At 57.7% G+C, this 56,090-nt stretch carries 55 protein-coding genes and 1 pseudogene (1 of these 56 only partly in view); 27 read left to right on the top strand and 29 right to left on the bottom strand.

What is annotated here, in order from left to right; translation table 11 throughout:
- The 3 genes from M2433_RS14260 to yjiA all read left to right on the top strand — a co-directional run.
- On the top strand, positions 1-1,424 hold the 3' portion of the coding sequence (locus M2433_RS14260) for a carbon starvation CstA family protein (RefSeq protein WP_047346241.1). The gene continues 730 nt to the left of window position 1, outside the view; 1,424 of the gene's 2,154 nt are visible here — the last part of the coding sequence; the start codon falls outside the window, past its left edge; it ends in the stop codon at positions 1,422-1,424.
- An 83-nt stretch (positions 1,425-1,507) separates the two neighbouring features.
- Positions 1,508-1,711 carry a YbdD/YjiX family protein gene (locus tag M2433_RS14255; RefSeq protein WP_003856610.1) on the top strand — a complete coding sequence of 68 codons (204 nt, stop codon included), beginning with the start codon at positions 1,508-1,510 and terminating at the stop codon, positions 1,709-1,711.
- A gap of 10 nt (positions 1,712-1,721) precedes the next feature.
- On the top strand, positions 1,722-2,675 hold the full coding sequence (gene yjiA / locus M2433_RS14250; protein WP_429054930.1) for a GTPase: 954 nt from the start codon (positions 1,722-1,724) through the stop codon (positions 2,673-2,675).
- Between the two features lie 62 nt (positions 2,676-2,737).
- Here the strand turns inward: yjiA and M2433_RS14245 are convergent, their stop codons facing one another.
- Complete coding sequence (locus M2433_RS14245) at positions 2,738-4,096, bottom strand: esterase-like activity of phytase family protein (protein WP_429054929.1); 1,359 nt, start codon at positions 4,094-4,096, stop codon at positions 2,738-2,740.
- A gap of 412 nt (positions 4,097-4,508) precedes the next feature.
- Here M2433_RS14245 and M2433_RS14240 point away from each other — a divergent pair, with 412 nt between their 5' ends.
- Together M2433_RS14240 and M2433_RS14235 are read left to right on the top strand one after the other, a co-directional pair.
- Entirely contained in the window at positions 4,509-5,054 is a 546-nt protein-coding gene (locus M2433_RS14240; protein WP_094917849.1) for a YfaZ family outer membrane protein, read from the top strand.
- Entirely contained in the window at positions 5,054-5,374 is a 321-nt protein-coding gene (locus M2433_RS14235) for a hypothetical protein (RefSeq protein WP_047346237.1), read from the top strand. The genes M2433_RS14240 and M2433_RS14235 overlap by 1 nt, the downstream gene beginning before the upstream one ends.
- A 41-nt stretch (positions 5,375-5,415) precedes the next feature.
- Here the strand turns inward: M2433_RS14235 and M2433_RS14230 are convergent, their stop codons facing one another.
- Complete coding sequence (locus M2433_RS14230; RefSeq protein WP_429054927.1) at positions 5,416-6,786, bottom strand: NAD-dependent succinate-semialdehyde dehydrogenase; 1,371 nt, start codon at positions 6,784-6,786, stop codon at positions 5,416-5,418.
- Between the two features lie 151 nt (positions 6,787-6,937).
- On the opposite strand from M2433_RS14230, the gene M2433_RS14225 reads away from it, so the two are divergent.
- The 3 genes and pseudogenes from M2433_RS14225 to M2433_RS14215 all read left to right on the top strand — a co-directional run bounded on the left by M2433_RS14225 (position 6,938) and on the right by M2433_RS14215 (position 9,659).
- On the top strand, positions 6,938-7,681 hold the full coding sequence (locus M2433_RS14225) for an AraC family transcriptional regulator (RefSeq protein WP_429054925.1): 744 nt from the start codon (positions 6,938-6,940) through the stop codon (positions 7,679-7,681).
- A 48-nt stretch (positions 7,682-7,729) separates the two neighbouring features.
- Positions 7,730-8,356, top strand: coding sequence for a LysE family translocator (locus tag M2433_RS14220; RefSeq protein ID WP_429054924.1), 627 nt, complete (start codon positions 7,730-7,732; stop codon positions 8,354-8,356).
- A gap of 121 nt (positions 8,357-8,477) precedes the next feature.
- Positions 8,478-9,659, top strand: a pseudogene (locus tag M2433_RS14215) (restriction endonuclease).
- 47 nt (positions 9,660-9,706) lie between these two features.
- Here the strand turns inward: M2433_RS14215 and tssD are convergent.
- From tssD to M2433_RS14200, 3 genes are read right to left on the bottom strand one after another with little or no spacing between them, the layout of a single operon-like run.
- On the bottom strand, positions 9,707-10,201 hold the full coding sequence (tssD, locus tag M2433_RS14210) for a type VI secretion system tube protein TssD (RefSeq protein ID WP_429054923.1): 495 nt from the start codon (positions 10,199-10,201) through the stop codon (positions 9,707-9,709).
- Positions 10,202-10,714, bottom strand: a complete 513-nt coding sequence (locus M2433_RS14205) for a hypothetical protein (RefSeq protein WP_429054921.1) — start codon at positions 10,712-10,714, stop codon at positions 10,202-10,204.
- Positions 10,714-11,094: a tlde1 domain-containing protein gene (locus M2433_RS14200; RefSeq protein WP_429054920.1), complete on the bottom strand. Its 381-nt coding sequence runs from the start codon at positions 11,092-11,094 to the stop codon at positions 10,714-10,716. The genes M2433_RS14205 and M2433_RS14200 overlap by 1 nt, the downstream gene beginning before the upstream one ends.
- Before the next feature lie 226 nt (positions 11,095-11,320).
- Between M2433_RS14200 and M2433_RS14195 the strand changes: the two genes are divergently transcribed.
- On the top strand, positions 11,321-12,592 hold the full coding sequence (locus tag M2433_RS14195; protein WP_429054918.1) for a DUF445 domain-containing protein: 1,272 nt from the start codon (positions 11,321-11,323) through the stop codon (positions 12,590-12,592).
- Here M2433_RS14195 and M2433_RS14190 read toward each other — a convergent pair.
- From M2433_RS14190 to M2433_RS14160, 7 genes are all read right to left on the bottom strand, one after another.
- The gene (locus tag M2433_RS14190; RefSeq protein WP_429054916.1) at positions 12,589-13,665 is read right to left on the bottom strand and encodes a DUF2955 domain-containing protein; all 1,077 of its coding nucleotides are present in this window, start codon (positions 13,663-13,665) and stop codon (positions 12,589-12,591) included. The two genes, M2433_RS14195 and M2433_RS14190, sit on opposite strands and share 4 nt — an antisense overlap.
- Complete coding sequence (locus tag M2433_RS14185) at positions 13,655-14,722, bottom strand: HlyD family secretion protein (protein WP_429055081.1); 1,068 nt, start codon at positions 14,720-14,722, stop codon at positions 13,655-13,657. The genes M2433_RS14190 and M2433_RS14185 overlap by 11 nt, the downstream gene beginning before the upstream one ends.
- Positions 14,719-15,189 (bottom strand): MarR family winged helix-turn-helix transcriptional regulator, encoded by a 471-nt coding sequence (locus M2433_RS14180; RefSeq protein WP_059312675.1) that lies wholly within the window; start codon positions 15,187-15,189, stop codon positions 14,719-14,721. Before M2433_RS14180 ends, M2433_RS14185 begins: the two co-directional genes overlap by 4 nt.
- Positions 15,190-15,552: 363 nt before the next feature.
- Positions 15,553-16,248, bottom strand: a complete 696-nt coding sequence (locus M2433_RS14175; protein WP_429054914.1) for an ArsR/SmtB family transcription factor — start codon at positions 16,246-16,248, stop codon at positions 15,553-15,555.
- Positions 16,223-16,618 (bottom strand): amino acid-binding protein, encoded by a 396-nt coding sequence (locus tag M2433_RS14170; RefSeq protein WP_429054912.1) that lies wholly within the window; start codon positions 16,616-16,618, stop codon positions 16,223-16,225. Before M2433_RS14170 ends, M2433_RS14175 begins: the two co-directional genes overlap by 26 nt.
- Positions 16,611-16,934 carry an antibiotic biosynthesis monooxygenase family protein gene (locus M2433_RS14165; protein WP_429054911.1) on the bottom strand — a complete coding sequence of 108 codons (324 nt, stop codon included), beginning with the start codon at positions 16,932-16,934 and terminating at the stop codon, positions 16,611-16,613. Before M2433_RS14165 ends, M2433_RS14170 begins: the two co-directional genes overlap by 8 nt.
- A gap of 152 nt (positions 16,935-17,086) precedes the next feature.
- Positions 17,087-18,502, bottom strand: coding sequence for an aldehyde dehydrogenase family protein (locus tag M2433_RS14160; RefSeq protein ID WP_429054909.1), 1,416 nt, complete (start codon positions 18,500-18,502; stop codon positions 17,087-17,089).
- Between the two features lie 100 nt (positions 18,503-18,602).
- Between M2433_RS14160 and M2433_RS14155 the strand changes: the two genes are divergently transcribed.
- Positions 18,603-19,505 (top strand): LysR family transcriptional regulator, encoded by a 903-nt coding sequence (locus M2433_RS14155; RefSeq protein WP_429054908.1) that lies wholly within the window; start codon positions 18,603-18,605, stop codon positions 19,503-19,505.
- Here the strand turns inward: M2433_RS14155 and M2433_RS14150 are convergent.
- Entirely contained in the window at positions 19,492-19,971 is a 480-nt protein-coding gene (locus M2433_RS14150; RefSeq protein WP_022646934.1) for a carboxymuconolactone decarboxylase family protein, read from the bottom strand. The genes M2433_RS14155 and M2433_RS14150 overlap by 14 nt on opposite strands.
- 102 nt (positions 19,972-20,073) lie before the next feature.
- Here M2433_RS14150 and M2433_RS14145 point away from each other — a divergent pair, with 102 nt between their 5' ends.
- Complete coding sequence (locus M2433_RS14145; RefSeq protein WP_429054906.1) at positions 20,074-21,462, top strand: PLP-dependent aminotransferase family protein; 1,389 nt, start codon at positions 20,074-20,076, stop codon at positions 21,460-21,462.
- Positions 21,463-21,501: 39 nt separating this feature from the next.
- On the opposite strand, the gene M2433_RS14140 is transcribed toward M2433_RS14145, so the two are convergent.
- On the bottom strand, positions 21,502-21,663 hold the full coding sequence (locus tag M2433_RS14140) for a DUF1127 domain-containing protein (protein ID WP_048339492.1): 162 nt from the start codon (positions 21,661-21,663) through the stop codon (positions 21,502-21,504).
- A 176-nt stretch (positions 21,664-21,839) separates the two neighbouring features.
- Here M2433_RS14140 and M2433_RS14135 point away from each other — a divergent pair, with 176 nt between their 5' ends.
- Positions 21,840-23,255, top strand: coding sequence for a PLP-dependent aminotransferase family protein (locus M2433_RS14135; RefSeq protein ID WP_429054904.1), 1,416 nt, complete (start codon positions 21,840-21,842; stop codon positions 23,253-23,255).
- A 75-nt stretch (positions 23,256-23,330) separates the two neighbouring features.
- On the opposite strand, the gene foxA is transcribed toward M2433_RS14135, so the two are convergent.
- Entirely contained in the window at positions 23,331-25,439 is a 2,109-nt protein-coding gene (gene foxA / locus M2433_RS14130) for a ferrioxamine B receptor FoxA (protein ID WP_429055079.1), read from the bottom strand.
- 121 nt (positions 25,440-25,560) lie between these two features.
- Positions 25,561-26,514 (bottom strand): helix-turn-helix transcriptional regulator, encoded by a 954-nt coding sequence (locus M2433_RS14125; protein ID WP_429054903.1) that lies wholly within the window; start codon positions 26,512-26,514, stop codon positions 25,561-25,563.
- Positions 26,515-26,773: 259 nt separating this feature from the next.
- Between M2433_RS14125 and M2433_RS14120 the strand changes: the two genes are divergently transcribed.
- Complete coding sequence (locus M2433_RS14120; protein WP_010427252.1) at positions 26,774-26,959, top strand: hypothetical protein; 186 nt, start codon at positions 26,774-26,776, stop codon at positions 26,957-26,959.
- Positions 26,960-26,997: 38 nt separating this feature from the next.
- Here the strand turns inward: M2433_RS14120 and M2433_RS14115 are convergent, their stop codons facing one another.
- Both M2433_RS14115 and M2433_RS14110 read right to left on the bottom strand, forming a co-directional pair.
- Positions 26,998-28,119 carry a JmjC domain-containing protein gene (locus M2433_RS14115; RefSeq protein ID WP_429054900.1) on the bottom strand — a complete coding sequence of 374 codons (1,122 nt, stop codon included), beginning with the start codon at positions 28,117-28,119 and terminating at the stop codon, positions 26,998-27,000.
- A gap of 136 nt (positions 28,120-28,255) precedes the next feature.
- The gene (locus M2433_RS14110; RefSeq protein ID WP_008501342.1) at positions 28,256-28,858 is read right to left on the bottom strand and encodes an ATP-dependent Clp protease proteolytic subunit; all 603 of its coding nucleotides are present in this window, start codon (positions 28,856-28,858) and stop codon (positions 28,256-28,258) included.
- A gap of 88 nt (positions 28,859-28,946) precedes the next feature.
- On the opposite strand from M2433_RS14110, the gene M2433_RS14105 reads away from it, so the two are divergent.
- Both M2433_RS14105 and M2433_RS14100 read left to right on the top strand, forming a co-directional pair.
- Positions 28,947-29,333 carry a VOC family protein gene (locus M2433_RS14105; protein WP_109081912.1) on the top strand — a complete coding sequence of 129 codons (387 nt, stop codon included), beginning with the start codon at positions 28,947-28,949 and terminating at the stop codon, positions 29,331-29,333.
- Between the two features lie 179 nt (positions 29,334-29,512).
- The gene (locus M2433_RS14100) at positions 29,513-30,130 is read left to right on the top strand and encodes a response regulator transcription factor (protein WP_429054897.1); all 618 of its coding nucleotides are present in this window, start codon (positions 29,513-29,515) and stop codon (positions 30,128-30,130) included.
- 3 nt (positions 30,131-30,133) lie between these two features.
- Here the strand turns inward: M2433_RS14100 and M2433_RS14095 are convergent, their stop codons facing one another.
- The 5 genes from M2433_RS14095 to M2433_RS14075 all read right to left on the bottom strand — a co-directional run bounded on the left by M2433_RS14095 (position 30,134) and on the right by M2433_RS14075 (position 37,356).
- Complete coding sequence (locus tag M2433_RS14095) at positions 30,134-35,716, bottom strand: trifunctional serine/threonine-protein kinase/ATP-binding protein/sensor histidine kinase (protein WP_429054896.1); 5,583 nt, start codon at positions 35,714-35,716, stop codon at positions 30,134-30,136.
- A 9-nt stretch (positions 35,717-35,725) separates the two neighbouring features.
- Positions 35,726-36,106, bottom strand: coding sequence for a response regulator transcription factor (locus tag M2433_RS14090; RefSeq protein ID WP_429054894.1), 381 nt, complete (start codon positions 36,104-36,106; stop codon positions 35,726-35,728).
- Between the two features lie 23 nt (positions 36,107-36,129).
- Entirely contained in the window at positions 36,130-36,390 is a 261-nt protein-coding gene (locus M2433_RS14085; RefSeq protein WP_023334358.1) for a XapX domain-containing protein, read from the bottom strand.
- Positions 36,387-36,608 (bottom strand): DUF1427 family protein, encoded by a 222-nt coding sequence (locus M2433_RS14080; RefSeq protein ID WP_023618601.1) that lies wholly within the window; start codon positions 36,606-36,608, stop codon positions 36,387-36,389. The genes M2433_RS14085 and M2433_RS14080 overlap by 4 nt, the downstream gene beginning before the upstream one ends.
- A 61-nt stretch (positions 36,609-36,669) precedes the next feature.
- Complete coding sequence (locus tag M2433_RS14075) at positions 36,670-37,356, bottom strand: hydrolase (RefSeq protein WP_008501349.1); 687 nt, start codon at positions 37,354-37,356, stop codon at positions 36,670-36,672.
- Between the two features lie 218 nt (positions 37,357-37,574).
- Between M2433_RS14075 and M2433_RS14070 the strand changes: the two genes are divergently transcribed.
- The 6 genes from M2433_RS14070 to mcrC all read left to right on the top strand — a co-directional run bounded on the left by M2433_RS14070 (position 37,575) and on the right by mcrC (position 45,535).
- A complete protein-coding gene (locus M2433_RS14070; protein ID WP_429054890.1) occupies positions 37,575-39,446 on the top strand; it encodes an amidohydrolase in 1,872 nt (623 codons plus the stop codon).
- Entirely contained in the window at positions 39,446-39,853 is a 408-nt protein-coding gene (locus M2433_RS14065) for a DoxX family protein (protein WP_429054889.1), read from the top strand. Before M2433_RS14070 ends, M2433_RS14065 begins: the two co-directional genes overlap by 1 nt.
- On the top strand, positions 39,850-41,469 hold the full coding sequence (locus tag M2433_RS14060) for an MFS transporter (protein WP_429054887.1): 1,620 nt from the start codon (positions 39,850-39,852) through the stop codon (positions 41,467-41,469). The genes M2433_RS14065 and M2433_RS14060 overlap by 4 nt, the downstream gene beginning before the upstream one ends.
- Positions 41,470-41,499: 30 nt before the next feature.
- A complete protein-coding gene (locus M2433_RS14055; RefSeq protein WP_095453550.1) occupies positions 41,500-42,321 on the top strand; it encodes an alpha/beta fold hydrolase in 822 nt (273 codons plus the stop codon).
- A gap of 131 nt (positions 42,322-42,452) precedes the next feature.
- Positions 42,453-44,405 (top strand): AAA family ATPase, encoded by a 1,953-nt coding sequence (locus M2433_RS14050; protein ID WP_089598056.1) that lies wholly within the window; start codon positions 42,453-42,455, stop codon positions 44,403-44,405.
- Positions 44,402-45,535, top strand: coding sequence for a 5-methylcytosine-specific restriction endonuclease system specificity protein McrC (gene mcrC, locus M2433_RS14045; RefSeq protein WP_411777989.1), 1,134 nt, complete (start codon positions 44,402-44,404; stop codon positions 45,533-45,535). Before M2433_RS14050 ends, mcrC begins: the two co-directional genes overlap by 4 nt.
- Before the next feature lie 40 nt (positions 45,536-45,575).
- Here mcrC and M2433_RS14040 read toward each other — a convergent pair whose 3' ends face one another.
- Both M2433_RS14040 and M2433_RS14035 read right to left on the bottom strand, forming a co-directional pair.
- Complete coding sequence (locus M2433_RS14040) at positions 45,576-46,970, bottom strand: MFS transporter (protein WP_429054886.1); 1,395 nt, start codon at positions 46,968-46,970, stop codon at positions 45,576-45,578.
- Between the two features lie 50 nt (positions 46,971-47,020).
- Complete coding sequence (locus tag M2433_RS14035) at positions 47,021-48,109, bottom strand: cellulase family glycosylhydrolase (protein ID WP_429054884.1); 1,089 nt, start codon at positions 48,107-48,109, stop codon at positions 47,021-47,023.
- A 185-nt stretch (positions 48,110-48,294) separates the two neighbouring features.
- Here M2433_RS14035 and M2433_RS14030 point away from each other — a divergent pair, with 185 nt between their 5' ends.
- Positions 48,295-49,302: a LacI family DNA-binding transcriptional regulator gene (locus M2433_RS14030; protein ID WP_348557110.1), complete on the top strand. Its 1,008-nt coding sequence runs from the start codon at positions 48,295-48,297 to the stop codon at positions 49,300-49,302.
- Here the strand turns inward: M2433_RS14030 and fosA are convergent.
- A complete protein-coding gene (gene fosA, locus M2433_RS14025) occupies positions 49,288-49,713 on the bottom strand; it encodes a FosA/FosA2 family fosfomycin resistance glutathione transferase (protein WP_429054882.1) in 426 nt (141 codons plus the stop codon). The genes M2433_RS14030 and fosA overlap by 15 nt on opposite strands.
- Positions 49,714-49,912: 199 nt before the next feature.
- Between fosA and trpS the strand changes: the two genes are divergently transcribed.
- The 5 genes from trpS (at position 49,913) to M2433_RS14000 (ending at position 53,093) form a co-directional block, all read left to right on the top strand.
- Entirely contained in the window at positions 49,913-50,914 is a 1,002-nt protein-coding gene (trpS, locus tag M2433_RS14020; RefSeq protein WP_429054880.1) for a tryptophan--tRNA ligase, read from the top strand.
- 186 nt (positions 50,915-51,100) lie between these two features.
- On the top strand, positions 51,101-51,784 hold the full coding sequence (locus tag M2433_RS14015; protein WP_429054878.1) for a hypothetical protein: 684 nt from the start codon (positions 51,101-51,103) through the stop codon (positions 51,782-51,784).
- Positions 51,777-52,124, top strand: a complete 348-nt coding sequence (locus M2433_RS14010; RefSeq protein ID WP_429054877.1) for a hypothetical protein — start codon at positions 51,777-51,779, stop codon at positions 52,122-52,124. The genes M2433_RS14015 and M2433_RS14010 overlap by 8 nt, the downstream gene beginning before the upstream one ends.
- 2 nt (positions 52,125-52,126) lie before the next feature.
- A complete protein-coding gene (locus tag M2433_RS14005; RefSeq protein ID WP_429054876.1) occupies positions 52,127-52,606 on the top strand; it encodes an Hcp family type VI secretion system effector in 480 nt (159 codons plus the stop codon).
- Positions 52,607-52,721: 115 nt separating this feature from the next.
- Positions 52,722-53,093, top strand: a complete 372-nt coding sequence (locus M2433_RS14000) for a hypothetical protein (RefSeq protein WP_429054874.1) — start codon at positions 52,722-52,724, stop codon at positions 53,091-53,093.
- Between the two features lie 74 nt (positions 53,094-53,167).
- On the opposite strand, the gene M2433_RS13995 is transcribed toward M2433_RS14000, so the two are convergent.
- The 3 genes from M2433_RS13995 to M2433_RS13985 all read right to left on the bottom strand — a co-directional run bounded on the left by M2433_RS13995 (position 53,168) and on the right by M2433_RS13985 (position 55,474).
- Positions 53,168-53,641, bottom strand: a complete 474-nt coding sequence (locus M2433_RS13995; RefSeq protein ID WP_429054873.1) for a SymE family type I addiction module toxin — start codon at positions 53,639-53,641, stop codon at positions 53,168-53,170.
- A 377-nt stretch (positions 53,642-54,018) separates the two neighbouring features.
- Positions 54,019-54,672 (bottom strand): hypothetical protein, encoded by a 654-nt coding sequence (locus M2433_RS13990; RefSeq protein WP_214602534.1) that lies wholly within the window; start codon positions 54,670-54,672, stop codon positions 54,019-54,021.
- A gap of 31 nt (positions 54,673-54,703) precedes the next feature.
- On the bottom strand, positions 54,704-55,474 hold the full coding sequence (locus tag M2433_RS13985; RefSeq protein ID WP_429054871.1) for a hypothetical protein: 771 nt from the start codon (positions 55,472-55,474) through the stop codon (positions 54,704-54,706).
- Positions 55,475-56,090: the final 616 nt, after the last annotated feature.

Genomic DNA, 56,090 nt, shown 5'->3' with positions numbered 1-56,090 from the left:
ACCCGTACTGGGGACCGGCGCTGACCTTCAAGGACACCACCATCACCTTCGCGCTGATCGGTTACGCGTTTATCTCCGCGCTGCTGCCGGTCTGGCTGATTCTGGCGCCGCGTGACTACCTGGCGACCTTCCTCAAAATCGGCGTGATCGTCGGTCTGGCGATCGGCATCCTGGTGATCAACCCGGACCTGAAAATGCCGGCAGTGACCCAGTACATCGACGGTACCGGCCCGCTGTGGAAAGGCGCCCTGTTCCCGTTCCTGTTCATCACCATCGCCTGCGGTGCGGTCTCCGGCTTCCACGCCCTGATTGCCTCCGGTACCACGCCTAAGCTGCTGGCGAACGAGAAAGACGCGCGTCTGATCGGCTACGGTGCCATGCTGATGGAGTCCTTCGTGGCGATCATGGCGCTGGTTGCTGCGTCCATCATCGAACCGGGTCTCTACTTCGCGATGAACACCCCGCCTGCTGGCCTCGGCATTACCATGCCAAACCTGCACGAGATGGGCGGTGACAACGCGGCGCTGATTATGGCGCAGCTGAAAGACGCGAGCGCACACGCTGCGGCGACCGTCAGCTCCTGGGGCTTCGTGATTTCGCCTGAGCAGATTATGCAAACCGCGAAAGACATTGGCGAACCGTCCGTGCTAAACCGCGCCGGTGGCGCACCGACGCTGGCCGTGGGTATCGCACACGTGTTCCACAAAGTGCTGCCGTGGGCGGACATGGGCTTCTGGTACCACTTCGGTATTCTGTTCGAAGCGCTGTTCATCCTCACCGCGCTGGATGCGGGTACCCGTGCGGGCCGCTTCATGCTGCAGGACCTGCTCGGTAACTTCGTGCCGTTCCTGAAGAAAACCGACTCTCTGGTCGCCGGTATTCTCGGTACCGCGGGCTGCGTAGGCCTGTGGGGCTACCTGCTGTATCAGGGCGTTGTCGACCCGCTCGGCGGCGTGAAGAGCCTGTGGCCGCTGTTCGGTATCTCTAACCAGATGCTCGCAGCCGTTGCTCTGGTGCTGGGTACCGTGGTCCTCGTGAAGATGAAACGCACCAAATACATCTGGGTCACCGTGGTGCCCGCGCTGTGGCTGCTGCTCTGCACCACCTGGGCGCTTGGCCTGAAGCTGTTCAGCGCCAACCCGCAGCTGGAAGGCTTCTTCTTCATGGCTAACCAGTACAAAGAGAAGATTGCCGCAGGCGGCGCGGATCTGACCGCGCAGCAGATTGCCAACATGAACCATATCGTGGTGAACAACTACACCAACGCGGGTCTGAGCATTCTGTTCCTGGTGGTGGTGTACAGCATCATCTTCTACGGCATCAAAACCTGGCTGAAGGTGCGTAACGCCGACGGTCGTACGGATAAAGAAACCCCGTACGTGCCGGTGCCGGAAGGCGGCGTGAAGACCTCTTCGCACCATTAATCCGCAAACATCCCCTCACCCTAACCCTCTCCCCAAAGGGGAGAGGGCCGGGGTGAGGGGTGCTTTTCTGTCTGGAACCCACAATGTTTGGTAACTTAGGCGAAGCAAAAAAATACCTCGGTCAGGCGGCAAAAATGCTGATTGGCATTCCGGACTATGACAACTACGTTGAACATATGAAGACCAACCATCCGGATAAGCCGTACATGACCTACACCGAATTCTTCCGCGAGCGGCAGGAAGCACGCTACGGCGGAAGTGGAGAAGGCGGCGTCCGCTGCTGCTAAAGGAGAGACCATGACCCCGATTGCCGTTACCCTGCTGACCGGTTTCCTCGGCGCCGGTAAAACCACCCTGCTGCGCCACATCCTGAACGAGCAGCACGGCTTCAAAATCGCCGTCATTGAAAACGAGTTTGGCGAGGTCTCCGTTGACGACCAGCTGATCGGCGATCGCGCCACCCAGATCAAAACCCTGACCAACGGCTGCATCTGCTGTACCCGCTCTAACGAGCTGGAAGACGCCCTGCTGGACCTGCTCGACAGCCGCGATCGCGGTGACATCGACTTCGACCGTCTGGTGATCGAGTGCACCGGCATGGCCGACCCGGGGCCGATTATTCAGACCTTTTTCTCGCACGAGATTCTTTGCCAGCGCTATCTGCTGGACGGCGTCATTGCCCTGGTCGATGCGGTCCACGCCGATGACCAGATGAACCAGTTCACCATCGCCCAGTCTCAGGTGGGCTACGCTGACCGCATCCTGCTGACCAAAACCGACGTGGCGGGCGAAAGCGTTAAGCTGCGCGAACGCCTGGCGCGCATCAACTCCCGCGCGCCGGTTTACACGGTGACGCACGGCGATATCGATCTGTCTCAGCTGTTCAACACCAACGGCTTTATGCTGGAAGAGAACGTCACCGCGAAGCCGCGCTTCCACTTTATGGGCGATAAGCAAAACGACGTGGCGTCGATTGTGGTGGAGCTGGACTACCCGGTGGACATCAGCGACGTGTCCCGCGTAATGGAAAACCTGCTGCTGTCGTTTGCCGACAAGCTGCTGCGCTACAAGGGGATGCTGTGGATTGACGGCGAGCCGAACCGCCTGCTGTTCCAGGGCGTACAGCGCCTGTACAGCGCCGACTGGGACAGGCCGTGGGGCGATGAACCGCCGCACAGCGTGATGGTGTTTATTGGCATCCAGCTGCCGGAAGAGGAGATTCGGGCGGCGTTTGCAGGGCTGAAGAAATAACCGCACCGAACATCCCCTCTCCCCTATGGGGAGAGGGCTAGGGTGAGGGGTAAGCCCTGGTATTATTTCACCGCCTCCGCCAGCGTCACAATCCACAGCTCGCTGTCTGACTCCGGCTTCTTCAGCGGCTTCACGCTGAGGGTGGTTTCAACCGGTTTATCATCCAGCGTCAGCTTGCCTTCCGCGTTCACCCGGTAATCCTTGAGCTTTTTGCCCTCGACCGGATTTTGCATCGCCACCTTCACGCCAAAGTCGTTATCGTTCGCCACCGCAAGCGTTTTGCTGTCGATCAGCGCCAGCCCTTCGGCCTTCTCCTGCTGCCAGCCAAGGGCGCGCAAATCGACAACCTGAGTTTTAGACGCAAGGGTAATACCGCGCTGCGCCAGGGTTTTCTCATCATCAAACTCCGGGTACTCGCCCGGCTTGTCGAAGGCGGTCAGGTCGCTCGCCTTGCTGAGATCCACCTTGTAAATCAGATTACGCATTCCGTCGTTTTTATCGCTTCCCTGCTCAATCAGCAGGATGTGCTGATCATCAAGCGCCACGATGTCGCCGATTTTGGCGTCGCTATTTTTGTCGTAGGCCGCGCTGTCGATGGGGTAACCGTACATCGCGGTTTTCCCGGTCGCCGGGTCGAAGCTCACCAGACGCGTAAACAGCGCCTGTTTTTTGCTCTTGCCGTCGATATCCAGCGTACTTTGTACGGCGGCGATAATACGCCCGTCCGGCATATGGGTCAGGCCTTCAAAGCCCCGGTTCGCCTGGCGCCATTTGATGATGTTTGGCAGACCACCCGCGATGGATTTCTCCCCTTCTGCCGCCTGCGGCCCGTGGATAGCCAGGATTTTCCCTTTGCTGTCGACGTTAATCAGGAACGGGCCATACTCGTCGCACAGCCAGTATCCGCCCTTGCCGTCCGGCGTGATGCCTTCCGTGTCCAGCCCGCGGTTGTCCCCCTTCAGCGTCTTTAACGTGTCGCTGAATGCCACTTCATTGGTGGAGCCAATCACGCCGCTTTGCAGCGGCAGACCGTTGATCTCGCCTTTATCGTCATGCAGCGGGCGGGCATCCGTTGCCTCTGCCTTGCCGTTCTGGACGCGAATGGTCATCAGCAGCGGCGCGAAATCCGGCGTAACAAAAATTTTGGCTTCGTTTTTCCCGCTTTTTGGCGCATCCGCGTTCGGACCGCGATCGGTCACGGTGGCAAAGGTCAGGGCATCGCCCTGCTTGCCCGTAAACAGCAGGCCAGAGCCAATGCCGACAGGGAGTCCATGCGGGAACGCATCGGCAAATGCGCCGCTGTAGCTCACGTGTGACCCTTCGGGGAAGCTGACGACATAGCGTTCAGCCGTGGGCTGTGCCGCCAGGCCAGAGAAAGAGAGCGCACAACCGATAAGCACAGGAATAATTTTTCTTTTCATATTGTTAGCATCCAGTTAGTGAAGCCAACAACGTAAAGAATAAACGTGTCAGAAAAATGACATGAAATGGGCAATCGCATGGGTGAGTGAACGTATATTTATCGCCCAAAATGTAATGATTTGTTGTTTTGTGTGTCACCAGAAACACTTTTGGAAATTATTAGAAACCCAATTAATTCAAGCCAAATCACTATTCCCGCCTCGTTCAGTTTATGTTTAGTCAAAAAACTAAACCGCTTCTAAACGACGAAAAAATTCCCGGTTGACGCCTTTGCAACAAAACACCACCGCAACATTTAAAAATAAAACAATTAACAACCTCAGCATAAAAGCTCGATACCTGTCACATTTGCAGTCGTAAACATCACTTGTTAAGGTGCGCACAGATGAATTTAATGACGAGGCAAAAAACATGAAAAAACTGAATATCCTTCTTCTTTCTGCCCTGGCTGCAGTATCAGGTTCCGCACTGGCGATGGGCGGCACCATTGAGCAGGGTAAAAACTTTACTAACCTCAATCTGGAAATGGGTAAATCCTCATCCGGTGTTTATCTCGAAAGTAACTGGCTCAAAAACACCGATGACGGTACCCAGACCGGCGGCGTTGGCGCAGGCTACAACCTGGAAGTGGGTCCGGTGATGCTGAATGCGGGTGCGAAGGCAATCTACCTCGGCCCGAAAAAAGGCGATAACGGCGTGGCCTTCCCGATTGGTGGCGGCGTAAACGTTGCGCTGACCGACAGCATCCACGTGTATGGTGAAGGCTATGCTGCACCAGAAGGCCTGAACAACAGCGTGAAAAACTACGTCGAAGCCAACGGCGGCGTAAGCTGGACGCCTATTACGCCAGTGACCCTGAAAGTGGGTTACCGCCACGTGAGCGTTGATGGCAAAGACGGCCGTCCTGGCCACACGCTGATTGACGGCGCATATGTAGGCGGTGGAGTCACCTTCTGATGAAACACCGCATTACCGCGCTTTGCGTTCTGAGCCTCACGCTGATGCTCACCGGCTGCGTCCAGTACAAATGGGTGAAACCGGGCGTCAGCGACGCCGAAATGAATAAAAAGCTCACGGAATGCGAAGCGCAGGCACTGATCGATCTGCCCCCGGATAACGTCGTGACCGGTTCGAGCTCGGAAAAAACGGACAAATCGAAAAAGAAAAAGGACACTTCCACGAGCTACACGGTTGAAGACGCGAATGAATATCGCCGCGGTACGTTAGTCGACAGCTGCATGTTCAAAAGCGGCTGGGACAAGATCGAAGTGCAATAACCCCTTAAAAAAACCTGCCGACTGGCAGGTTTTTTTACCTCTTACTTACGCACCACCACCAGCTTCTGGTTCACAAACTCTTTGATCCCCAGGTCCGACAGCTCGCGTCCGTAGCCGGAGCGCTTCACGCCGCCGAACGGCAGCTCTGGCGCGGTATCGGTGAGCCAGTTGATGTACACCATCCCGGTCTCAATCCGCGACGCCATTTTCTTCGCGCGTTCGATATCCTGGCTGAACACCGCGCCGCCCAGACCGTAGTGGGAATCGTTCGCCAGGGCAACCGCCTCGTCGTCGTTTTTCACCACGTAGATCTGCGCTACCGGGCCGAAGAACTCTTCGAAATACGCGGGGTTATCGCGCGAGATATTCGTCAGGATCGTCGGCTCGAAGAAGCTCCCGTCGCGCTGAACCGGCTTGCCGCCATAGTGCAGCGTCGCGCCGTTTTTCACCGCCTCGTTAACCTGTTTGGTCAGCGTTTCCAGCGCATCTTTAGAGGACAGCGGCCCCAGCGTGGTGCTTTCATCCAGCGGATCGCCAATCTTCACCTGCTTAAAGGCCTCGGTGAATTGGCTCAGGAAGGCATCTGCAATCTTTTCATGCAGGATAAAGCGCTTCGCGGCGGTACAGACCTGCCCCGCGTTGTTGAGCCGCGCATTCACGCCGGTCTTCACGGCTTTGTCCAGGTCCGCGTCATCGAGCACCACGAAGACGTCGTTACCGCCCAGCTCAAGGGTCGATTTCTTAATGTGCTTCGCCGCCTGCGCGGCCACGACGCTGCCGGCTTTTTCGGAACCGGTCAGCGCGGCACCCTGTACGCGATCGTCGGCGATGATGTTCGCCACCTGATCGGACGAGATAAACAGGTTAGTCCACGCCCCTTCCGGCGCCCCTGCCTCGCGCACCAGATGGGCAAAAGCCTCGGCGCAGTGCGGTACGATGCTGGCATGCTTCGCCAGCACGGGGTTACCCGCCGCCAGGTTCGGCGCCAGAACGCGCATCAGCTGGTAATACGGGAAGTTCCACGGCTCAACGGCCATCAGCACGCCGATGGGGTGATGCTCCACCCACGCTTCCCCAAGTTCAGATGGGTACTTCACCGGGGCCAGAAACTGCTTCGCGTTATCCGCATAGTAGCGGGCGATTTGCGCGCACAGCTTCACCTCGCCGCGGCTCTGTTCGATGAGCTTCCCCATCTCCTGGCTGGCGATTTTAGCCAGCTCTTCGGTGCGCTCGTCGATCAGGTCGGCAAGCTTATGCAGCACCGGCAGGCGCTGGCTGATGTCGCCTTTCGCCCATTCGGAATGGTAGAGCGCATCGGCCGCCTTCAGCGCCGCTTCGATATCCGCGTCGGTATGTGAGGGGTATTCTTTGATGAGCTGGTTGGTGGCAGGATTTACTGTCTGATAAGCCATGTCGAATCTCCTTGTTTTACCGCTTAGGGTATTAAGGGTAGTCAACATGACTGGCTCTGGACGTAAAGTTGGGTATATCCGGAAGGTTCTTAATGAAGCGCTGCCCGACGGTTCACGGCCGTGGTATAAAAAAGCTTCAGAAGGAGCGCCTATGACCGATACCCGACACGTCCGCCAGACTTTTCACCGCGCCTCAGGCCTTGAGCTGCGCAGCACGTGGCAGAGCACGCAGGCGTACAAACGTCACTGCCATCCCCAGCTCTCCATTGGTGCGATTGTGGAAGGCCAGACCCGCTGCGTGTGTCACGACAGAGAGTACATCCTTAACCCCGGGGACCTCATCGTGATCCCGGCCTGTGCGCCGCACAGCTGCAACCCCGTCACCGGAAAGCCGCGCAGCTACCATATGCTCTATATCGATGCCGATCTTCCTCTGGCGCTTCAGGTGATTCGCGATCCTGCCCTCTTCGCGCATTACCTGGAGGTGGTTGAAACCCTCTCCCCTGCGTCCGTGGACGGGCTGCTTTCAGCTCTCCCCCGCGGGGCGGATAACGCAGAGGCGCTTCGCTCAACCAGCCAGCAGGTTCAGGAGGCGTTTCTTGCCGACCTGGCCGCTCCGCCTTCCCTCGACGAACTCGCCCGGCAATTCTCGCTGCGCAAGGAGACGCTGATCCGCACCTTCAGGCAGGATACCGGCCTGACGCCGGGCAGCTTCCTCAACATCTCCCGCGTGGAGTACGCCAAAGCGCGGCTGCGCGCCGGGGATAATATTGCCGACGTTGGCTACCAGAGCGGGTTTGCCGACCAGAGCCATTTTCATAAGACCTTCGTCAGCTATACCGCCGCCACGCCGCGCCAGTACGCCACGGGCCGATCAATATCCGACAATAAATAGCGTTTGCGTCACCGTAGCCTGACCTCAGATTTTCACACTGAGGTTGCTATGGAACTGTTATTCCCTTCCGCTTTTCTCGCCCTGGCACTGGCGCATTTTGTTGCCCTGCTAAGCCCGGGCCCGGATTTCTTCCTGCTGGTGGGCTACGCCGCGCGCTACCGACTGCGCGGCAGCGCCGGACTGTGCCTCGGCATCGCCGCGGGTAACGGGGTGTACATCCTGCTGGTGATTATCGGCTGGAGCGCGCTGCGCCAGTTTGCGTGGCTGTTTACGCTTATCGAACTTTGCGGCGCGCTGTACCTGCTGTGGATAGGTTCGCATCTGGTGCGCAGCCGACCACATGTGCTGGCGCTGAATGAAACCCATCAGCGCTTTCCCTCGCTGCGTAAGCAGATCCTGCTGGGGCTCGGCTCGGCGCTGCTTAATCCGAAGAATGCGCTGTTCTATCTGGCGCTGATGACGGCGCTGCTGGGGCCGGACGTCACGCTGCTTCAGCAGTCGACCTGCGGTCTATGGATGGTGCTGGTGGTGCTGGCGTGGGATCTGGCGCTGGTATCGCTGATGGGGCTGCCCGCGGTCCAGCAGAAGCTCAGCCGTTCGCTGTGGTGGATTGAGCGCACGGCGGGGGTGGTGCTGATGGGGTTTGGTGGGTGGGTATTGTGGCGGGTGCTATGAAATAGAGCTTTGCCATATAAAAAGCAACACCTTCATTGCCTTACAAAATAAGTGACTTAGCTAGTAGTATTTACTCCCTGACGTGGCAAGCTAAAGCCACAGCAATCGTTAAGGGAACAACGTGAAAAATTACAAAGTCATCACGCCACTTTTTCCAACCTATGCGCAGGTTCAGGCAATGATGAAAGCCGTCTCCGGCTATTCAGTGCATTCTGTACGTAACATGATCAATGCGATTCAGGAACAAACCGGCACGCCGCAAAATCCGGTTGACTGGTCCGAACCTGATATGTGGATCAACGAACGCCTCAAAGGTGAAGACGCTGAGATCGCGCTGAAAATCTGGAACCAGGATAACCACATCCTCAATCCCCGTCATAGTTACGGTAGCTATTTGTTTCTTAACTCTTCTGTTTTCGAACTGATGGAAACGACGCCGAAAGATATCTGGGTCCCCACCGGGCGCGGGCAATAATTTCTGAATAATGATGACGCCACGCTCCGCGCGCTGGACGACAAAGAAGGGTTACTGCAACTTCTTGAACTGCTGGCGGGACGTGAAATGTCCCGCCGTGCTGACTTACTCCCTGAATGGCAGGCTTTTTTACACCAGCATTCAAAGTTCGCTTCTACCAGTTCAATTAAAAGCACCCTCTACTCGCGCCTCTATAACCTGATCGATCGCGATATGGTCGCCCGGGAAGGGATGAGCTACTACATCACCGATAAAGGCCGGGCATGGCTGGCGAATGCCTTACCAGCCCGCAAAGCCGATCCACGAAAAGAACTTCTGGACGCGGTGAAGCGCTACAACCAGCAGCAAAAAGAGCAGCTTCGCGAACAAATCAGCGTCATGAATCCCTACAAGTTTGAGCATTTGATTGGTCAACTTCTGGAGGCAATGGGTTATGAACAGGTGGAAGTGACCAAAGCGTCGGGCGATAAAGGCGTCGACGTCGTCGGCAGAGTACAGGTGGGCATTACCACCATCACGGAAGTGGTACAGGTTAAGCGTATGCAGAGCAATATTACCCGTCCTGTTATCGACCAGTTACGTGGTGCGTTGCCTTATCACAGCGCGATCCGGGGCACACTCATCACCACGGGTCGTTTTGCCGGAAACTGTGAAAAAGCGGCTCTGCATCCCGGTGCTGCTCCTATTACCTTGATAGATGGTGACCGACTCCTAGAACTGCTAATTGAGAATAATGTCGGCATTCGTCGCAGCAATGCGGTCGAGCTGCTGGACGTGGATCTGCAGCTTTTTGATGAACTAGAAGAGGGATTAAAAGGCGAAATTTAATGTCATCGCACTCTGTCTCCGGGAAACAGTCTGTTTCCCGGAGACAGTTAATCAAGCCCTAACCGATAATCCCAGTCATCCGAATGAATAACGTTACCGTCACGGTAGTGCCAGGTAATCTTTTCATAACGAAGCAGAACAAGCTCAAGATGCCCCTGTTTTTCATGATAAATCTCTTTCACGTCATGCATCAATGAAAACAACGTGACGACCTTCACCGCTTCCAGCGTTATCGTGAAATAGATTTCTTCCTGACCGGCATCATTGATTCTGTAAAGGTCGATAGTCGCTTTTCTGAACGTACCGCCCGTGCTAAGCGCTTTATAGAGATAAACGCTGGAGGCATCAATTTCCTTTTCAATGAGAAAAGGGCGATGCTGGCGTTTGCTCAACACTCTGCCATTATGAAGGTCAGAATTATAGCTTACGTTATGATAGAGCCCTAAAACCTCAATCTGGTTTTCACGATCTTTAACTCTCACGCTGCCTTTTATAATATTACCCGCATCGTCAGTTAATGTCATATATCCCGGAATGGCCATTTAAATATCCTTATCGAATGGAACAGAGTGTTCAACGGTTGCGATCATAACAGCGAGGCATCTTTTACCCTTCGGGCTCTTAACCTTAAACATCTCCCTGATGGAATCGACATAAAGCTTATTATTCTCGGCTTCTGTCTCTGAGTAATTGGCAAAAGCGCAGATTTGTTCAATAGTGAGCAACGGTTTATCGTCTTTTAAGATTGCTAAGACACCTTCAGGGTTATGTGGGATGGCTTCAGAAAGCGCCGCCTTTAGATCTTCAGCCGTACTGGCATCCACACCAGGTTCAAGTGCACTCGCTACTGCTAACCATGCATGGGTACCTTTACTTATCTCCGGGATCACAAGATTCCACCATTCCGACTCACCGCTATTATTTGAATCCAGTTCCGTTACAACAGACCTGGCACCTTTGTCGTTTATCATCTGCAAAATGTGTTCAGGTCGATGGCCTTTAGCAAATAAATACATGGGGAAAAACAAGAAAAAAAATACAATGAGATATTTCATCACCTCACCACCAGTATTGTGTCACCCGAATCATAAATCATATATCGTTTGTCCTGGCCGTTCATAATGATGCAACCTGCAGATGCTGACCCCGGTGGTTGACCTTTCTTATCGCCATGAATTTGAAAATGATCTCGACCAAAAGTATTGGTCCCCGCTATAGGTTCAAGGATAATTGCCTCTGCACTTTTGTGATTATTCCACCCGGCGATAAAATAAACGCCTCTTGGTATGGGCCCTCTGTTTCGTTGTCTTTCGCATTCAGGTTTATCTTTCGATTCGCCAGCACCGCTATAGCAGTTAGCAACAAATTCGCCATTGTGACTTAATATCCCTGTCGATACTTTATATTCCCATGTCATTAATAATACCTCCTTCACGAATAGTCCTTTATCTTATGACTATCGGGATAGTTAAAATTACCTCAACGGTCACAAAATCTCATGCTCGAGAATAAATAAGCACAAAAAATATAGAAAAATTAATAATGTATAATCTCAATGCATATATTTTTAATATAAAAGCAGTCTGTTCACCCAGAGAATACATCTTCCTCCCTTAACACAAGCTTTGCACTTTTGGTTAACTTACCTCTATCCTTAACCCATGGAAAAAATAGCTGAACTCAAACGCGCCAAGCTGCTGGCGCTGTCGCTGCTGCTGGTTGCCGCCGCGGCGTTTATCACCACCCTGTTCCTGCCGCAGACCTTTTGGGTGCGCGGCGTGAAGGCCATTGCCGAGGCGGCGATGGTCGGCGCGCTGGCTGACTGGTTTGCCGTGGTCGCGCTGTTCCGCCGGGTGCCCATTCCGTTTATCTCGCGCCATACGGCGATTATTCCGCGCAATAAGGACCGGATCGGCGACAATCTCGGCCAGTTCGTGCAGGAGAAGTTTCTGGATACCCAGTCGCTGGTGGAGTTGATCCGCCGCTATGAACCTGCACAGATGATCGGTGCCTGGTTCAGCAAGCCTGAAAACGCCCAGCGCGTCGGGCTGCATCTGATGCAGGTGATGAGCGGTTTTCTCGAACTGACCGACGACGGGCGCATCCAGCGTCTGCTCAAACGCGCGGTGCATAAGGCCATCGACAAGGTCGACTTCACCGAAACCAGCGCCGTGATGCTGGAGAGCATGACCAAAAACAACCGCCACCAGGTGCTGCTGGACGCCATCATCAACCGCCTGATCACCCTGATTCAGCGAGAAAGCACGCGGGACTTTATTGCCGACCAGATTGTCCACTGGCTGAAGACCGAGCACCCGCGCAAAGCGATGGTGCTGCCCACCGAGTGGCTGGGCGATCAGAGCGCGGAGATGGTGTCGAACGCGGTGAACACGCTGCTGGACGACATCAGCCACGACCGCACGCACCAGATCCGCCAGGCGTTCGACCGCGCCACCCTGAAGCTTATCGACAACCTGAAAAACGATCCGGAAATGGCGGCAAAAGCCGACAACATCAAGCACTACCTGAAAAACGACGAGGCGTTTAACCGCTATCTGGGAGAGATGTGGGCCGACCTGCGCCAGTGGCTGAAGGCGGATATGCAGAGTGAAGACTCGCGCGTGAAGCAGCGCATCGCCAACGCCGGGTTGTGGTTTGGCGAAACGCTAACAAACGACGCCAGCCTGCGGGCGTCGCTGAACGAGCATCTGGAACAGGCCGCGCAACGCCTCGCGCCGGATTTCGCGGCGTTTCTGACCCGCCACATCAGCGACACGGTCAAAAGCTGGGACGCCAAAGACATGTCCCGGCAGATTGAGCTGAACATCGGCAAGGACCTGCAGTTTATCCGCGTCAACGGCACGCTGGTGGGCGGGACGATTGGTCTGGTCCTGTTTTTACTTTCACAACTCCCCGCCGTGATGGGGCATTAATCTGCTTTAGGCGGCGCGATGATGTAGCGCGTCGCCTCGAAGCGGTTCAGGATCAAATGCACCAGAAAGACCATCGTCAGCGTCGCCACCAGCGAAAAGGTAACGGAGGTGATGCGATAGAGATCGCTGAACACCAGATCGCTGTCCGGGTGCATGTTCTGCCCGAACATAATGCCGATGGTGGTAATGCTGGAGAACCCCACGCCGGCACCCACCTTCTCCATCACGTGCAGGCGCGCGCCAAACGCCAGTCCGAGGCCAATCAGCGGCATCATCAGCAGCATATGGCTGCTGTGGTCGTAGAGGATAAGCTGGACGACCAGAATATAGAGGCAGCCCAGCACCACGCCGACCACGCGCCAGATGGAGCTCATCACCGCGCCGCGATAGTGCATCGGGAACAGAATCAAAATCCCCGCCATCAGCGCGGAGAGCGAATCGCTTAAGTCGCTAATCTGGAACACCACGAATATCAGCGTCGCGACGGTGCCGGAGAGCAGCGACTCGTGGCGCACGCGAGCGTCGTCTTTCTCAATCAGCGGCGGCGGCCTGCGCGGCTCGACGTCCGGCAGCAGATAGTTCATCAGCGCGCTCAGGCACACCGCCATGATGCTCGCTTCGATGTTGGAAAAAAGCAGCGTGTGCCAGCTGGTGGTAGGGTAGCTCATAAAATTGAGCATCACGCTCTGGCACACCACGCCCATTGAACCGAACAGAAACAGCGGCCCCTTGCTCATAAAGCGAAAGCGCATCACGTACAGGGCAAACACCACCAGCGTCATGATGACCGGCCATTGCGACAGATAGCCGATGATGAAGATCATTTCGACGCAGTTAAGCGCGGCGCTGAAGATAAACTGCTTCGCCACGTGGCGGTTAAACACAGGCACCAGCGAAAGCAGCATGATCGGGTAGACCACGAAAAAGACGCCGTAGCTGGTGTTGTAGAAGCTGGAGATGCTGAGCGCAATCATCCCGGCAAAGACGATGCGCAGGGTCTGGCGGAAGTCGTTTGCCGTATAGACGATGTTGCCGTGCGGGGTAAACACCCGCGCCAGGGTGCTAATAGACATAGTGAAGCAGGCTCACCAGGTGGATTTGCATCCCGGAGAAGAAGCGCGCAAACGGCCCTTCGCTATTGTAGAGCTGCACGGTCGCGCGGGCGCCGGTCGGCAGATGCTTCGGCAGCGGCTCGTCCAGCGTCACGTGAATGCGCATCCGCTGGGCGTCACGTACCCAGCGGTTAGAGGTTTCCGGCTCGGAAAGCTGGCCGTTAACGGCCTCCTGACCGGCGAGGATCCCCGCGTCGCTGCTGGTCACGTGGGCGCGAAAAACGTGCCCCGGGAAGGCGTCAAACACCACCGCGGCATCGGTGCCCTGGTGGGTATGGCGCAGGCTTTTTTCACGAAAATCGGCCACGATATCGGTCTGGTTGTTCACCAGCGCCAGCGCGGCCGAGCCGGAGGTGGCATAAAAACCGGGGCTTAGCTGCAGGTTGCTGACCGTGCCGTCCGCCTGGGCGTAGACCTTCGTCCAGCCGAGGTTCAGCTCCGCTTCGTCCAGCGCGTTACGGTATTTTTGCAGCGTCACGTTGCGGTGCTCGTCCCGCTCGCCGCGCTGAATGCGCAGGTTCTGGATGTTCGCCTGAATCGAGCTGACGGACTGCTCGCTGCTCTGCCAGGCCGTGCGGACCTTATCCAGATCCGCCTGCGAGACGTTCTGTAACGTGCTCAGCTTCTGATAGCGATCGAAGGTCACTTTGTCGTTACGCGCGGTCAGCACCGCGGTTTTCAGGCTGGCCTGCGCGGCGGCGATCTGCGCGTCCAGCTGTTCGTTGGAAAGGCGAGCCTGCTCAAGCGCGATTTGCGCCGCTTCCATTTTATTGCGAAACGGCGTGTCATCGAGCTCAAACAGCAGATCGCCCCGCTTCACCTGGCTGTTGTTGTGCACATGCACGGCAGCCACATAGCCGGAAACGCGCGGAGAAACCGGCGTTACCACGCGCATCACGGTGGAGTCCGGCGTCAGCGGGATCCAGATATCGGCGACGACAAAGTAGACAAACATCAGCAGGAAAGAGGCAATACTCACCCTTACCCAGCGGGCAAACTTTTGTTCAGGAGTCATTATTTTTCGGTCTTGTTATCTTCTTCGCGGATTGTCCGCAAATTGCAGGCGATTTGATTCAGGGTGGCGCTGAAAACGTCGAGATGCTCAGGCGCGATATTCTGCGATACGCGCGTCTGAAGCGTCTCAATGACCTGGGTGAGCCTTTTGAGTACAGCTTTTCCCTCAGGCGTCAGCGTCAGAAGCCGGATGCGCTTGTCATAAGGCGATACGGTGCGCAGCAGGTAACCCTGTTTTTCCAGCTGTGTCAGGGTGCGCATCAGCGGCGGCAGTTCAATGCCCTGCACCTCCGCCAGCTCACTCACCGAGACATTATCCCCGAGCTGATGCAGCTGCATCATCACCGTCCAGCTCGACTGGGTTAACCCGGTATCGAGAATGGCGTCGTCAATCACGGCGCGCCACTGGCGCACGATCATCGCCATCCGCATGCCCATCGGCCTGCGGCAGAACAGTTCTTCTTCACTCATGGGGGGAAACCTCTCGAAACACGCAGCCACGATAATAGTTATCAGGGTAAGTATCAAGAAACGCGAGATGAAAGAGCAGGAATTGCGAAAGGATGCCTCCCTCTCCCTGCGGGCTGAGGGATCCCCAGTAATTTTTTTACCGAAGCGGCGATTTACCGCCGGGAGCCCGGGTCGCAAGGGTGGTGGCGACTGAGCCACCCTGGCACGTTCACCGATGTGGTCGTCACAGAGTAGCAGGGGACGTGAAGTGAACGGAAATACCACCTCAGCCGTATGTTCCCCTCACCCCAACCCTCTCCCCTAAGAGGAGAGGGAGTCGTCCGTGCACGCTTTATCTTGTGGAGAATCCCTCACCCAGAGGCTTTAGCGACTAAAATGCTTCCTGACGGCAGCCCTTCCTGAAGCCGTCACCACCACCTCCCTGTACCCCGCCACCCGCTGGATCCAGCCTTTACTTTCCAGATGCATAAGCAGCGCCGCGCCCGCCTCACCGCCAAGATGAAACCGCCTCTCGCTCCAGTCCAGGCAGGCGCAGCAGGCCTTGCGGCGGGGATGAGCACTCAACGGAATGCCGAGCGTCAGGAACTGCTCGCGGCCATACAGCGTCAACGCGGAACCGTCTGCCTCAAGCCAGCCTTCCGCCTGCATGAACTCATAGGTCTGCACCGCCATCGCGCCCGCAAGATGGTCGTAGCAGGTTCGGGCTTCACGCAGGGCTTTTGGCGCGGAGGTTTCCGGCGGCGCAATGCGGCTCCAGGAGAGCCCCATCATCTGCTCGACCAGCGCCGCCACGTCGTGCCCGGCAAGGCGATAGTAGCGATGCCGCCCCTGAGACAGGCAGGAAATCAACTTCCCCTCCACCAGCCGGGCGAGATGCCCGCTGGCGGTCGAGGGCGCAACGTCTGCCGCCGCGCTCAGTTCGGTCGCCGTCCACGCCCGCCCGTCCATCAGCGCGCAGAGCATTTTCACGCGCGACGGATCGGCCATTGCCGCCGCCACCGCGGCAACGGCCTGCTCCAGCGCCGCGCTGTTATCAGGGGGTAAGCTCGTCTTTAACATTCGTCGCCCAGGGTTTGGTGATCTCTGCGGCCAGCTTATCATCATCCGTCAGCAGAATAAGGTGATTCGCATGGTCGCTGTACTGGGTCAGGATTGACACGCCCTTTGCGGCCAGCGCCGCCGCAATTTCACCCAGCTCGCCGGGACGCTCCTGCTTGAGTTTTCTGATGACCGGCTTGCGTACGGCCTGCACGACGAACCCGCCATCGGTCAGCACGCGACGGGCTTTTTCTCCCTCTTCCACCAGGAAGTGGGCATGCGTACCGAATACGCCACCGCCTTCCAGCCCCACGCCATTACGGCCCAGCAGCTGTCCAAAGCGCGCCAGTTCACCGGGGATATCGCAGAAAATCACATGAACGTCATACATCGCTATGCCCCCCGGTTTCGGAACTGTATTCCCGCACCACCTGCGCCACGCGAATGCGGTAGTACGTGAAAATCGACTCCCGCCCTTCGGCCTGCGCGGCCTGATGGAAAACGTTCTGCTTCCAGCGGCGGACGGCCTCTTCGTCACGCCACCAGGAGAGCGAGAGAATTTTGCCGTCGGTGGTCAGGCTCTGAAACCGTTCGATATCAATAAACCCGTCGATGTCCGCCAGCAAAGGCTTCAGTTCGGCGGCAAGCTGCAGGTAGCGCGCCTGATGATGAGGCTCCGCTTTGGCTTCAAAAAGGACTGCAATCATGGGTGTCTCTCCGTTGTGAGGGTGAGGAGAGAATGCAGGAGGAAAAAGCACGATGCTTCGGTAAGGAGCGAAGTATCGTGCCGGATGGCGCTGCGCTTATCCGGTCTACGGGCTCATGTAGGCCCGGCAAGCGTAGCGCCACCGGGCAGGGTTTAACCCAGAACCGACCTCGGCTCCATAAACGCCCGAATCCCCCACTCCCCCATCTCGCGCCCCACGCCGGAGTGCTTAAACCCGCCGAACGGCGCTTTCGGTTCATGGGCAAGCGTGTTCACCAGCACGCGGCCGGAGGCAATCTGCTGCGCCACGCGACGAGCCCGCTCTGCATCACGACCCAGCACCATCGCGCTCAGGCCGTACTCGGTATCGTTGGCAATGGCGACTGCCTCCGCGTCGTCCTGATAAGGGATCACGCACAGCACCGGACCGAAGATCTCGTCGCGGGCAATGGCCATCCGGTTGTTCACGTCGGCAAACAGCGTCGGACGCACGAACCAGCCGTCCCGCGTCCCGTCCGGTCGCCCTTCGCCGCCCGCCAGCAGGCGCGCCCCCTCTTCGATGCCTTTGCGGATATACCCCTGCACCCGCTGCCACTGCTTCTCGCTGACCATCGGGCCAACCTCTGTCGCGCTATCGCGCGGGTCGCCGGATTTCACCGCCGCCACGGCCTGCGCCAGCGCGGCCTCAATTTCGGCCTGGCGCGACCGGGGCACCAGAATGCGCGTTCCGGCCACGCACGCCTGCCCGCTGTTCATAAACCCGGCCTGGATCGCCAGCGGGATCGCCTGAGTCAGATCCACATCATCCAGCAGGACAGTCGGCGATTTGCCGCCTAGCTCCAGCGTCACGCGCTTAAAGCTTTCCGCCGCGTTGCGCAGGATCGCCTTGCCGGTATTCGTCGAACCGGTAAACGAAATCTTCGCGACGTCCGGGTGACGGCTAATTGTTTCGCCCACCGTCTCGCCGCGCCCGGTGACGATATTAAAAACACCCGGCGGCAACGCGGCATCGCGCAGCGCTTCGGTGACGATCTGCGTTTGCAGAGCGCTCATTTCGCTCGGCTTGATCACCGCCGTGCAGCCCGCGGCGAGTGCGGCCGCCAGCTTGCCGCAGATAAACCCCGCATCGCTGTTCCACGGCGTGATCAGCCCGGCCACGCCGAGCGGCGTCATCTGCACCGTGGCGGCACCTGCGGGGGTGACAAACTCAAACGCCTCCAGCGCTTCAATGGCCTGGGCAATCACCTCCGCCGGGTAGCTGGCCATCCACGCCGAGCGCGAGGCGGGGGCACCGTACTCTTCAATGACCGCTTCCAGCAGATCGTCATGTCGGGCGACTACGGCGGCGTGCATACGTTTCAGCGCGGCGATGCGTTCCTGCTTTGTGGTCCGGGACCACGCCGGAAATGCCGCTTTCGCCGCCGCGATAGCGCGTTCGGCATCAACCTCATCCGCCAGGCGAACCTGACCAATAACCTCTGCCGTTGCCGGGTTGTACAAGTCAAAACGTTCGCTACCGTGCGGGGTAACAAACTCGCCGTTGATAAAGATCTGTTCGATGGTGTGCATATAACCCTCCTCAGGCTGTGTGAGCACAGTCTGGCACGGCTTCTCCGTTGCGATAATCCACGCTATGCTGCAAAGGTTGTTTCGATTTTCAGGATAATCTATGCATCGTTCAGGTCTGACAGAGCTGGAAGTCGTGATGGCCGTCGTGCGGCGCGGCAGCTTTCGCGGCGCGGCGCAGGAGCTTGGGATGTCCGCCACGGCGGTCAGCAATGCCATCGCCGGGCTGGAGAGCCGCCTTGAGACGCGCCTTTTCAACCGCACCACCCGCAGCGTGGCGCTCACCGACGCCGGGCAGCGCTACGTGGCGCGTATCGGCCCGGCTCTTCAGGAGATCCGTCTCGCCGGGGAGGAGATCCACAGCGACACCGGGGAACCCGCCGGCACGCTGCGCCTCAACGTGCCGAACCATATCGGCGCGCTGTTTCTGGACCAGCTGCTGATCGACTTCATGATCCGCTACCCGAAAATGCGCGTGGAAACGGTGAGTGAAGCGAGGATGATCGACATCGTCGCCGAAGGCTATGACGCGGGGATCCGCCTGGAAGAGTCCGTCCCGCAGGACATGATCGCCGTGCCGCTGACCGGAGAGATCCGCCAGCTGGTCACCGCCACGCCGGACTATTTTGCACGTCACGGCATTCCGCAGACGCCGGACGATCTGCTTTCACATCAGGGGATCGGCATGCGCATGGCCCACGGCGGGATCTACCGCTGGGAGCTGGCCCGTCGGGGTGAAACGTACGCGCTTGCCGTGCCGCCGCGCTTTGCCACCTCAGATCTTTTCGCCTCGATCCGCGCCGTGAAGGCGGGGTTAGGCGTGGGATTTTTGCCGGAACTCTATATTCGTGAAGAGCTTGAGAAGGGAGAACTGGTGAGCGTCTTAAACGACTGGGCGCAGCCCTTTGCCGGGCTGCGCCTGTATTACCCCGGCCATCGCCACGTTCCGCCAGGGCTGCGGGCGCTGGTGGCGATGATCCGCGAGCGCGGGATTATTCCAGGTTAGCCTTATTCAGTCCGTAAGCCGCATCCAGCGCGCCGGGTTCCATGCGAGAGGTGATCCCCAGACGGTTCCAGGCGTTGATCGCCACGATGGCGAAGTTCAGCTCTGAAATCTCAACGTCCGAGAAGTGCTCCGCCACGCTGCGGTACAGCGCGTCGCTCACGCCGTGAACGCCAATCTGGGTCAGCGCTTCGGTGAAGGCCAGCGCGGCTTTTTCACGGGCGCTGAACAGCGGAGACTCGCGCCAGGCCGCCAGGTGGTACAGGCGCAGCTCGCGCTCGCCGGCGATTTTCGCCTCTTTCGAGTGCATATCCAGGCAGAAGGTGCAGCCGTTGAGCTGCGACACGCGAATGTCGATCAGGTGCTTGAGCGCCGGGTCGATGGAGGTTTTTGCCACCTCCATGCTCAGGGCGGACAGCGCGTTAGCGAGGGCAGGTGTGGCTTTGTGGTGGTTGACGCGAGTGCTCATGGTCTTTCCTCTAATTTACACTGTATGTGTCATGCGATGAGGTAAATCTACGCCGTTCATGACATAGTAAAAAGACACAAAAAGCGTGAAACGAGGTAGGACATGAAGCCGGGCTATCACGAGATTTATTCCCGCTATCGCGACAACATCACGCGCGGCGTGCTGAAGCCGGGCGATAAGGTGCCTGCCATCCGCGTGCTGGCGGAAGAGCTGAAGGTGGCGCGTAAAACCGTCGAAACGGCGTATGCTATTCTGACGGGCGAGGGGTATCTGGTTAGCCAGGGCGCGCGCGGCACGCGGGTGAACCCGGCTCTTCTGCTGCCCGCGCAAAATGCCGCAGCGGAACAGCCCACCGGCACGCTCCCGGCATCGCTTATCAGCCAACGGGAACGAGCTGGGTTTCTGCGTCCCGGCATCCCTGCCCTCGACGGCTTCCCCTATAAAAAATGGCTGCTGCTGGCGGGGCAGGCGACCCGTTCCATGCGCCAGGAGGAGATGCTCAACCCGCCGGTGCTGGGCTGGTATCCGCTGCGCCAGGCCATCGCCAGCTATCTCAACATTTCGCGCGGGCTCTCCTGCACTGCCGAACAGGTGCTGATCACCAGCGGGTACAGCGGCAGCCTGCGGCTGATCCTCGACACGCTTGCCAGCCGCAGCGACAAGGTGGTGTTTGAAGATCCGGGCTATTTTATGGGCCAGCAGCTGCTCAAGCGGATCGTGCCACGCCTGCACACCGTGCCAGTCGATCGCTGCGGCATCGACACGGAATACCTGCTCCGTCACCATCGCGACGCCCGTTTCGCCATCGTCACCCCGTCGCACCAGAGCCCGCTGGCGGTCACGCTCTCCCTGCCGCGCAAGCAGCAGCTGCTCGACTGGGCAAGCCAGAACGCGGCGTGGATTATTGAAGACGATTACGACGGGGATTTTCACTACACCCGCAAGGTGCTGCCGTCGCTGAAAAGCCTCGACCCGCACGACCGGGTGATTTTTATGGGGACCTTCAGTAAAACCATCATGCCGTCGCTGCGCATGGGCTACGTGGTGATGCCCGCCAGCACCGTCGGGGCCTTTACCGACTGCGCGGACATCACCACCAGCGGCCAGCCGGTGCTGACGCAAAAGATCCTCACCGCGTTTCTCAACGAAGGGCATTTCTTCCGTCACCTGAAGAAGATGCGCGCGCTGTATCAGACCCGCCGCGACTGGATGATTGCCGCCCTGCAGGAGGTGTATGGCGATCTGTTTTTCACCGAACAAAACGACGGCGGGATGCATATCGTGGCGTTTCTCACCAAAGGAAGCGGCGACCGGGACGTGGCGCGCTGCTGGCAGGAACAGCAGCTGCAGGTCAATGCGCTGTCGGAGTGGTATCGCGGGTCCGGGAAGCGCTACGGGCTGGTGATGGGGTATAACAACGTGCGGTCGTATCAGGAGGCGGTGGAGCTGCTGGAACGGCCGAAGCGGCAGACGCTTGCACTGTTGAGCTGAAAATCGCCGGGTGGCGGCGTCGCCTTACCCGGCCTGGGTTTAAATATCATTGCGGGACAATCCAACGTCCTTAAGCTGCTCGTCGCTCATCTGGCTCAGAATGCGGCGGGTACGGTTGATGCGATACCAGTTACGCAGCGTTTTGGCTACCCAGACAAACGCGATAAACGGACGTTTTGAACGATTCTCGTAGAATTCCATGATGCTCTCCTCGCTGTGTCAGTGGGGTTATCATCACGGAAAACGGCCTGTACAATACAGATTCAAAATCTGCTTTTGTTTACCATACAGATCAGCTAAAACGGTATCTGCATGGCGGTTTACCCATCAATCTGTACTGGTTTAACAATCTGTATGGTGAAAACAAAGGATACAGCATGACGCGCTACCAACATCTGGCCAACCTTCTGGCGGAACGTATCGAACAAGGGCTGTATCGCAGCGGCGAACGTCTGCCGTCGGTGCGCACGCTGAGCCAGGAGCACGGCGTGAGTATCAGCACTATACAGCAGGCCTACCAGATCCTCGAAAATCTTCAGCTAATTACGCCTCAGCCGCGCTCCGGCTATTTTGTTTCGCAGCGTAAGGCCCAGCCGCCCGTCCCGGCGATGACCCGCCCGGTGCAGCGCCCCGTGGACGTCACCCAGTGGGATGAGGTGATGATGCTGCTGGACGCCCGCGCCGACAAAGAGATGATCTCCTTCGGCGGCGGCTCGCCGGACATTAACCAGCCCAGCCTGAAGCCGCTGTGGCGCGAGATGAGCCGCATTGCGCAACATAACCCGGGTGAGATGCTGAGCTATGACGTGCTTGACGGGCGGCTGGAGCTGCGCGAGCAGATCGCCCGCCTGATGCTGGACGGCGGCTCCACCGTCGCGGCAAACGAGATTGTGATCACCAACGGCTGCCACGGCGCGCTGTCGATTGCCCTGCTGTCGGTGTGCAAACCCGGCGATATCGTGGCGGTAGAATCGCCATCGTTTCACGGCACCATGCAGATGCTGCGCGGCTTCGACATCAAGGCCATTGAAATTCCCACCGATCCTGAAACCGGGATCAGCATCGAGGCGCTCGAGCTGGCGCTGGAGCAGTGGCCGATCAAAGCGGTGATCCTGGTGCCCAACTGCAATAACCCGCTCGGGTTTATCATGCCCGAAGCGCGCAAAAAGCAGGTCTTATCCCTCGCCCAACGCCACGATATCGTGATTGTTGAGGACGATATTTACGGCGAGCTGGCGGCGGAGTACCCGCGCCCGCGCACCATTCATTCGATGGATATCGACGGCCGCGTGATCCTCTGCAGCTCGTTTACCAAAACCGTGGCGCCGGGCCTGCGCGTCGGCTGGATTGTGCCGGGGCGCTATTATGACCGGGTGATGCACATGAAATACGCCGCGGGCGGGTTTAACGTCCCGGGCACGCAGATGGCGGTGGCGGCGTTTATCCGCGATGGCCATTACCATCGCCACGTGCGCCGTATGCGCCAGATTTATCAGCAGAATATGGAAACCTATACCTGCTGGGTGCGGCAGTATTTTCCGGCAGAGATTTGCGTCACGCGCCCGCAGGGAAGCTTCCTGCTGTGGGTTGAGCTGCCGGAAAAGGTGGATATGGTGTGCGTGAGCAAGCAGCTGTGTCGGCTGAAGATCCAGGCCGCGGCCGGATCGCTGTTTTCTGCCTCCGGGAAGTACCGCAACTGCCTGCGGATCAACGTGGCGCTGCCGCCAACGGATAAGCATCGCGAGGCGTTGAGGAAGTTGGGAGAGGCGATTGTGATTGCGATGGAGGAGTAGTGCGGCCCGATGCCCTCACCCCGACCCTCTCCCACAGGGAGAGGGCGAAAACCGCACCGGGCGCTGGCTAACGGCTCAGAACTTCCATGAAACGCTGCCCACGATGCTGCGTTCTGCGCCAAAGTAGCAGTAGGAAAGCGAGTTACACGCCGCCACGTAGCGCTTGTCCGTCAGGTTATTGACGTTCAGCTGCGCGCTGACCCCCGTCAGCCCAACCTTAGACAGGTCGTACCCCACCACCATATCCATCAGCGTATACGACGGCAGCGTATGGGTGTTCTGACGATCGCTGGTGACGCCGTTCACATAGCGTACGCCCGAACCCACGGTCAGGCCGTCAAGCGGTCCCGTTTTGACGTCGTAGCTCAACCAGGCGCTGGCCATGTTACGCGGGGCATAAACCGCGCGTTTGCCCTGCTCTTCCGGGCTACTTTTCTTATAGCGAATGTCGGTATAGGTATACGCGGCCTGCATGCGCAGGCTGTCCGTCAACTGTCCAATCGCTTCCAGCTCAACCCCTTCGGACTCAATTTCGCCGATCGAACGGTACGGATCGGTTGGCTCCTCCTTGGTGGCGATGTTCTTCTGGTTGATGCGGAACACCGAGGCGCTGAACTGGCTGTTCATCCCCTCAGGCTCATATTTCACCCCGGCTTCCCACTGTTTGCCCTTCATCGGCTCCAGGATATTGCCCTGCTCGTCTGCAAAGCTGGTCGGCGTAAAGGCGGTTGAGTAGCTCACGTAGGGTGCCACGCCGTTATCAAACAGATACAGCAGCGCCGCGCGACTGCTGACGTTGTGCTTATCCAGATCGCTGCGGGTATGGTTAAAGCTGTCGATATTCGACACGCTAACCCGGTCGTAACGCCCGCCTAGCGTCAGACGCCAGCGGTCCAGGGACATCTGATCCTGCAGGTAATACCCCGTCTGGCGCAGCTTGTGCTTTTCCTGGCTGTACTGCGTAATGTCATCCGGCTTCGCGCCGTAGACCGGATTGAAGGCGTCGATCGGCGGAAATCCGCCGTAATAACCCGTCACGTTATTCGTGCGATCCTGGTAGTCCATCCCGATCAGCACGCGGTGGTTCACCGCCCAGGTGTCAAAGCTGCCGTCGATCTGGTTATCCAGCGTGATGGCATTCATCTTCTCGTCGGATCCCGAATAGCCGCGGTTAAGCTCGGTTTCATTCAGCCAGCCTGCGGCATAAACCTGGTTCAATTCCACTTTGGTATGCGCATAGCGCAGCTTCTGACGCACCGACCAGCCGCTGTCAAACATGTGCTCAATGTTGTAGCCCACCATGTTTTCACGACGATCGTATTTGTCATAATCATCCTCGCCTTCAAAGAAGGTGTTGGAGATTTTCTTGCCGTAGTGCGGTACGACGGTCCCTTCATACGGCAGGCCCGAGTGGCTGCCGCCTTCCGGATCGCGGTGCAGATAGGCCATCAGTTCCAGACGGGTATTGTCAGTGATGCGCCAGGTCAGGCTCGGCATCAGCGCGTAACGCTCTTCCTTCAGCGGATCGAACTGGGAGTCGGCGTAGCGGGTCATCCCGCTGAGGCGCACCGCCACGCGGTCGTTATCGTCAACCGCACCGGTGACGTCGAACATCGCCCCGCGCTGGTTATTGTTCCCGGCGAACAGCTTGATCTCCCCGCCCGGATCGAACGACGGTTTACGGGACGTAAGGGCCACAATCCCACCCGGCGATGAGCGCCCGTACAGCACGGAGGCCGGGCCGCGCACCACTTCTACGCTCTCAAGGAACCAGGGATCGATCACCAGCGAGCTGTGGGAGTTGGTGTCTCCCATCATCTTCAGGCCATCGAGATAGATGTTATCCAGGCTGCCGTCGGAGAAGCCGCGCAGCACGATATAGTCGAAGCGGTTTGAGGCACCGATCTGATTACTGTAGACCCCCGGCGTATAGCTCACCGCCTGACGCACGCTGGTTGCGCCCTGCTCTTCGAACTGCTCGCGCGTGACGATAGAGACCGACTGCGGTGTTTCGATATCAGGGGTTTCAAGCTTGGTGGCTGCAGACTGCATCTGCGATGTCACCACCACGGTATCCGTTTTTTGGGCATCCTGCGCCAGCGCAGGAAAAGCGACACTTCCGGTAACCCATCCCACCAGCAGTGCCAGACGCGTTTTAGCAAACATAACTCTCTCCAGAGATATTTCTTATTGTTAATAAGAATTATTACCTTTTTGAGAGAGCAAACGGCTATGCGCGCCGCCAGGTTACCTATGCGCGATGACAAACCGCACGGGAAGCGTTAGCAGGAACGGGAAAAGTGCGTTACTGCGTTTTACGTACCTCACCCGGCGAAATACCGTAGCGGCGACGATATGCGGTAGAGAAATTCGTGGCATGCTGGTAGCCGCACATCCACGCCGCCTGCTGTACGCTATAGCCTTCCAGCAGATAGCGCCGGGCCAGCGCGAGCCGACAGTCGCGGAGATAATCAAACAGCGTGCAGCCATAGCGCTGGCGGAACTTGCTGCGCAGGCTGCTTTGGCTCATTGCCGCGAGAGCGGCCAGTTCAGCAAGGGAGTGATTCTGTTCAGGCGACTGTTCCAGCATGCACCGCACGCGTTCCAGACGCGCATGCTCCGGTCGACAGGGACGGTGTTGCTGGCACTGATTCAGCCCATGGCCAAGCAGCTGATACATCAGCCCCTCCAGCAGCAGTCTGCGTGATAACGCGCATACGCCCTGCTGCTGTGCGTGCTGAATGCCGGAGAGCACGAATCCGGGCACGTGCCAGACAACGGCAGGCGCATTCCGGCTTTGCCACTCCAGCAGCAAGGTTTCCAGCAGGCTTTCACGCCTGGCGTCATTGGGGTACACGCCAAACGAAAGCGTCTTCAGGGTACTGTCCGCATCGTGCCGCGCGCTCATCACCTGCTCTTCACTGAGGCAGGCGCTGAATGCCATACCCGACCGCACCACATACTGTTTACCGCGGAGCGTTAGCGTGACGCACCCTTTCAGCACGACCAGCATATAGAGCGGGCTGCTGTGGCGAGAGGTCGTTTCGTAAGGCTGTAACACGCGAACGTCGGAGTGGGTCAGGGAAATGCCCGAGGAGAGGGTCATCTCTTCCACGTCCCCGTGGAGAACGGGACTGCGGGTGGCGACTGCATCTTTTAGCTGGGGAAAACGATAGTCGATGCCATAGCGCTCGCCGAATAGCTGAAAATCCTCAACAAAAAACAGGCGTTTCGCTGATGTATTTTCACTCTGGAGCATAATGCCACGCCTGCATGGGAAAAAGGACAGGTCAAACAGTACCATTCACAGGGGATGGCGGCAATCTCTGGGCTTAACGGGATTATGCACCCGTATGAGTCGGAAGATTATTACTGTCCATAAGGAAGAAAATATCCCCGTTTCATTTTCGCCCCCCGTCGAAAATGAGAGAAATAAAAGACTAAGAATGAGATGAATTATTACCGGATGGTTATTTCTCTTTCATAATTAAATTAACGCAACCAACGAGGAGGTATTTATGACGATTCGCAATAATCGGACAGAAATTTCACTGGCTCTTGGTGAAGCGGTATTAGACATCGTCCAGAAAGGTCATGAAGTGTCGAGAGAAAATCTGGCGCAGGCGATGAAAATAAAAGCGGAAAAAGAGCGCGATGACGAACGCCTTCTGAACTACTGGAAGGCGTGTAATATGCTGGTCTAAACGAGGCGGCGTTGAGCCTCACTCAACGCCGCCCTCCACTACTCGTCGAAGTACCAGTACCCCTGGTTAATCAGCCCGGTGAGCTCTTCAACAAACGCCGGGTTATTCAGCGCATCGCCCAACTCAGCCTGGCCGAGTTCGGTGTAGCGGCACAGCGCATCCGCCGCCTTCGCGTCTACCGTTTCCAGCTGCTCGCTGTTGATGAAGAAGCTGCCGTTGATGTTCAGCACGCGCAGGCCGCTCAGGCGAGACAGCGTTTCGCCGCCCTGCAGCGCGTCCAGCACCTCTTCCGGCGCGTACGGCGGCTCGGCGGCGGCGATATCCAACTCGTGGCGCGGCGTCGAAACAAAGCTGCCGAACCACTTCGTGAAATCATCTGGTTTGCTGATCATGTCGATCATCATCTGACGAATGCGATCGAGCTCGTACTGCTCCACGCGGCCAGGGTGCTCGCGACAGGTCAGATCCGGATCGCTGTAGTGCTCGCCGCCCAGATCGTTTTCCAGCGCGTAATCGGCGAAGCTGCTGATCAGATCGCGACCGTTCGGCCCGCGGAAGCCAACGGAGTAGTTAAGCGCCGTCTCATGGGTAAAGCCGTCGTGCGGGAATCCTGGCGGGATGTAGAGGATATCGCCCGGGGCCAGATCTTCATCGATGATCGGCTCAAACGGATCCACATGCAGCAGCGCCGGGTGCGGGCAGAACTGACGCATCGGCAGCCTGTCGCCCACGCGCCAGCGGCGGCTGCCCATCCCCTGAATGATGAACACGTCGTACTGATCGATATGCGGGCCCACGCCGCCGCCGGGGACGGAGAAGGAGATCATCAGGTCATCCAGACGCCAGTCCGGCAGGACGCGGAACGGACGCACCAGCTCCGCCGCCGGCATATGCCAGTGGTTTACCGCCTGCGCCAGCAGCGACCAGCCGGTTTCGCCCAGATCGTCAAAGTGCTCAAACGGCCCATTGCTGGCCTGCCATTTGCCGTTGAAATGGCTCACCAGACGGCTATCGACTTCCGGCTCCATCGCCAGGCCTGCCAGCTCGTCCGGGGTAATCGGGTCGACAAAATTCGGGAAGGCATTTTTCAGCACAACGGGTTTATTTTGCCAGTATTTTTCGAGAAATTCCGGCCAGTTCAGGTTCAGTTGATACACCATGGTTAGCACCAGTGAGAGGGGAAACAGGCGCGATTATAGGCAAGAAGGCAGAGGGGGAACTTGTCATGGGTCAAACGAGGACGTGTAGGTCGGGTAAGGCGAAGCCGCCACCCGACACGTACACGGCGATAAAACCTTAATCCAGCTTCAGCTCGTCATAGTGGGTAATCAGTTTACCCACAATGCCGTAATCCAGCGCTTCTGCCGGAGACATCCAGAAGTTGCGGTCGGTGTCTTTTTTCACTTTTTCCAGCGGCTGGCCGGTGGCGTCAGCAATCAGCTTGTTCACGCGATCCAGCATGCGGATGATCTCGCGCGCTTCGATCTCAATATCCGTCGCCTGACCCCGCACGCCGCCCAGCGGCTGGTGGATCATAAAGCGGGTATTTGGCAGCGAGTAGCGGTGCTCTTTCTTCGCCGCCAGGAAGATGGTGATCCCGGCGCTCGCCACCCAGCCGGTGCCGATGACGTGGACTTCCGGGCGGATGAATTTGATAAAGTCGTGGATGGTATCGCCCGCTTCCACGTGGCCGCCCTGGCTGTTGATGTACAGCTTGATCGGATCGTTGCTGACGCTTTGCAGCAGGATCATCTGGGTGATCACTTTCTGCGCCAGCTCCTGGTTGATCTCACCGGAGATCACAATCGAACGGGACTCCAGCAGTTTTTGCTGCAGAGCGCCCGCGCCGTTTGACCCTTCCGCTTTATCCTTGTCGCTTTCTTTCAGTGTGTAGTGCATTGTTATTTCCTCAGCTTGTAGCGCTCAAAACCAGAGTGTAGCCTGTTTTACCGATCAAAGTCCTCACAGACAAATAACGAGGGAGCATATGAATATTGCCCATGTCGCACTCTGGACCCGCAGCCTGAACGCACAGGTTCAGTTCTGGGAAACGGTTTTTAATGGCCGCAGTAACGAACGCTACGTCAGTAAAAATCGTCCCGGTTTCGAATCTCACTTTATTACGCTGGATAACGGGCCGACCATCGAGCTGATGACGCTGCCGGATCTGCCCGACGCCCCTGCCCACCCGGAGTTTATCGGCTGGGCGCATATCGCCATCAACGTCGGCAGCAAGGCGCAGGTCGACGGCATGGCCGAGCGGGCGCAGGCAAACGGCACGCTGCTCAGCGCCCCGCGCATGACCGGGGACGGCTTCTATGAAGCGGTGATCGCGGATCCGGACGGCAACCGCATTGAGCTTGTCGGTGCATAAAAACGGCGTTTCGTTGCTTAACCGCCCCGGTCACGTATCGCTATACTTCATACCGTTATCATATTGTGAAATGATAATGATAGTTAATGTGTTAAGATGAAAGTCAGCATAAACAGTCCCTTACGTAAGCGTCGGGACTGTTTGCATCCTCGACATGTCAATCAGCACCGGGGCGGTGAATGGAACACATTGTGTATGTGGTAGATGACGATGACGCAGTCAGACAGTCCGTAATCGGGCTGCTGGAGTCGGCAGACTTAAGCGCCATCGGCTTTTCATCGGCAGAAGCCTTTCTTCAACACCGGTTTGAGGATCTGCCGTCGTGCGTGGTTCTCGATATGCAAATGCCCGCCATCTCGGGCTTTGAGGTGGCTGACGCGCTCAAAGGCAGCGGTCGCGAGATCCCGATTATTTTTCTCACCGGCCACGGCACCATCCCGATGTCGGTGCGCGCCATCAAGGGCGGCGCTTACGAATTCCTCACCAAGCCCGTCGAATCCACCGCGCTTATCGACGCCATTGAGTCCGCGCTTCAGCTGGCGGAACACAACGCCGCGCGCAATAAAGAGCACTACGCCCTGAAGCAGCGGCATATGTCCCTCACGCCGCGCGAACACGAGGTGCTGACGCTGGCGATTAGCGGCATGCTGAACAAGCAGATTGCCGCCGAGCTGGGCGTCAGCGAAATCACGGTCAAGGTGCACCGTCGCCGCGTGATGGAAAAAATGCAGGTGCGCTCCGTGGCGGAGCTGGTCAGAGCCGTTGAGCGCCTGACCAAAAGCCAGCCTGCAGAGTAACCTTTACCCTTCCTGCGCCGCCAGCGGCAGCGCAAACGCGAACACCGTGCCGAACGGCTCCCGGCGGCGCGCGCTCAGCTTCCCGCAGTGGCGCTCAATGATGCTGGCGCTGATGGTCAGCCCCATCCCCATTCCCTGCGCTTTGGTGGAGTAGAACGAGTCAAAGATCTGCTCCAGACGCTCGGGTTCAATGCCGCTGCCGGTATCGGCGATCTCGACGATCACTTTCCCGTCCGCGTTGCCGGTGCTGAGGGTAATGGCGCAGGGGCGATCCTTGACCTCGGCCATCGCCTCTACCGCATTCATCACCAGATTCAACAGCACCTGCTGGATCTGCACGCTGTCGCCGGTGATAAAGCTCTCCTGCGCCTTCAACATGTAATCAACGCTAATGTGTCGCTGCTCCAGCTCGCTGCGGGAGAGCGTGATGATATGGTGGATCAGGTAGTGCATGTCGATGCGCGTGAAGGTGGGATCCTGCTTGCGCGTCAGGGACTGGATGCTGCGAATGATCTCCCCCGCCCGCGCGCCTTCGGCAGCGATCTCCTCCAGCCCTTCCCGTACTTTATCCAGACGGGCGGGCTCGCGGTTGAGCCAGCGCAGGCTCGCCCCGGCGTTCGAGACGATCGACATCAGCGGCTGGTTGATCTCGTGGGCGATGGAGGAGGTCAGCTGTCCGACGGTGGTGGCCCGGGACACCCGCGCCAGATCCGCCTGCGCCACCCGCATGGCATCTTCCGCGGCGCGCTGGCTGGTGATATCGGTGATGATGCCGTAATACTCGTTCACCTCGCTGCCCACGCCGACCGGGTCGCCAATCCCGAGGATGTAGCGGGTTGAGCCGTCGGTACGCTTAACGCGAAACTCCGCGCGCATGGAGAGCCCGTCGCGCACGCTCCGGGTGACGATGGCGCTGATGCGGCCGTAATCGTCCTCATGAACGAAGGTCAAAAACTCCGCCATGGAGATCATTTTTTGCTGCTCGGGCAGGCCGAGAATGCGGGCGTACTCTTCCGAGACAAACATCAGATCCTGCTCCAGCTCCCAGCGCCAGCTGCCGGTGTGGCTGATCTGCTCGCCCAGCATCAGCGAGGTCTGGCTGGATCGCAGCTCTTTCTCCACCCGTCGGCGCTGGATGTTCTCCGCCAGCAGCTCGGCGTACAGCCGCGCCGTCTCCAGGGATACCGCGGCCTGCGCGCCCAGCAGGCTCACCACGCGCGAATGCTCGGCGGTGAAGACCTCCGGCATCAGGCGGTTTTCCAGGTACAGCACGCCCACCAGCCGCGCCTGTTTGAACATCGGGACGCACATGACCGCCGCCCCCGAGGTCACCAGATAGGGATCCTGACTGAAGGGATGGAACTCCTCCGGTCTGCCGGTGCGGATCTCCTGCCCGGTGCGGATCACCGCCGCCAGCACAGACAGCGGCAGGTCGGTCGCCGTCGGCACGTCTTTCAGGATCCGCACCCGCACGCCCTCGGTGCTGGTCCAGGCGCTGGCCTCGATCTCCGGGATGAGGCTCTCGCTCACGCGAAGCAGCAGGCCGCGCTGTGCCCCGGCGCGTTCGAGCAGAATGGTCATCAGATTTTCGATTAAGCGCTCAAGGTTGATCTCTTCCGACAGCGCGCGTGACGCTTTGATCACGCTTTGCAGATCGCGGATGGTCTCGTTCTGGGCGAACGCCACCGTGTCGTAGGCGCTGGCCTGCCCCGAGGCCAGCAGGTGCGGGAAATCCTGCTCCAGCTGGCGGATCTTGGCCTGGGCGCCCGCGCGACCCCAGGCGGCGATGGCCCCGCGGAAGTGTGCGTCCGAGGCGGTCGGGTAGCCGCAGGCCAGGGAAAAGCGCCCCGCCAGCTCGTGGGCCAGGGCGTTAATCGGGTTAAACCCGCCCTCGCGGGAGAGCCGGACCGCCTTCTCATACTGCTCCAGCGCGATGCTGTTCATCCCGTCCAGACGCACGATTTCGGCGTAGATCAGCGCCTCTTTATCCGCGAACGTGCCGGAATTAATGCGCGCCCAGAGGGCGATTTTGTCGTAGTGGGCGTGAATACTGCGGCGGTGGTTCGCCGAGAAGGTCTCCGGCGTCAGCTGACGGGAGAGCGCCAGAGCGCTGTAGAGATGGTAATCCAGCAGGTGAATGTGTCCCGGCGCGGACCACGCGTACCAGCCCGCCATTTCGAGATCCGCCTGCGCGGCGGCGTATTCCCCGCAGGTAAAGTGCGCCATGCCGCGGTAGAGCCAGTACCAGAACAGCATGGTGGAGGTGTGCTCCGGAGCCTGCTCCGGCGACGCGGGAAGCAGCGCCTCAGGCAATACCTGCGATGCGGTCCAGGTGCCGATGACCGGCGTGCGCAGAAATTCAACGTACCCGCGCTGAACCATCAAAATGGTTTCCACGTCCTGGAAGTGGGTTTTACGCACGAACGCCAGGCCGCGATCGATGCTGGTCAGCACCCCGTCCAGGTGATCGCCCCGCGAGAGGAAGTTGATCACCTGGTGGCAGGCCGCAAAGCAGGCCATCGTCATATCCCCGTGGGTCACCGCCGAGGTGAAGCAGGCCTTCGCGCACTCGATGGTAAACGATAAAGGCTGGGTCCAGACGCTGAGCTGGTCGAGCGGCAGCAGGGTTTTGGCTTCGAAGGCATCGTAGCCGTGGCGATTGACCAGCTCGCGGGCCAGGGTGCCGTACTGGAACCCGAGGCGGTACTCGGCGTAGCGGTGGCCCATCAGCACGCCAAACCAGGCCATCGCCGTGGTGGACGCGCCGGTAATGCCGTGGTCGAGGGTCAGGTGCATCATGCGGCAGAGCAGCAAAAAGTGCAGGCGCGGGCAGATGAAGCTGGCGCAAATGCTGGCGCTGTAGAGCAGGTTCATCACCGCTTCGGTTTCCGGGTTATCCATCCGCGACAGCGGGGCAAACAGATGTTGCGGCGCGTCATTCGCGCGGTTGCAGAAGCGTTCCCAGGCCTCGTCGCAGTCGGCGTCTTCCGGATAGCGGCCAATCTGGATGCCAAACACCCCCAGCCAGCAGAGCGCCGCCTCCAGCGCCAGACGGCTGTCCGACTGACGAATGTACACCTCCACCAGCAGGTTGGCCGCCAGCGCCTTTTCGGTCAGCCCGCCGGGGCAGCCGAGAATGGCGTCACACAGCTCGCGGGTGCGCTCCAGATGCCCCAGCGCAAACTCGCAGCCCGCCTCTTCGATATCGAGCATAAAGTCTGACACCGTCCCGGCGTTGCCCAGCGCTCTGGCGGTCTGGATATAGCCGAGCGCCGAAAGGTAATCTCCCGAACGCTTCGCGCGTCGCGCGGCCAGCAGGCTCAGCTCGCGGAACCTCTGGCGCTGCGGCACGGGCTGGATGCTGTCCAGCGCGGCCGTGACGTGGTGAACGGCGCGGAACAGCAGCTCGTTCCCCGCCGCCTGACGCGCGGCGTCGGCCAGCAGGCTGGCGGTGGTCAGGTGAATATGGCTTTTCTCATGGCGATCCAGCAGCGCAAAGGCCGCCTCCTGCACCCGGTCGTGGGTGAAGGCGTACTTTTTTTCCGTCAGCACGATGAGCTGGGCCATCACCGCCGGGTGCAGCGCATAGCGCATTTCCGCCATCGACAGGCCCACCACGCGGCAGATCATCTCCATCTCGCCCGTGCCGCCGAGGCAGGCGATGCTGCCCAGCAGGCGGCGCGTCTCGTCGGGCAGCTCTTCGAGCTGCTCCAGCACCAGAGTGACGACGTTTTCGGTGTAATGCCTGGCGCGGATCGCCTGCAGATCGTAGTGCCACTTGTCCTGATATTTGTTGTGCACCACCAGACCGTCGTCGACGATGCGGCGGAAAAACTCGTGCACGAAGAGCGGGTTGCCGCCGGTCTTCTCATGGATCAGCGTGGCGAGATCGGTCGTCGCCGCGCTGCGGGTGCGAAATACCGTCGCCAGCCAGCGCGCCACCGCTTTCACGGAAAGCGCCTGCGGGACAATCTCGCTCGCGTTTTGCGCCGCCTCCGGCAGGCCTGCCAGCAGCGCCTGCAGGGCGGCGTCGGACACGGAACTGATATCGCGGTGGGCCACCACCACCAGCAGCGGAACAGCGCCGCAGTTCACCAGCAGATAGTTCAGCGTATGCAGGCTGGCGGGGTCGCTCCACTGGAGATCGTCGAGCACCAGCACCAGCGGGCAGCCCTGCGAGGCAAAGGCCTTCACCAGCGCCAGCACCATATGGCTGAAGCGCGCCCGGGCATCAATCGAAAACGTATCCGCCGAGAAGCGCGGCCTGCTCTCAAGCAGCAGGCCCAGCTCGGGCACCAGGCTGACGGCAAGCTCCTCATACCCTTCAAGGGCGCGCGAGAGGCGGATTTTCCACTTCGCCACCTCGTCTGCCGGCAGCCCGAGCAGGTGCAGCGTCAGGGTACGGAACGCGGAGCTTAATACGCCATAGGGCAGCGACGGCGAAAACTGATCGACTTTGCCCACCGCCAGCAGCACCGTGCGCTGCTGAAGCGTTTTGAGCGCCGTCGCGATGAGCGAGGATTTGCCGATCCCCGACGGCCCGCCGATCGTCACCAGCTCCGGCACGCGGTTCAGCCCCACCCGCTCAAACGCGGCAATGACGTCGTTCGCCTGCGGATGGGCCGCGAACAGGGAATCCGCCAGATGGATCGCCGGGGTGCGGTCCTGCTGGCCGGGGGTAAAGGCGACGATCTCCCCCTCACAGGTCAACGTCGCCTGGCAGCGGCGGAGGTCGGCAATCAGCCCGTCGACCGTCTGGTAGCGGTTATCGGGGTGCTTTTCCAGCAGCTTCAGGATGATGGTCGACAGCATTTCCGGCACGTCCGGGCGGATCGCGTCCGGGGCCAGCGGCTCAGAGGCAATGTGGTAGTGCGCCCAGTTGGTCTGGTCGTCTTCCCCCAGCTCAAACGGCAGGCGGCCGGTCAGAAGTTCATACAGCACCATGCCGAGGCTGTAGAGATCGCTGCGGTTATCAACGGGGCGCTGGGTGCGGGAGGTGTGCTCCGGCGACATCCAGGCGGGCGTACCGCCCGACACGGCAAGCCGGGTCTGGGAGAAAGCATCGGAGAGAGTACAGGAGAGGCCAAAGCTGCCCAGACGGCAGGTGGCATCGTGCTGAACAAAAATGCTGCCGGGCTTGATATCGCCGTGGATCAGGTTTTGCAGATGCATCTGGCGCAGGGGAACGCAGATCTGGATCGCCATCTCGATAAAGCGCGCGATCCCCGAGATCGCCCTGCCCGCGCGTCGCGCCAGCAGCTCAAAGGAAAACGGGGCGTACACCAGCGCGAAGCGCCCCCGGTACTGGGTGGACGCGACGGCGCGAATGGCCCAGCTGTCCTGCAGCATATCGCGCAGCGCAAACTCGTTTTTGAGCAGCCGGGTGGTTCGCTCTTCCTCTTCGTCGCTGACCGCGGTGGCGATAATGAACGAGCCGCCGGAATGAGGATGTCGCGCGTGCATCCAGGCAATTCCACCCTCCTGCGCCAGCACGGTAAAAATCACATCCTCTTTAAGGACAAAAACCCGCCCCTGATGAAGATTCCCCTGGGCGGGCCAGAATGCAGGCTGCTCGTTTTCGTTCATCCGCGATCCTTATTGTCGGCGGGCCAGCTCCCGCTGAATATGATCCAGCAGAATATCGATGTTAATGGGCTTACGCAAAAAAGCAGCGGCGCCCTGGCTGAGAGCGTACCGCTGTATATTTTCATCAGCATGACCGGAGATAAAGATCACGGGCGGCGGCGGTACGGCCAGCAGCCGCAGCTTGTCAAACAGCTCCAGGCCGCTCATGCCCCGCAGCTTGATATCGGCGATCACCAGCGCCGCGCCGGACAGGGCGAGCGGATGGCTCAGAAATACCTCTGCCGAATCAAACGTATCGGTCGAATAGCCTTCCGACTCCAGGAGATTACTCAGCCCGCTGCGGACGGAACGTTCGTCATCAATGATGGCAATGCGCCACGGCAGCGTCATGCTGTGATTCCTCTGGTCAATCATTAAACGTCGCGATCGTCCTTCGCGGGCGCAGGGGGCGCCGTGCCGCTGATTTTCGGCACGCATTCGTGACGAAACCAGGCGAGGGTAAGCGGTTCGCGACTCAGTAAACGCCGTCCCACCGGGATGAGCTGTTCGCCCACCAGCATGCCAAACAGGCCAAGCAGAGCGACAACCGGCGGCGCCGGGGAATGGACGTCGAGCAGAGCGTAAATTACCCCAGCAGCCACGCCGCACACCAGCGAAATTATCCATGCTTTCATGAGGACGCTCCCGTCTGCGAGTTGGCCTGCGGAACGGTCACCTGAGGAGGGGGCGCGCCGTCGCGGGATAACAGATGCCGCGTCGCCTGTTCACCCGCCAGCATCCCCAGCAGGCCAATCAGCGCCAGCGCGGGCGGCGCGGGGGAGCGCACCTTCAGCACGGCATACATCAGGCCAATCAACACGCCTGCGGCAAGGGATATCAGCCCTGTACTCATTGTGAACTCCAGAGAAAGAGGCAGCGGCGAGCCGGATGAGGGACCAGCCCGCCAGCGGAACTTAGCGAGCCGGGACCGGCGCTAAGGTGCGGTGCTCGCTCTTCTGGCGAGACGGCGCTTTGTGCACCATGGTGTAGGCGTAATCCACGCCCATGCCGTACGCGCCGGAGTGCTCGCGCACGATATCCATCACCGCGGTGTAGGTCTCTTTACGCGCCCAGTCGCGCTGCCACTCCAGCATCACCTGCTGCCAGGTCACCGGGATCACGCCCGCCTGGATCATGCGCTGCATCGCGTAGTCGTGGGCTTCTTTGGAGGTGCCGCCGGACGCGTCCGCCACCATATAAATTTCGTAATCGCCTTCCAGCATCGCGCACAGGGCGAAGCTGTTGTTGCACACTTCGGTCCACAGGCCGGCAACCACCACCTTCTTCTTGCCGTTGGCCTTCAGCGCGTCGCGCACCTTCTGGTCGTCCCAGGAGTTCATGGAGGTGCGCTCCAGGATGTCCTGGCCCGGGAACACGTCCAGCAGTTCAGGATAGGTATTGCCAGAGAAGCTTTCGGTCTCAACGGTGGTGATGATGGTCGGGATGTTGAACACTTTGGCCGCTTTCGCCAGCGCCACGGTGTTGTTTTTCAGCACCTGGCGGTCAATAGACTGCACGCCAAATGCCATCTGTGGCTGGTGATCGATAAAGATTATCTGACAGTTCGCAGGGGTTAACACTTCGAGCTTTGAAGAGGTCATAGCATTTTCCAGTGGTTAAGGGTGAAATCGCCGCGAGCGCCGCGACGATAAAGTCACCCTCATCCTGCGGTTTTCCGTCCCTGCGCGTAATTATCTCTTCGTATAGTTAACCTTAGGTATAGTTATACTTTGGTATACCTATCCTATTGTATAACTGGATCTTTGCCGAAACCGGTTCCCATAATCCTGACCATTCCCCTCTCAGTCAGGAGCAGTTTATGGTTACCCTCGGTAAAGCCGATCTCATTCTGGTTAACGGCCAGTTTCACACCGTCGATCGCGAGAACCCCGTCGCGGAAGCCGTTGCCGTGCGCGACGGAAAATTTCTGGAAGTGGGTACCGTCGCCGAGGTGATGCAACACCACTGCGACGGCACTAAGGTGGTCGACTTAAAAGGCCACACCGCCATCCCCGGCCTGAACGACTCCCACCTGCACCTGATCCGCGGCGGGCTGAACTACAACCTCGAGCTGCGCTGGGAGGGCGTACCGTCCCTGGCCGATGCCCTGCGGATGCTGAAAGAGCAGGCGCTGCGCACGCCGTCGCCCCAGTGGGTGCGCGTGGTGGGCGGCTGGACCGAGTTCCAGTTTGCCGAGCGCCGGATGCCGACCCTGGACGAAATTAACGACGCCGCGCCGGACACTCCGGTCTTCATCCTGCACCTGTACGACCGCGCCCTGCTCAACCGCGCCGCGCTGAAGGTGGTCGGCTACACCAAAGACACGCCAAACCCGCCGGGCGGCGAGATCCAGCGCGACGCCAACGGCAACCCGACCGGGATGCTGATTGCCCGTCCGAACGCCATGATCCTCTACGCCACGCTGGCCAAAGGGCCTAAGGTGCCGCTGGAGCAGCAGGTCAACTCCACCCGCCAGTTCATGCGCGAGCTGAACCGCCTGGGCCTGACCAGCGCCATCGACGCGGGCGGCGGCTTCCAGAACTACCCGGAAGATTACGAGGTGATTGCCGAGCTGCACGAGAAAAAGCAGATGACCATCCGCATCGCCTATAACCTGTTTACCCAGCGTCCGGGCCACGAGCTGGAAGACTTTGAAAAATGGACCGACATGCTCACGCCGGGCCAGGGCAGCGACTTCTTCCGCCACAACGGCGCGGGTGAGATGCTGGTCTTCTCCGCCGCCGATTTTGAAGACTTCCTCGAGCCGCGCCCGGACCTCGCGCCGGGCATGGAGGACGAGCTGGAGCGCGTGGTGCGCCACCTGGTGGAGCACCGCTGGCCGTTCCGCCTGCACGCCACCTATAACGAATCCATCAGCCGCATGCTGGACGTCTTCGAGAAGGTGAACCGCGACATTCCGTTCAACGGCCTGCACTGGTTCTTCGACCATGCTGAAACCGTCACCCAGGCCAACATCGACCGCATCAAAGCACTGGGCGGCGGCATTGCCGTCCAGCACCGCATGGCCTTCCAGGGCGAATACTTCGCCGAGCGTTACGGCATCGAAGCCACCCGCCACACGCCGCCGGTGGCGAAAATGCTCGAGACCGGCGTGCCGGTAGGCTTAGGGACGGACGCCACCCGCGTGGCGAGCTACAACCCGTGGACCGCGCTCTACTGGCTGGTCTCCGGTCGTACCGTCGGCGGGATGCAGATGTACGATCACAGCGCCCGTCTGGATCGCGATACCGCCCTGATGCTCTGGACCCAGGGCAGCGCGTGGTTCTCCAGCGAGCAGAACCAGAAGGGGCAGATCAAGGTCGGCCAGCTCGCCGACCTGGCGGTGCTGAGCAAAGACTACTTCCGCGTGCCGGAAGAGGAGATCAAAGGCATCGAGTCCGTCCTGACGGTGGTGAACGGCGACATCGTCTACGCCGCAGGCAGCTTTGGCCCGCTTGCGCCACCGGCCATTCCGGTCCTGCCCGAGTGGTCCCCGGTGGTCAAGGTGCCGGGCCACTACCGCAGCGCGCCGCCGCAGGCCGCACGCGTCGGCATGAGCCCTATCCATCACTGCAGCGGCCCGTGCGGGGTTCACAGCCACCAGCATGATTTCGCCCGCACGTCAGAGATGCCGGTGTCCGACGATAACGCTTTCTGGGGGGCGCTGGGCTGCAGCTGCTTTGCATTCTGATGAAAAACACTTTTGCTCCGCCCCGGGTCGACCTGGGGCTGTTCTTCCTGCGCCTGACCGGCAGCCTGCTGCTGCTGTACGTGCACGGCCTGCCGAAGGTGCTGCACTTCAGCGAAGAGCTGACGCGCATTGAAGATCCGTTCGGCTTCGGGCCTTACGCCAGCCTGATCCCGGCGATTGTCGCCGAGGTGATCTGCCCGCTGTTTATCATTGCGGGGGTTTACACCCGCCTGGCGTGCCTGCCGGTTATCGCCGTGCTGCTGGTGGCGATGCTGGCGGTCCACCCGAACTGGTCGATTGCCGAAGGGCAGTTTGGCTGGCTGCTGCTGATTATCTTCACCACCCTCGCCCTCACCGGGCCGGGCCAGTGGCGGCTGCAGCGTAAGGCAACGGAGAGGTTTGCATGACCCAGGTTAACGACGTTCGCGACGCCCACGTCGAGACGACGCCCGCACCGACGGTTTCACCCTGGCAGCCGCTGAGCCAGCCGGTATTCCGCATGCTGTGGATCGCCACGGTGGTCTCTAACGTCGGCTCATGGATGAGCGACGTCGGCATCAACTGGAGCATGCTGACCCTGAGCGCCGATCCGCTGGACATCGCGCTGGTACAGGCGGCCAGCAGCCTGCCGATGTTCCTCTTCGCCCTGCCGTCCGGGGTGATGGCGGACATCGTCGACCGACGTAAATACCTGCTCTTCTCTCAATTATGGGTGTTCATCGCCGCCGCCGGGCTGACGGCGCTCTCCTTCACCGGACACGTCACCCCCACCGTGCTGCTGGTGGCGACGTTCCTGCTTAGCGTGGGCGCGGCGATGAGCTCGCCGCCGTTCCAGGCCGTGGTGCCCGATCTGGTGAGCAAGCCCGAGCTGGGCGCCGCCGTGGCGCTCAACTCGCTCGGGGTGAACATCAGCCGGGCGATTGGCCCCGCGCTGGGCGGTTTTCTGCTGTCGCTCGCCGGGCCGTGGATGGTGTTTGCCCTGAACGCGCTGTCCGTGGTCGGCGTGGCGTGGGTGCTGTGGCGCTGGCGTCCGGCCCCGTCCATACAGCGTCTGCCGCCGGAGCACTTCTTCTCTGCGGTGCGCTCCGGGATTCGCTACGTGCACGCCGCGCCGGTGCTGCGCAACGTGCTGGTGCGCACGGTAGCGTTCTTCGTTTTCGGCAGCGCGGGCTGGGCCCTGCTGCCGCTGGTGGCGCGCCGCGAGCTGGGCTTAGGCCCGGCGGGCTACGGCGTGATGCTGGCGTGCATTGGCCTGGGGGCGATTGCCGGGGCCATCCTGCTGCCCCGTCTGCGCCAGCGGCTGAACGCCGACCGCCTGATGGTGGCCGCCAGCCTGACCTTCGCTCTCACCATGCTGGCGCTGGCGTTCGTACGCCACTTCTGGCTGCTCAACCTGTTTGAGTTTTTCACCGGCTTCGCGTGGATTGCGGTGCTTTCAACGCTGAACCTCGGCGCGCAGCGCAGCGCCGCCCGCTGGGTGAAGGCCCGCGCGCTGGCGGTGTACCTGACCGTGTTCTTCGGCTCGATGACCACGGGCAGCGCCATCTGGGGGCAGATCGCGTCGCAGTTCGGCACCCCGACCTCGCTGGTGGTCGCCACGCTGGGGATGGTGCTGGCGAGCGCGACGGTGTTCCGCTGGAAGCTGGGCAAAGATCCTGACCTGAACCTCGACCTCAGCGGCCAGCCGCTGGACGGCGTGGAGATCGACCTGCCGAACGAGCGCGGCCCGGTGCTGGTCTCGCACGAGTACATCATCGACCCGCACAACGCAAAAGCCTTCCTGGAGGCGGTCCACGAGCTGCGCCGGGTGCGCCGCCGCGCCGGGGCGATGAGCTGGGCGGTATACGAAGATATTGAGCGCCCCGGCCTGTTTATTGAGACCTTCCTGATGGGCTCGTGGATTGAGCATCTGCGCCAGCAGGAGCGCCACACCATGAATGACCTCCTGCTGCAGAGCCGCGTTCTGGCTTTTCATCAGGGCACAACATCACCGGCAATACGCTACCTGGTCGCGCCGGTATAACCCTAATCATCACCTGCACAGGAACACACTATGGCAACGTTTAAGGCAAAAGACGGCACGCAGATTTACTACAAAGATTGCGGCGCGGGCAAACCGGTTCTCTTCAGCCACGGCTGGCCGCTGGACGGCGACATGTGGGACAGCCAGCTGAACTACCTGGCCGAGCGCGGCTTCCGCGCCATCGCCTTTGACCGTCGCGGCTTTGGCCGCTCGGATCAGCCGTGGAACGGCTACGACTACGACACCTTTGCGTCCGACATTAACGACCTGATTACCGCCCTGGACCTGCAGGACGTGACGCTGGTGGGCTTCTCCATGGGCGGCGGCGACGTGACCCGCTACATCAACAACTACGGCAGCGCGCGCGTGGCCGGTCTGGCGCTGCTGGGCGCGGTGACGCCGATCTTCGGCAAATCCGACTCCTTCCCGCAGGGTGTGGATCAGAGCGTGTTTGACGGCATTCGCGACGGGCTGCGTAAAGATCGCGCCCAGTTCATCAGCGACTTCGCCACCCCGTTCTACGGCATCAACGCCGGGCAGACCGTCTCTGCCGGTGCGCTGACCCAGACGCTGAACATCGCCCTACTGGCGTCTTTGAAGGGCACCATCGACTGCGTGACCGCGTTCGGCGAAACCGACTTCCGCCCGGATATGGCGAAAATCGACGTGCCGACGCTGGTGATCCACGGCAGCAACGACCAGATCGTGCCGTTTGAAAGCACCGGCAAGCTGGCAGCAGAGATGATCAAAAACGCCACGCTGAAGGTGTACGACAACGCGCCGCACGGCTTCGCGCTGACCCACCAGGACCAGCTCAACGAAGATCTGCTGGCGTTTGTGAAGTCGCTGTAAGATGGTCTGAGGGCATGTCGTTCCGGCATGCCCTTATAGATCACTGTTTTAGGTAGTTATTCATTAAGGCTTACAATCCCGTAAAATTCAGTCGCCAGGTTACAGAAGCCTGAAATTTTACTGGAGAGCATATGGACGCAGTTGAGCAAGACGTCAGATTCGCATGGGCAGACTTTTATCAGACATTTGCCTCTCAGCTACTGACCTGGCGAAATCGAAGAGAGGAGTTGGTGGCGGGCATTCACCGCATTGCTGCTGAGATTGGCAGTATGTCACACCTGCAAGACAAGCCCGCTAATGGCGCTCCCCATCCTTTGAAAGACATTTGTCCTTTTACCACTATGGGCTTGTTTAATCGCTCACTTACCGTTACCAACCGAAGAAATATCGCAGCCAGCCTGGCAAAACTGATAGGCGTTCGCGAACCGGTTCCTGAATCGTTCGACGGTATTCCGCTGCTGAACAATCAGAAGTCATGGTTCTTTGGCTATGAGAAATCACGTAAGCCAGAAGACATCGATACGCTGTGGGAAATGTTTTCTCAGGCAATCTCCTTCGCCGACACCCCAAACGCCGATCCCACGGACTTCCTCTTGTCTTATGACGCCGCATCTAACGTGCGCAATGTTGGCTGGAACCTGACGATGGGATTGTACTGGCTACGCCCCTGGTTCTATCCTACGCTGGATAGCCAGTCTCAGTACTACATCCAGAAAGTCCTGAATATTAAAATCATTAAAAAAGGTGCCAAAGGGCGCTGCAGCGGACACAACTATCAGACCGTAGCCCTGGCGCTCAAAAAGGCTTTTACCCAGCCAAACTACCCGGTTCACTCCTTCCCCGAACTCTCTCTGGCGGCATGGAATATCGATTTACATCAGTCAAATGATGAAGTCGAGCGGCTGACATGGAAAGCGTATTTGCTTAATAAAATCAAACTACTGTGCCTGAAAAAAGACAGCCCATACTTCTCCTTGAGGGAGTTAAAAGAGGCTTATCTGGATGAGATTAAGGCGGATTACCCCAATAACAATACAGTTGAATCGTCCATTTCATATTATCTGCAAAAACTACGTGATGATGATGAACTGGAGTTTCAGACCCCCGGTAACTATGAATATCTCAACTTCGATAAAGGTGAATTGCAAAGCATCACCGAGGAAACGGTTGAAGAGAACGTGCCCGCTGAAATCCCTTACAAGCCTTACGCGATAAGCAATTTGATCGACGAAGGCTGCTTTTTAGAAGAGGATAAAATCCAACTCATCCTTCAGCGGCTACAGGCCAAAAAAAACCTGATCCTGCAGGGCCCGCCGGGAACCGGTAAAACCTGGCTTGCTCGCCGCCTGGCATATTGCCTGATGGGCGAGGAAACCTCTAAACGCATCAGCGCGGTGCAGTTCCACCCTACCCTCTCCTACGAAGATTTTATTCGCGGCTGGCGTCCTAATAATGAAGGACGTTTAGCACTGGTAGACGGGCCTTTTCTCCATGCGATAGACAGAGCAGTAAACGATCCGACGACTAAATACGTGGTCATCATTGAAGAGATTAATCGGGGCAACCCTGCGCAAATTTTCGGCGAAACGCTGACGCTGATGGAGGCGGATAAACGCACACCGAATGAGGCGCTTGAGCTTTCATACCGATCGGATATGGACGAAAAAACATACATTCCTGAAAACCTGTACATCATCGGGACGATGAATATCGCTGACCGCTCGCTTGCCCTGCTAGACCTGGCATTACGGCGCCGCTTTGCGTTTATTGATCTTAAGCCCGAATTTAACGACGCGTGGAAAAAGTGGGTTAACCAACGGTTTAATGTGAGTCTGGAAACATTAGCCCTTATCGAATCCCAGTTAACCGCGTTAAATGAAAAATTGTCCAGGGATGCGGCGCTAGGGCCACAGTTTTGCATCGGGCATAGCTATTTTACCCCACCCACGGGGTTGAAAATTGACGACGGGATGGCCTGGTACGAGCAGGTTGTCGAAACCGAAATCTGCCCTTTACTTGCCGAATACTGGTTCGATGCGCCGGAGAAAGTCCTTGATGCCAGAAAAGGACTTCTCAGCGTATGACCGATCTTGCTGAACGTGGCGATACGCAGGCTCGGGCAGCTGTATCGCGTATTCCTTTGCGCAACATCTGGCTATTGATGCTGTACGCCTCCAGTCTGTTTCGCCACCACGGGCGCAGCATGGTTGCCGCTGAAAACAACCCGGAGGAGATCCCGGCGCTGGTAGCCAGAATCCTGCTTCACGAAGTAGAACAGCGGCTGTTAAGGCAGTTAAGTATGGGATACCAAACACGCCGCGCCACGCTTAACAGGGTAAGAGGACGCATTGATGTTCTGCGTACAACCAGTCGACAATTGCTTGAGCGGGCACAGGTAGCGTGTCAGTTTCAGGAAATGACGCTGGATACACCACGAAATCGCTATGTTCGCTCTGCGCTAGAGCACCTTGTTCCACTGCTCAGCGACGGCACGCTGGCTGCGCAATGTCGCGCAATGGCAGTCAATTTGCGTCGTAGAGGTATCGAGGGCGCTATGCCCAGCAAAGGTGAACTGCCGTCAATCACGCGCTTTGGTAGCCACGATGCGGCGGATAAAGCCATGGTAGATGCCGCGCAGCTGGCATTTGAATTATGGCTACCAACACAAATTGCGGGGCAAAAACTGTTGCCAACGCCGTCTGATGATCCTTACTGGATGCGTAAACTGTTCGAGAAAAGTATGGCGGGTTTCTATCACGTCCATCTTCCCAAAAAAGACTGGACAGTCACTGCCGGAAAAGAGTTGAAATGGAGATTAACCTCTCACAGTGCAGGGAGCGAAAGTATTTTCCCAACCATGAACTCGGACATCATTCTTGAGCACAGGCAACCTGCACAGCGCATCATCATCGACACTAAATTTAATAACATTCTGATTAAAGGCTGGTATCGCGATCAGAGCTTGCGCAGCGGTTATATCTACCAGATGTATACCTATCTGCGCACGCAGGAGAATCGAACAGACCCGCTATCTCTCCGTTCGGCTGGATTATTACTTCATCCAGCCGTCGACGTAATGCTCTCCGAATTCGTTGAGGTACAGGGGCATAAAATCCACTTTGCCACCGTTGATTTAGCAGCAGATGCCGTCACAATGACTCAGCAATTATTGAAATTAGCCCATGATTGCTGTGGGATAGCTGACGTGAATTAAGTTCTGAAGTGGACGCCTGTATGACAGGCGCCCACCTGGATTAGTTCGCCGGAGCCGGGCGCTCCAGCCGCTTATTCTCCGCACGGCTATTTTCTATATGATGCCTGCGCTCCGCCAGCAACCGACAAATCTCCGCGTGCTTCTCCTCGGTGAAGGTAAAGCGCGACATAAAGCCCATGCGGATCAGCGACCCAATCGCCGGCAGCAGGCAGATCCCGAAGAACAGCCCCGACAGCACGCCTTCACTCTGGATTTGCGCCTGCGGCACGTAGCCGATCATCGTCAGGAACACGCCGATTAGCCCGCCTCCCACCGCCACCGACATCTTGCCGGTAAAGGTCTGCCCGGAGAAGGTGATCGCAGCACAGCGCTTGTTCGTGTGGTACTCCGCGTACTCGATGGTGTCGGCAATCATCGACGAGGTGAGGATGTTGGTCATCATCACGAACAGCGTGCTCAGGCCGAGCAGAATGAACAGCATCGTCACCTGCTGATACCCGACAAACCACATCACCACGCGCACCGCCACGTCCAGCCCGCAGAGGATCATAAACAGCTTCCGCTTCTGCATCCGCCGCGTCAGCATCGGCGCGACCAGGCACAGCACCGCCGCCACAATTCCCATCACGCCAATCGCCATCTGCAGACTGCCGTCGCCCAGGTTATTGATAAAGAAGTAGATATAGAGACCGCCCGCCACGTTGTGGAACACGCAGAAGAAGAACGACAGCAGGACGATAAACAGCGGCTTGTTCTGGCGCAGGTTGTGGAAGGTGTCGCGGATGGTCACCTTCTCCGGGCTCGGCGGCACGCGCTCTTTGATCTGCATAAAGCCGTTGAGCATCAGCGGCAGGCCCACCAGCATCATCACCAGCGCCGCCATAAAGTAGCCTTTGTCATTGCTGTACTGGGCGAAAAACGCCGCCAGCTTCGGGAAGAAGATATTGGCGCAGGCAATCCCCGCGTTCACCCCGAGCATCGCCGCCGTCACCGCGCGGGTGCGCTGGGCGGAGTCGTTGGTCATCACCGACGACATCGACCAGAACGGGATATCGGAGATGGCGTACAGCGTCCCCCACAGGATGTAGGTCACCCCGGCGTAGAGGATTTTGGTGGTCATGTCCGCTTCGATTTTATAGAACGACAGCAGCGTGACGCCGGTGATCAGCAGCGGCGCGATCAGCAAAAAGTGGCGAAACTTGCCGAACCGGCTGTTAATGGTGTCCATAATGCTGGCAAACAGCGGATCGTGAACCGCGTCCCACGCGCGGGCAATCAGGAAGATGGTGCTCGCCGCCAGCGCCGAGATCCCCAGCACGTCGGTGTAAAAATAGTTAATAAACGAACCCACTAAACCAAAGCTAAAACACTGACCTAATCCATAACCAAAATATGACCACAACTCGCGAGACGGTATTTTCATTGTCATTGCCATTGTTATATGCCTGCCTGGTTGCCCGGCGGTCGGCCGCCGAGTCGATATTATTAGCCTTGTGCCTTCGGGGCGATCTTGCGTAGCTGCTGCATCAGGGCGATTTCACGGCGCGAGAACGGAATGCCGTTCTCCTCAAACACGTCGTGGAACCAGAGGCGGCAGTAGTCCGTGGACTCCTTCATCACCACCGGCCACGGCAGCCACGTCTGGGTTTTGCCACGCACCAGACCCCACTGGTACGGCGCGACCTTCGCCGCGTACATCAGCGGAAGCTGCTCTTCGATGGTGCTGCCCACGTGGCGCGCCAGCCATTCGGTGCAAAACAGCGGACGACCAAGCGCCTGCAGCTGCTGAATAATCGCCGTCATGCGCCCGGTGTGGGTGTAGGCGTGGAAGCTCACCACGTCCGAGAGCGCCAGCGCGGTCTGGTCCAGCGGATGCTGGAAGAACGTCTCGCCCTCCTCTTCCGGCGGCAGACGCCACGCGCAGACGGTGAGCGGCTGGGTCGGATCTTCTTCACGCACCCACTGGAACGCCAGCTTCATCAGCGCGTGGGCGCAGGTCTCCAGCTTCGCGTCGTACTGCACCTCCTGCGTGCCGGTGGCGAAAATACCGCGGTTGCCCGGCTCGTTGTAGAGATCCCACAGCAGCACGCGCTTGTCGTCGTGAAACTGGCGGACAACGTCGCGGATATAGCGCTCAATCTGCGGCCAACAGTCGGGATCGCACACCTTGTCGCGTCCCGGGCTCGCCGCCGCCTGACTGTTGTGCTTGCCCGGTACCGGCGGCTTTTGCGGGCCGAGGTACGGCTCGTCGCCGGAGAAGCCGCAGTCGTCCATCAGGGTCAGCATGGTGCTGAACCCGTGGCCGTCGGCAATCGTCAAAAAGCGGTCGATGCGCGCCATCAGCCCGTCGCGGTCGTGCTCCCAGACGATAAACGGCAGGTTGATGCGCAGGGTGTTATAGCCCGCGTCCGCCGCCCAGCCGAGCTCGCGGTCAATGGTTGCGGCATCGAAGGTCTCTGCCTGCCAGATATCGGTCCAGTTCACCGCCGTCGACGGCAGATAGTTAAACCCGCACAGCCAGCCCTTTTGCTCATACCAAGCCTGGGCCTGCTCCCTGCTCCACTGCTCTTTCATTACGCGTCCTCTTACTGATAATATTTAGCTAATAAATATTAGTTGCAGGATAAATGCGCAAATCGCGGCGTTTAGAAAAGCGATGCCCCTCACAAAGTTCACGCTTCGATGAATGAGAAACGTGATCGACGGCGCTAAAGCGTGCGGTTAGGGTATGATGCGAAGTCGCGAAAGGGAGAGGACGGATGAAGCGAAAAACGAAAGTGACGATGAACGATATTGCGCGGGCGGCAGGGGTGTCGCAGGCGACGGTATCGCTGGTGCTTAACCAGTCCCGCAACATCAAGCTCAGCGACGACACCCGCCAGCGGGTGATTAACGTCGCTACCGAGCTCGGCTACGACCGCCTCCCCGCCGTTCACGCCCCGCGCAACCAGGAGGAGATCGCCCTGCTGGTGAGCTCCATGCAGAGCTTCGACCCGTTTATCGACGCCATCAGCCAGGCGCGGGAAGCCGCGTGGCGCAACGAGACACTGCTCACCGTCTACGACTACGGCGACGACATCGAGCTGGCGCTGAACATCATCCGCCAGCTGGAGAAGCGCAACTGCATCGGGATTATTCTCGCCTCTCCGGTCACCACGCTGGTGGACATGACGGCCTTCCAGGACTGCACCCGCATCCCGCTGGTGCTGCTCAACCAGCGCGACCCCGGCTCGCCGCTGCTGCCGTCGTTTATCCCGGACGACTACGCCAACGCCTTCCAGGTGACGAAACACCTCATCGCCTGCGGGGCCACGCGCATCGCCCACATCACCGGCGAGAGCTGGATGGAGGCCTCGCGCCAGCGTCTGGCGGGCTACCAGGCCGCGCTGCAGCAGGCCGGACTCGCGTGCGACGACGGCCTGGTGCGCCAGACCAACTGGCAGTTCAGCGAGTCCTTTACCGCCACCACATCCCTGCTGGAACTGGCCGAGCGCCCGGACGCCATCTTCTGCGCCAGCGACTGGCTGGCGATTGGCTGCTATCAGGCGCTGGCGGTGAACGGCGTACGCATCCCAGAAGACATGCTGCTGGCGGGCTACGACGACCAGAAGATCTCCGAGCAGCTCACCCCGCCGCTGACCAGTATTCAACTGCCCTACAGCGAGCTGGGACGGCTGGCGGTGGAGTACCTGTGCAATCAGGAAGATGCCGCCACGCACGTGACGCTGGCGGGCAGGCTGAAAGTGCGCGCCTCAAGCCTCGTCTGAGGTAAACACCATGCCCGCATAGGGCTTCTCGCGACACGCCGCCAGCCGCGCGGCGAGGCTGCCCACGTGCAGCTCCAGCTTGTGCCCGTCCGGGTCGAGAAAATAGAACGACGCCCCCTCGCTTTTGTTCTGCTTCCAGACGGTGACGCCCGCCTGCTCCAGCCTGTGCGAGAAGGGTTCAAAATCCTCCTCCGCCACGGTAAACGCGTAGTGGGTGTAGTCGCTCTCCTGCGGCGGCACATACTGGCGCGCCTCGTCGTACGACAGGCAGACCCACAGTTCGCCGCAGGTGAGATAGGCCCCGGTATTCCAGCGGGCGTGCAGCGTCAGGCCCAGCAGCTCGTGCCAGAAGGTAACGCTTTTTTGCAGGTCGCTGACCGCAAGGGTCAGGTGGTTGAGTGATTGCAGCATGACGTGCCCTTTTGTTTTTCGCGCCGGACGTGATACGGTAAAAGCATGAACATAAACCACGCCGTGCTCACCGTAAACCGCTGGTGGTTGCCTTCTTAAAGGCGGCACGGAGTAGTTTTCCCCATTTTCAGATAGCCGCCGAAAGGCGGCTTTCACATTTCTAAGACCCCTTTCGGCATTACAACGTTAAGGAGTCTTTATGAACCCGCAGACCATCCTCACCGGCGACCGCCCAACCGGCCCGCTGCACCTCGGCCACTTCGTCGGATCCCTGCGCCAGCGCGTGGCGCTCCAGCAGACGCACAACCAGTTTGTGCTGATTGCCGACCTGCAGGGGCTGACCGACAACGGCAGCAACCCGCAGAAGATCCGCGACAACATCCCCGAAGTGCTGGCCGACTACCTCGCCGCCGGCATCGACCCGAACCTGACCACGATCTGCCTGCAGTCCGCCCTGCCCGCCCTCGCCGAGCTGACGATGCTGTATATGAACATCGTCACCGTCGCCCGCGTGGAGCGTAACCCGACGGTGAAGAACGAGATTATGCAGAAGGGTTTTGCCCGCTCGCTGCCGGTCGGGTTTATGGCCTACCCCATCAGCCAGGCGGCGGACATCACCGCGTTCAAGGCCGAGTGCGTGCCCGTCGGCGACGACCAGTTGCCGATGATTGAGCAGACCAACGAGATTGTGCACAAGATGAACAGCCTGCTGCCCGCCCCGGTGCTGCGCCACTGCAAGGCGATGCTGAGCGACACCAGCCGCCTGCCCGGCATCGACGGCAGCGCCAAGATGTCGAAATCGCTCGGCAACACGCTGCACCTGTCGGCCAGCGAAGAGACCATTCACCGTGCGGTCAGCGCCATGTACACCGACCCGAACCACCTGAAGGTGAGCGATCCGGGGCAGATTGAGGGGAACGTGGTGTTTACGTACCTCGACGCGTTTCACCCGGACAAGGAGAAAGTGGCGGCGATGAAAGAGCACTATCAGGCGGGCGGGCTGGGTGACCGGGTTTGTAAGAACGAGCTGGAGGCGTGCTTGCAGGAGCTGATTGCGCCGATGCGGGAGCGGAGGGCGATGTACATGCAAGATAAGGGGGAGCTGATGGCGATGCTGAAGCGCGGGACCGAACGGGCGCAGGGGGTGACGCAGGAGACGTTGAGGGAGGTGAAGATTGGGCTGGGGGTGCCGGTGTTTTGATGAGGTGAGTTGATTGAGGTTGGGCGGTGGAGTGCGTGCTGTTAGTACAAAGCCGCTTATTATCTCATTTAATATAATATTAATGCCGCAAATAATTCTTAATTCGTCGTTTAGATATAATTAATTGCTTTATCTACATTAATATCACATTCATATTACCCTTTATAATACATTTAAAGGGATACTATGGCTGATATAGAAGATATAGCCCGGAGATTATGCAACATAATCGCTTCTCCTGATACAGTTACTGGGCTTATAAATGGAGGACTATCTGTACCGCTAGATTATGGATATCTGGTCTATGGAATCTTTGACACGGATACCAGGCATGCTCGTGAAACTCAACGAATACGAATGTTTACTGCCATAAAAAACGACATTTTGAATTATGAGAACATTGTCAACGCAGTTAAAATTATTTTTAAAGTATTCAATAGATATTTAACGGAGGATGAGCAGGATAAAATATACAGATCTGTAATAACTTCAATTGCAGGTAGAATATCAACCAATATTATTGCATCAACAATCGCAAAGCATGTTATTGAAAGAACGTCCTTCACGTTTGTTGTTTTCAAAGGGAAAAGTAACCCAATCACGTCACTGAGCACACTCCTTTTGTTGGGGGGAATGGCTGAACGATCAATTAGAACATCTGACAGACTCAAAGCAGAAGCCCCAGAAGTATATCAACTTCTGAGACCAAGAGACTATGACTTACTTTATTTTCTATTCGCTGATGCCGTCCAGCCTTTCGTAGATGCTATCCATGTAGGTTATTCAGAAGGGAAGCCTGTATTTAATCAAATCATGAAGAAAGTTAATGAAAAACTAACTACACACACTACGGCAGGCGCGTATGAGTAAGTTTATCACCCCAATTATAAACCTGCTTCTTTGCTCATATTTAGTTTTAGCCTATATCCTTTGCTGGGTTGAATTCGAAACCTGGCATAATAAAACAATCGTCTTTTGCATCATTACCCTAAGCGCTTACATTATTTCATTAGTAATGAATAAATTCCTGCCAGGAAAGATACGTATTTTTGGCGGGATCCTGGATGTGTTATCGGGCCCCTTACTGATCATCGGTGCATTTGCTTGTATAGCGGTCCTTGAACCATGGCCGCTGAAAATTATTGGCTTGTTCATATGGGTCGTGGCGATGTTGCACCTACCTTCTTTTGTAAAAATAGATGAGGAATAATCATGTCAAATCCAGCATATCTTTGGTTAACCGATGCTAATGGCTCACCCGTCGTAGGAGGTTCCATGGTGTCCGGTCGGTTTGGTGCTATTGAATTAAAGGCGGTCGCTCATCACCTCACCATTCCTGTGAGTGGAAATACAGGCCGACTAACAGGTACCCGCATACATACACCGATTGCCGTTCAGAAAGAGTTTGATAAAACGACACCGATTCTCATCAGGGCACTGTGTGAAAACCAAACGCTAAAATCGGCTACGATCAAAATGTATCAAATTGATGATGCAGGGATCGAGAGAGAATATTTCAACATTATTCTCGAGAATGTAAAAATCACGGGTATCACACCCAATCTGTTCTCGGGTTCTGGAACAGGAACGCATACAGAGACGATCGAGCTAAGATATGAGGCAATCACCTGGAAACACTGTGATAGGAATATCGTTTACAGAGATGCCTGGAATCATATGGCGATAGCCTGAACCGACTTAAACATCTCTCGGGCCGGGATAACGTTGTGCTTGTCGGTCCGACCAAGCGGAGCACCGCCGGGAAGCGCTGGCGATTATTTCTACCGCTTTAAAGGAGAGCATCATTATGGAACCCACTCTCTCTCAAGTCATTGAGGTTGTTCGAAACTCCTCAGGTGAGCATCGTAAACCTATCGATAGCAATACGTTGATTGAGGCCGATTTGCATATTTGCGGTATCGACGGCGAAGACCTACTGGAAGACTGCGAAGAAGCGTTTGGCGTTCAGCTTGCCACGGAAGAAGATGGCTACAGGAAAACGTTCTCTCTCGCAGAGAATGAGTATCTGTTTACGGGTGAAGGCATAGATTTTTTTGGCATCTATCGGTTTATCCGCTGGGTACATGGCATACCCGAACCTGTTATATGTGATTTAACCGTCGGTGAACTTCATGCTGCGCTGGTTAACGCGGTGAAAGAGCAGGTTAAGCGTGATTGATTTTTACTTAAAACGGGCATGGGATGACATGCCCGTTTTATTGCTTCAAGGATTACATGAGGTGGGAAGCACGATTACTCCGACACCGCCTGACCTGTTCCACGCTTAACAGCCGGTATATCGCCTGTATCATTCAGCGCCCCCGGAAACGTCTTCAGCCACTGGGCGACTTTCTGCTTATTTATATTCACCACGCTCATACCTTCCAGGCATCCCCATAATTCTCTTGTATGCTGCGGCGTAATCACAATGCAGTCTTTCATGGCGCGGATTTTCACTGGCATTCCGTTGATAAAGCCCGCACGGGTTAACCAGTCGCCGCCCAGAAGAAGATATTTCATGTCTATGCGCGTATACAGTTCGCAGCAGGCAGCACTATCCTTCGGCGTTTCCGCGCGAGGGTGGACGGGCGCAGCGTTGGGCTGGTTGCCGTGAAGACGGCAGGCGCTGTTTTTGCGCACCAGCTCGCGGTTTTCAATCATGCCGGTGAAAGCGTCTGATTCTGTTTTGCAAACAGTAAACTCTGGCTTAAAATTCGTCGCAGCCATTTTCAACTCCTGTCTAGTTGGTTGTGGTTAGCGGTATGGGGGTGTTGCAGCACCTTCATATCGCGAATTCTTCGTTAAATTCTCTTTGATACTTCCTTTCGCCGATTGGCGTAATTTCTGGTGCTTATTATACAGGGCTGAATATAAATACAGCGGTTTGGTGTGGGGTAAATTTGGAATTTGCGAGGGGGATTCAGGAAATGACGGTAGGTATTTTTTAATTCGAGAAACAACAACGCTTCGGCCTGAAAATCACTTCATCTCCCCTAGGGGAAGTATTAAATAAATCAGCATGATGCATGGGGAGTGCCTTCCTCTGCATCTTTCTTGGGGTTTCTAATAGATACTTGCACCCCTTACTCATGGGTCCACTGCCCTTAACATCCCGGCTTATTGAACCATGAACGTACACAAGACCGTCTGAACCATGAAGATGATTTCGATTTAGTCAACTCGTGAAAATCGTTAGACATAGTGTCAAGGAGCTGTTTTCGCAGGGTATCAGCATTTTTTTGCCATTTACTGAGTTGTCGAACGAATGCCTCACACTCTTCTTGTGTTCGGCCCTGATCCTTTAAATCTTTAACAATCTCACCAGCAGGAGTAATTATGAAAAAATCATAAATATCGTTTTGCAGCTTCGGGACAATAGCATCCCATTTTTGCCATTCCTGATAATGATGGAAGCGTAAGCCGTGTTCGCATCTTCGCCCTTTATCCCTATCTGGAGCCAATTTACTATTATCTAAAAGGTCCTTGTCTTCAGAAAATGCTTGAATAGGAATCAGAGTCTTTGATTGAGTCGGAGTGAGTAGTAAGAGCCGAGACTGAACAAGCCCACTGATAAAACCAGCATAATTGATAAGCTGTAATAAAACCTCATCGCAATCAGCAGAGAGCTTCTCCAGCCGGTCAACACGGAGCTCCAGTTCTTTCTTACGAATTTCACGATTAAGGGTAAATCTGGCAGTAAGCCAGACAGCAAGAAGGGAAGCCACCGGAGTCAATAAGTCTTTCAATTCAAATGCCATTCTGCTCTCTCATTTCGTTTTAAAGGATATTTTACCGTAATTCGCTGATGCTAAAGGCACTCAAGTTTCTCAGCACATCCCTTGTACACCACGATAGGTCCTCTTTCCCCAAGATGTCATTAACAACATCCTCTTTAAAAGGGATCTCCAGCGGGAACGAAGCTGGTTTCTCAGGATTTGGAACAATAAGTTCACCGCTGCTAACCCAATGCGCTTCCAGCCGAACGTTCAGGTTTTGCCACTCACCCCCCCGGCGGGCTCTGTCTTTCTTAAGTGAATAGAAAAATGCAGACTTACCATTCGGTGTTGGATGATTATCCATCAGCATTAAAAGAAGGGGAATGCCCCATTTAGGGAGATAGCTATAACGCCAGATCCCAAAGCTATCAGCTATCCTGACCAATCGAATAAACGACTTTTGGTCAAGCTTACCCTTTCCTCCCCGTAGTGAGCGGCAGACAATATAGGCCTTACATAGACTATCGAAGACCATAAACTGCGCACGCCGTGTTCTGGCTAGCTCCGTTGTTGCAGTACTGTCATTTCCGGCTAACCCACTAAAACGGCGTGTCTCAGCACTTAATGGACAAAGTTCTCCATTCTCTGGAGGCGCTGAATGCGAGAACCTGGGGCGATAATCAGGATTAGGGGTTACCAGTCCACTATCATGCACTAGCTTTTCACAAGCGAGGCAACGTAATGGGGGGTATCCATCCCGAGAGATTCCCTTCACTCTTTGTGCAAAATCATCGATATTGGTTGCAACCCAACCATTTTTCTCCAGAACTTCTGCTTTATCCATAATTTTCTATTCCCAATAATGCTGCTCCAGCGCTGCCAGTAGGCTCAGCATTGCAGGTTAAAAAAGGCACAGCAAGCCATTTTTACCATAAATAGAAGCATCCATGTTTCGCCACTTATCTCTTTGTTAATTCAAACATATCTCAGCTATCCCATGACTATAGCGGTGAGTGTGGTTACCCGCCGCCTTACCAGGAATATGGAGATATTGGGATGCAACTATTCAGACCTATTGAGCACGCGATTACCGATGATGGAGAGTGGGTCACAATCCGTGAACTACCCGTTGATTACATGAGACGGCTGAAGTGCGATAGCTGCCATGCCAGCGTGGTGGTTATCGAGAATAAATCGGGTGAGGCGGAATTTGTTCACTTACGTCACAATCTGCAGGAAATCACCAGAACTCGCAGCTGCCGGTATGCAATTCGAACGCCTGCCCCCACACGTTCACCGGGTACAGGGATGGCGATAAGCAGACTCGTAAAAGCAGTCACTCAGATAGCCCCCATACCACCAATTGGACCCGGGGTACTGCGAGTCAACACGACAGTAAGAAAATGGCATTGTATTTGGTGTGACTATCACTACTACGGGACCAAGCAGTGCCCATTATG

It is taken from the genome of Enterobacter sp. AC1 (assembly GCF_050434705.1).
GTDB lineage: Bacteria > Pseudomonadota > Gammaproteobacteria > Enterobacterales > Enterobacteriaceae > Enterobacter > Enterobacter cloacae_L.
The sequence above is the reverse complement of the archived record's forward strand: the minus strand, read 5'-3'. Positions and strand labels throughout refer to the sequence as shown.

Bases quoted from the DNA above. Each gene is read 5' to 3' on its own strand.
- M2433_RS14125 (WP_429054903.1), bottom strand. From the start codon at position 26,514: ATGCTCCAGAGTGAAAATACATCAGCGAAACGCCTGTTTTTTGTTGAG.
- M2433_RS14065 (WP_429054889.1), top strand. From the start codon at position 39,446: ATGAAAAACACTTTTGCTCCGCCCCGGGTCGACCTGGGGCTGTTCTTC.
- M2433_RS14240 (WP_094917849.1), top strand. From the start codon at position 4,509: ATGAAAAAACTGAATATCCTTCTTCTTTCTGCCCTGGCTGCAGTATCA.
- M2433_RS14110 (WP_008501342.1), bottom strand. From the start codon at position 28,858: ATGCACTACACACTGAAAGAAAGCGACAAGGATAAAGCGGAAGGGTCA.
- M2433_RS14080 (WP_023618601.1), bottom strand. From the start codon at position 36,608: ATGAGTACAGGGCTGATATCCCTTGCCGCAGGCGTGTTGATTGGCCTG.
- M2433_RS14145 (WP_429054906.1), top strand. From the start codon at position 20,074: ATGAAGCCGGGCTATCACGAGATTTATTCCCGCTATCGCGACAACATC.
- M2433_RS14245 (WP_429054929.1), bottom strand. From the start codon at position 4,096: ATGAAAAGAAAAATTATTCCTGTGCTTATCGGTTGTGCGCTCTCTTTC.
- M2433_RS14085 (WP_023334358.1), bottom strand. From the start codon at position 36,390: ATGAAAGCATGGATAATTTCGCTGGTGTGCGGCGTGGCTGCTGGGGTA.
- M2433_RS14205 (WP_429054921.1), bottom strand. From the start codon at position 10,714: ATGAAATATCTCATTGTATTTTTTTTCTTGTTTTTCCCCATGTATTTA.
- M2433_RS14055 (WP_095453550.1), top strand. From the start codon at position 41,500: ATGGCAACGTTTAAGGCAAAAGACGGCACGCAGATTTACTACAAAGAT.
- M2433_RS14095 (WP_429054896.1), bottom strand. From the start codon at position 35,716: ATGAACGAAAACGAGCAGCCTGCATTCTGGCCCGCCCAGGGGAATCTT.
- M2433_RS14180 (WP_059312675.1), bottom strand. From the start codon at position 15,189: ATGAGTGAAGAAGAACTGTTCTGCCGCAGGCCGATGGGCATGCGGATG.
- M2433_RS14010 (WP_429054877.1), top strand. From the start codon at position 51,777: ATGAGTAAGTTTATCACCCCAATTATAAACCTGCTTCTTTGCTCATAT.
- M2433_RS14000 (WP_429054874.1), top strand. From the start codon at position 52,722: ATGGAACCCACTCTCTCTCAAGTCATTGAGGTTGTTCGAAACTCCTCA.
- M2433_RS14225 (WP_429054925.1), top strand. From the start codon at position 6,938: ATGACCGATACCCGACACGTCCGCCAGACTTTTCACCGCGCCTCAGGC.
- yjiA (WP_429054930.1), top strand. From the start codon at position 1,722: ATGACCCCGATTGCCGTTACCCTGCTGACCGGTTTCCTCGGCGCCGGT.
- M2433_RS13990 (WP_214602534.1), bottom strand. From the start codon at position 54,672: ATGGCATTTGAATTGAAAGACTTATTGACTCCGGTGGCTTCCCTTCTT.
- M2433_RS14170 (WP_429054912.1), bottom strand. From the start codon at position 16,618: ATGTATGACGTTCATGTGATTTTCTGCGATATCCCCGGTGAACTGGCG.
- M2433_RS14120 (WP_010427252.1), top strand. From the start codon at position 26,774: ATGACGATTCGCAATAATCGGACAGAAATTTCACTGGCTCTTGGTGAA.
- M2433_RS14115 (WP_429054900.1), bottom strand. From the start codon at position 28,119: ATGGTGTATCAACTGAACCTGAACTGGCCGGAATTTCTCGAAAAATAC.
- M2433_RS14040 (WP_429054886.1), bottom strand. From the start codon at position 46,970: ATGGCAATGACAATGAAAATACCGTCTCGCGAGTTGTGGTCATATTTT.
- M2433_RS14140 (WP_048339492.1), bottom strand. From the start codon at position 21,663: ATGGAATTCTACGAGAATCGTTCAAAACGTCCGTTTATCGCGTTTGTC.
- M2433_RS14075 (WP_008501349.1), bottom strand. From the start codon at position 37,356: ATGACCTCTTCAAAGCTCGAAGTGTTAACCCCTGCGAACTGTCAGATA.
- M2433_RS14160 (WP_429054909.1), bottom strand. From the start codon at position 18,502: ATGCACACCATCGAACAGATCTTTATCAACGGCGAGTTTGTTACCCCG.
- M2433_RS14035 (WP_429054884.1), bottom strand. From the start codon at position 48,109: ATGAAAGAGCAGTGGAGCAGGGAGCAGGCCCAGGCTTGGTATGAGCAA.
- M2433_RS14190 (WP_429054916.1), bottom strand. From the start codon at position 13,665: ATGTCTATTAGCACCCTGGCGCGGGTGTTTACCCCGCACGGCAACATC.
- M2433_RS14165 (WP_429054911.1), bottom strand. From the start codon at position 16,934: ATGATTGCAGTCCTTTTTGAAGCCAAAGCGGAGCCTCATCATCAGGCG.
- M2433_RS14060 (WP_429054887.1), top strand. From the start codon at position 39,850: ATGACCCAGGTTAACGACGTTCGCGACGCCCACGTCGAGACGACGCCC.
- M2433_RS14005 (WP_429054876.1), top strand. From the start codon at position 52,127: ATGTCAAATCCAGCATATCTTTGGTTAACCGATGCTAATGGCTCACCC.
- tssD (WP_429054923.1), bottom strand. From the start codon at position 10,201: ATGGCCATTCCGGGATATATGACATTAACTGACGATGCGGGTAATATT.
- M2433_RS14150 (WP_022646934.1), bottom strand. From the start codon at position 19,971: ATGAGCACTCGCGTCAACCACCACAAAGCCACACCTGCCCTCGCTAAC.
- M2433_RS14030 (WP_348557110.1), top strand. From the start codon at position 48,295: ATGAAGCGAAAAACGAAAGTGACGATGAACGATATTGCGCGGGCGGCA.
- M2433_RS14105 (WP_109081912.1), top strand. From the start codon at position 28,947: ATGAATATTGCCCATGTCGCACTCTGGACCCGCAGCCTGAACGCACAG.
- trpS (WP_429054880.1), top strand. From the start codon at position 49,913: ATGAACCCGCAGACCATCCTCACCGGCGACCGCCCAACCGGCCCGCTG.
- M2433_RS14015 (WP_429054878.1), top strand. From the start codon at position 51,101: ATGGCTGATATAGAAGATATAGCCCGGAGATTATGCAACATAATCGCT.
- M2433_RS14235 (WP_047346237.1), top strand. From the start codon at position 5,054: ATGAAACACCGCATTACCGCGCTTTGCGTTCTGAGCCTCACGCTGATG.
- M2433_RS14195 (WP_429054918.1), top strand. From the start codon at position 11,321: ATGGAAAAAATAGCTGAACTCAAACGCGCCAAGCTGCTGGCGCTGTCG.
- M2433_RS14175 (WP_429054914.1), bottom strand. From the start codon at position 16,248: ATGTTAAAGACGAGCTTACCCCCTGATAACAGCGCGGCGCTGGAGCAG.
- M2433_RS14155 (WP_429054908.1), top strand. From the start codon at position 18,603: ATGCATCGTTCAGGTCTGACAGAGCTGGAAGTCGTGATGGCCGTCGTG.
- M2433_RS14050 (WP_089598056.1), top strand. From the start codon at position 42,453: ATGGACGCAGTTGAGCAAGACGTCAGATTCGCATGGGCAGACTTTTAT.
- M2433_RS14220 (WP_429054924.1), top strand. From the start codon at position 7,730: ATGGAACTGTTATTCCCTTCCGCTTTTCTCGCCCTGGCACTGGCGCAT.
- M2433_RS14100 (WP_429054897.1), top strand. From the start codon at position 29,513: ATGGAACACATTGTGTATGTGGTAGATGACGATGACGCAGTCAGACAG.
- mcrC (WP_411777989.1), top strand. From the start codon at position 44,402: ATGACCGATCTTGCTGAACGTGGCGATACGCAGGCTCGGGCAGCTGTA.
- M2433_RS13985 (WP_429054871.1), bottom strand. From the start codon at position 55,474: ATGGATAAAGCAGAAGTTCTGGAGAAAAATGGTTGGGTTGCAACCAAT.
- M2433_RS14090 (WP_429054894.1), bottom strand. From the start codon at position 36,106: ATGACGCTGCCGTGGCGCATTGCCATCATTGATGACGAACGTTCCGTC.
- M2433_RS14255 (WP_003856610.1), top strand. From the start codon at position 1,508: ATGTTTGGTAACTTAGGCGAAGCAAAAAAATACCTCGGTCAGGCGGCA.
- fosA (WP_429054882.1), bottom strand. From the start codon at position 49,713: ATGCTGCAATCACTCAACCACCTGACCCTTGCGGTCAGCGACCTGCAA.
- M2433_RS13995 (WP_429054873.1), bottom strand. From the start codon at position 53,641: ATGGCTGCGACGAATTTTAAGCCAGAGTTTACTGTTTGCAAAACAGAA.
- M2433_RS14070 (WP_429054890.1), top strand. From the start codon at position 37,575: ATGGTTACCCTCGGTAAAGCCGATCTCATTCTGGTTAACGGCCAGTTT.
- M2433_RS14230 (WP_429054927.1), bottom strand. From the start codon at position 6,786: ATGGCTTATCAGACAGTAAATCCTGCCACCAACCAGCTCATCAAAGAA.
- M2433_RS14135 (WP_429054904.1), top strand. From the start codon at position 21,840: ATGACGCGCTACCAACATCTGGCCAACCTTCTGGCGGAACGTATCGAA.